This is a genomic window from Hyphomicrobium sp., from assembly GCF_019744875.1.
In the GTDB taxonomy this organism is placed as follows: Bacteria; Pseudomonadota; Alphaproteobacteria; order Rhizobiales; family Hyphomicrobiaceae; genus Hyphomicrobium_C.
The window spans coordinates 57,453-113,197 of sequence record NZ_JAIETU010000002.1 but is presented as its reverse complement, the minus strand read 5'-3'; the positions used below and the strand labels follow the sequence as shown (position 1 = coordinate 113,197).

Below are 55,745 nucleotides of genomic sequence, written 5' to 3'. Positions count from 1 at the left end.
TAGCGAATTTGACGACCTTCACGGGCCGTCCGTCTCCGCCCAGGATCGGATTGTAGGTTGCGCGGATCCAAACTGCCTTGCCGCATTTCGCGAACCGGCAGTACTCGGCAGCCTGGAACTTGCCACGTCCGAGCTCTTCCCAGAACCGCGCGTAATCCTGGCTCGCCGCTTCCTCCGGCGACACGAACATCCGATGATGCTGACCGACGATCTCTTCGCTCCGGTAGCCCATCGCCGACAGGAAGTTCTCGTTGGCTCCCAGGATTTTCCCATCCACCGAGAACTCGATGACGGCCTGAGAGCGATGAATGGCCGCCAGTTGCCCGGAGTCGTCGAGAGACCGCTGCTTTTCCGCGGTGATATCCGATGCGATTTTGACGATGCTGATGGGCGCGCCTTTTTTATCGAACACCGGATTGTAAGTCGCGCGAAGCCAGATCTCTTTGCCGCCCTTGGCGATCCGGCGGAACTCGCCTTGCTTCATTTCGCCTTTTCGAAGGTCGTCCCAGAAGGACGCATAGCTCGCAAGCTTCGCCTCGGCTTCGGGCACGAAGATTTTGTGATGCCTGCCGATCACGTCCTCTCTGGCAAACCCCGTGGTGGCCAGGAAGTTTGCGTTCGCATCGACAATTTTGCCGTCGAGGTCAAAACTGATCACTGCCAACGAGCGGTCGACGGCTGTTCGCAGGGCAGCATCATTGCCTGCGTTTGCATTCTGCCAAAGCATGAGGGGCAACCACGGTTCGGAATCGGATTGGACGCAAGCATTGGTGCTTTGTGGTTAAGCCCGTGTAAAATTTCGGCATGAGAGGTCGCGTTGAGGCGATTTACGCCAACGATTTCAACCGTCCGCGAACAGACGTCTTCGAGCGCACTGGCCGATCTCGTCCACGGGCAGAATGGAGCACCCCGATCTGCGCTACCGCAGCGGTTCCCACTCCGGATCGTCGAACAGCGTGCCATAGCGCGCGAGCGCATCGTCGATCAGCACGATGCCGTCGATCGGCTCTGTCGAAGGATCTTTCCCCGCAATCGCCGCCGCACCAGCAGAAATGTCCTGCACCATGGCGGTCAGCGAATCTCGCGGTTCCCCGATCAGTGTCGTCCCCGCCTGGATCCTGCCGAGCGCGCCCTTGATCTTGTCCTGAAAGCTCCGCCCGGCGGCGGGCGAGAGCCTGCGATGCGTCACGAGCGAATGAATGTCGAGCGTCAGGTCGCGAATGATCTTCATCTCGGCCATCAGCACAGGATCGGGCCGGATCCGCTTCTCTTCCGCGATCATGTCCTCGCCGAGCGCGAACGCGGGCGCCGCAAGCGACAGAAGAAAAACGCCGAAGACGGCGAGCACGGCCGAAATTCGCTGCGCGAGCTGCCGGGACGCGATCATCCGCGCGCCCCCTTTTCACGCGCCACCGCACGCCATCCGATGTCGTGACGGCAGAACCCGCCTGGCCAGTCGATCTTGGCGATGGCGGCGTACGCGCGTTGCTGCGCCTCCGCGACTGTTGCCCCGACGGCCGTGACGTTCAACACGCGCCCACCGTCGGCGAGCACGCGATCCCCGTCGCGCCGCGTGCCGGCATGGAAGATCTCGACGCCCGGCGTCCGCCGCGCCTCATCCAGCCCGCGAATTTCCGTGCCCTTAGTCGGCGTGCCGGGATAGCCCTCGGCCGCCAGCACGACTGTCAGCGCCGCGTCGTCGCGCCAATGCAGGTCGAGCCGGCGCAGCTCTCCGTCCGCCGTCGCGAGCATCGCGGCAAGAAGATCCGAATTGAGACGCACCATCAGCACCTGCGTTTCGGGGTCGCCGAAACGCACGTTGTACTCGATCAGCTTCGGGCCATCGGCGGTGATCATGAGGCCGGCGAACAGCACGCCCTTGAATGGCGTTCCACGCGCAGCCATCGCCGCGACCGTCGGCCGGATGATCTCGCGCATCGTGCGCTCGACGAGCGCCGGCGTCATGACCGGAGCGGGCGAGTAGGCACCCATGCCGCCCGTGTTCGGACCGGTGTCGCCGTCGCCGACGCGCTTGTGATCCTGCGCCGTCGCCAGCGCCACCGCATCGCGCCCGTCGCAAAGCGCAAAGAAGCTCGCCTCTTCGCCGTCGAGAAACTCCTCGATCAGAACTTCCGCGCCCGCCGCGCCGAACGCGCCCGCAAAGCACGCGTCCACCGCAGCTTCCGCTTCCGCCCGCGTGGTCGCCACGACGACGCCCTTACCGGCCGCAAGCCCGTCCGCCTTCACGACGATCGGCAGCCCGTGCCGCTCGAGATAGCAGCGCGCCGAATGGGCGTCGCTGAAGCGCCCGTAGGAGCCGGTCGGAATCCCCGCCTCGCGGCAAAGATCCTTGGTGAAGCCCTTCGAGCCTTCGAGTTGGCTCGCCGCGCGCGAGGGACCGAAGTGCTTGACGCCGACACCCGCCAGTGCATCGGAGAGCCCTGCCACCAGCGGCGCCTCCGGCCCGATGATCACGAAGTCGATCGCTTGATCCTTGACGAAGCGCAAAACCGCTCCGTGGTCTGCCGCATCGAGCGCCACGCATTTGGCGACGTCCGCGATGCCCGCATTGCCCGGTGCCGCGTAGAGCTTGGTTAAGAGCGGGCTCGCATTCAATGCCCACGCGAGCGCGTGCTCCCGACCGCCTCCGCCGATGAGAAGTACGTTCATGTGTGCGAAGGGTCCTTAAAGTCGTTGAATTGTCCGGGCGTATTCCATCCTGATGTCAAAACCGGCATCAAAATGCAAATGACGCTGTATCATGCTGGCTCCCCCCAGCAAGCAAGGACCGATTCGTGGCCGCTTCTTCTTCCGCCGGAAACGTCGCCGAATTCACTGTCTCCGAGCTCTCAAACGCGGTCAAGCGCGCGCTGGAGGACGGGTTCGGCCATGTGCGCCTGCGCGGCGAGATCTCGGGCTATCGCGGGCCCCACGCCTCCGGCCATTGCTATTTCTCGCTCAAGGACGACAAGGCGAAGATCGACGCGGTCGTCTGGCGCGGCGTCTGGAGCAAGCTGAAGATCCGCCCCGAGGAGGGCATGGAGGTCATCGCCACCGGCAAGATCTCCTCGTTCCCGGGCTCCTCGAAGTACCAGATCGTCATCGAGAGCCTGGAGCCGGCCGGCCTCGGCGCCCTGATGGCGCAGCTCGAGGAGCGCAAGCGCAAGCTTGCCGCCGAAGGTCTTTTCGCGGACGCGAGAAAGCGTCCGCTCCCGCATCTGCCGCGCGTCGTCGGCATCGTCACGAGCCCCACTGGCGCCGTCATCCGCGACATGCTCGCGGGCTTTCGTGAACGCTTTCCGACGCGCGTCATCGTCTGGCCGGTGCGCGTGCAGGGCGAAGGCAGCGCCGCCGAAATCACCGCCGCCATCCGCGGCTTCAATGCGCTCGATCCCCTAGGGCAAATCCCCCGCCCCGATGTGCTGATCGTCGCGCGCGGCGGCGGCAGCCTCGAAGACCTGTGGGGCTTCAACGACGAAGCCGTCGTCCGCGCCGTGGCCGACAGCACGATCCCCGTCATCTCCGCCGTCGGTCACGAAACCGACTGGACGCTGATCGACCTCGTCGCCGACGCCCGCGCGCCGACGCCCACCAAGGCCGCCGAATGGGCCGTTCCCAAGTATTCCGACCTGCTGCAGGAAACGGGCAAGCTGGCGCTCCGCTTGACGGCCGCCATCCGTCGCGCCCTCGACGCGCTGCGCCGCGACCTGAAATCCGCCGAGCGCGGCCTGCCCCGCGCCGAGGACCTCGCCGCGCTGCCGCGCCAGAGATTGGATTCGATTTCCCATCGCCTCGACGGCGCACTCGGCGCCCGCATCCAGCGCAGCCACACGCGCTTCGCCCAGGTTGCGGGACGCTTGCCGAACCCGCGCTTGCTCGTCGCCCAGCCGCGCCAGCGCATCGACACAGCGAGCGCCCGCCTCGGCCGCGCGCTGGCGTCCAACACGCAGGCGCATCATACGCGCCACATCCGCGTGACGTCGCGACTGCACACGGGGCTGCTTGCCAACCGGCTGGCCCGCGCGGCCGACCGCCTCGACAGCTTCGAGCGGCGCGCACGGGAGTGTCTGCGCAAAACGGCCGCCGTCCGCCGCGCCCAGCTCCAGCACGCCGCCGGACGCCTGCAGCCCGCGCCAATCCGCCACCGCGTCGACCGCTGCGGCGAACGCCTCGACGCGCAGACGACCCGCGCCCGCCGCGCCATGGCGGCAGCGCTCGACCGGGGTCGCCGCCAGCTCGACGGCCACGGCAAGCTGCTGGCCTCCCTCGGCTATCAGAGCGTGCTCGCCCGTGGTTTCGCCCTTGTCCGCGACACGACGGGCGCGATGATCCGCTCGACCGCCGCAACTCAGGCCGGTCAGGCGATCCAGATCGAGTTTGCCGACGGCCGCATCTCAGCCGACGTGACAGGCACGGCAGGACCTGGGCGTTCCCCCTCCGGTCCGGCGCCCAGCGCGCCGTCCTCCAGCGGCGAGAAGGCGCCGCCGGCCGCCCGCCCCCGCGCGACAAAAGGCCAAGGCAGCCTGTTCTGAGCCGAATTCCACCCGCCCAGCCTTGACGGCTTGGCTCCAATTGGCAATTTCATACGAGACCGAGGGCGCACAGCCCCAAGAGCCAGGCATTCCGGGGCAGAGAGTGATGAACCGCTTCGACAAAATCTTCGGCATGCGCGGCGAGGCCCAGGTTCGCTACCTGGACGGCGAGTTCCAGGTCGTGGCGCCCGGCGACTACGTACTCTGCGCGGTGACCGGCCAGAAGATCGCGCTTCCGGATCTTCGCTACTGGAGCGTCGAGCTTCAGGAAGCCTACACGTCGGCCGAGGTCTCCCTGAACCGCTACCTCGAAGCAGTGCGCAAGCCCGCCTGATACGGCCGTCTCACCGCCGCGCGACACCCTTCAACGCCCCATCGATGAGAGCGTCGAGCCGCAGCAGGTCGCGCTCGTCGAACGCGACGCGGATCGGCAGCGTCTGCGAACGCTGCGCGAGTTCCGCCCGCGCCCCCGTCGCACGTTTCAGCCGCACGGCATCCTTTTCGGTCGTGACCAGATCGGCGCCGATACTGTCGGCCTCGGCAATGAGCGCACGCGCGTCGGCCTCCGAAAACTCATGGTGGTCGGCAAAGGCGCGGCGCACCAACACATCGGGCGCGAAGCTCTCGACCAGCCGGAAGAAGCGCTCCGGATTGGCGATCCCCGCGTAGGCGATCACGGCGCGCCCCGCAACGGCACCGAGAGACGCCACCGGCACCACGGCGGCCCTCAGCACCGGACCATGAAAGCGGCTGCGCAGCGCATCGAAATGGCTGGCGTCGAAATCCGCGTCCGATCCCATCACGACGATGCCGTCGACAAGACCGAGCTGAAACTCGAACCGCGCCCTGAGCGGCCCCGCCGGAATGACCCGCCCGTTGCCGAGCCCGCGCTGCGCGCTCACGACGGCAAACGAGAGATCCTTGGCCAGCGACGGGTTCTGCAATCCGTCATCCATGATCACGGCATCGATCCCGCCGCTCTTCGCAATCAGAGAGGCCGCTGCCGCGCGATCCCGCCCGATCATCACGCGCGCGTCCTGCGCAATCAGCAGCGGCTCATCGCCCACGTCGCGCGCCGTATGACGCTCGCCGTCGACCCATACCGGCCCCGCGAGCGAGCCGCCGTAACCGCGCGACAGACACGCAGCCGTCAGGCCACGCGCGCCAAGCCGCTCGATCAGGAAACGCGTCAGCGGCGTCTTTCCCGTGCCGCCCGCGGTGAAGTTGCCGACGCAGATGACGGGCAGGCCGCACTGATACGGCTTCGCCGTCGCAAAACGCCGCTCGGCAAGCGCCGCGTAGATGTGTTCGATGGGCGTCAGCAGGCGCGCAGGAAGAGAGTTGCCGTCACCCGCGCCGTACCACCACGATGGCTCATCAAGACGCACGGCGCGCCTGCGGGCTTTCCGGCAGCATGGCCAGAAGCGCTTCGACCGTGCGGTCCAGCGCCCCGGCGAGTGATGCGACAGCCTGCTGCGCGCCCTCGCGCATGCGCAGCAGCTCCGCCTCGTTCGTCAGAAGCGCAAGAAGCGACTCCGCGAGCTGCTCGGCGGTCTCGACCTCGCGCGCGCCCTTGTGGCGCAACAGCGCTTTGTAGAAGTCCCGGAAGTTGCTCCAGTGAGGTCCGGTCAGCACGACCGCACCGTGCGCAATGGCTTCCACCGGGTTCTGTCCGCCGTGCGCAATCAGCGAGCCGCCGATGAAGGCGACCGGCGCGAGCGAATAGAAAGTTCCGAGTTCGCCGATGGTGTCGGCGATGTAGATGTCGGTATCGGCAGATGGCAGCTCGCCCTTCGAGCGCAACGCTACTCTGAGGCCCTGCGCCACCAGCATGTCCGCGATGGCTTTGCCGCGCCCCGGATGTCGCGGCACGAGGATGGTGCAGAAGCCCGGCAGCTTGTCCGCTACGAGCTTATGCGCGCGCCCGACAATGCCCTCTTCGGGATCGTGCGTGCTGGCCGCAACTGCCACCGGCCGGCCACCGAGCGCGTGGCTGAGACGCTCGAGCTCCGTTGCATCGACGACAGGCGGCGGCGCATCGATCTTGAGATTGCCCAGCGCCTGCACGTGCCGCCCGCCGAGCTCCTCGAATGCGCGCGCCATCGGATCGTTCTGCGCCAGAATGAGATCGAAGCGAGAGAACAGCGGCCGCGAAACCGAGCTGAGACGTCGCCAGCGCCGCCCACTGCGCGTCGACATGCGCGCGTTGACGAGCGCGAGGGGAACGCCGCGCGCCGACGCCTCGAGGATCAGGTTTGGCCAGATCTCGCTTTCGGCAAACACTGCCAGATCCGGCTTCCAGTGATCGAGAAACGCCTGCACATAGGACGGCACGTCGAGCACGATGTACTGATGAAAAGCCCGCGGCCCGAGGCGCTTCTGCGCCAGCGCCGCCGACGTCAGCGTACCCGTGGTCAGAAGCACGGACAGATCAGCGCGCTCCGCGAGCAGCCGCTCGATGACCGGCATCACGGCGTTCGTCTCGCCGACGCTGGCCGCGTGAAACCATGCCAGCGGCCCTGCCGGGCGCGGACGGCTCGCCCGCCCGTAGCGCTCCCCGCGCCGGACCGGATCTTCCTTGCCTTGCCGCGAACGCCAGGAGAGCAGCATGGGAGCCGCCGTGCCGAACGCCGCCGTCGCACCGCGATAAACCTTGAGCGCATGGCCGGGGGGAACGGGCCCCGTGATCGGTTCGGGCGGCGCCGGAGGCGTGACGCGCGCGACGTTGGCCCCGACAAGCGCATAGGCGCGATCCGTGACGCGATTCAGTTCCGCTTCGACTTTGCCCTGATAGACCGCGAGTGCGTCCACATCCGCTTCGGCCGGCACCCAGATCGGCTCACCGATGACATAGGCCAGCCTGGAGAACGGCAGGTTGATCGTCATCCGGCTCCACGTCGGCAGCGCCACGAACTTCGAGGTCGCGACCGCGAACGGCACGATCGGCCGGCCAGAGAATTTCGCAATCGTCACGATGCCCACGCCCGACCGGCGCGCCGGCCCCGGCGGCACATCGGCCGTCATCGAGAAGGTGCTGTTGCCCTTAAGGAGCTTCAGCGCCGTCCGCAGGGCATAGGCGCCGCCCCGGTCGCGCTTGCGGTTACCCGCGCCGGCCCCCTGCACAACCTCGATGTCGAACTCCCCGAGCAGGGACCGGATCAGAGCGGCGTCCTTGTGCCTGGCCGCAATGGCCGACACCCGGTAGGCGCGCCCGTGCAACTCGCGCAGCGTCGGCATGAGCGAAAACTGCCCGTGCCACATCGCCAGGATGAAGGGGTGATAAGCTTCGAGCAGGCGCGGCGCATCCGGAGGCTCTATGACCACCGTGGATGTGGCGCGCACGAATCGTGTGAAGCGCGCGGCGCGTCTGCCTATGAAGCTGCGAAATTTCCAGTCTTGCTCTGGCGATTGTGCCATCGATCGGCTTCTCTCGCCTTTTTTCGGTGGGGACGCCCCGCGTCGCCCCGCGCCAAGTCCGGCAATTTTCCTATAGTGAATAAGCGACTGACGCAACCATCTGCCGACTGAAGCCAACATCGGGTTCGACATGGCCCACAAGATGATGTTACCCACCGGTTGAACGTGGCCGCACCCCGCCTGCCGCGGCGTGGACCGGGGGCGATTGAGAGAACGTCTGGAATCACGAAAAGCAGATGCCATCCATCACCAAACGGGCACGGCGCGCACTTCGCCGCTCTGCTTCGGCGGGGATGAGAGCTGTTTCCGCGATCCTGCCTCCGTCATGGCAGACGCGCGCCGCGCCGCTGGCCCGCTATGGCGACATGCTCGTCTTTGACCACCTGTTTATTCGCCTCGTCTTTCCGAACCGCCACAAGCTCTCCGATGAGGCCTGGCGCGCGGCCCAACCGCTGCCGCACCAGATCCGCGACGCGGCCCGGCGCGGCATCCGCACCATCGTCAACCTGCGCGGCCAGGTGGACACCTCCACCTACGCAATCGAGAGCGAGGCGTGCCGGGCGGCCAACGTGACACTGCGCGATTTCCGGATCCGCTCACGCGCCGCACCGAGCCGCGACGAGGTTCTCGCCGCGCGCGACCTGTTCGCGACCGTCGAGTACCCGATCCTCATGCATTGCAAATCGGGCGCCGACCGCGTCGGCCTGATGAGCGCGCTCTACCTGCACACCCGCCAGCGGCTCCCCATCGAGGAGGCACGTAAGCAGCTTTCGCTCGCCTACGGCCACATCCGCCACGCCGACACCGGCGTGCTCGACCATTTCCTCGACGCCTACGTGGAGTATGCGGCCCAAACTCCCATCGAATTCTACGACTGGGTGGAAACCGTCTACGATCCGGACGAGGTCACACGCCGGCTGCACTCGCTCCGCTGGGCCAATCGCATCGTCGACGGCATCTTCCGTCGCGAATAGTCCTCGGCCCGGCGTCAGGTCCTAGTTAGTTGAGCGGAAGTCCCGGCGGCGGGCTGTCCGCATCCGCGTCCGAGAGCAGCTGCGCGCGCACGAGCCGCGCATAGGCGCCACCCCGGCTGACCAGTTCGGCATGCGTGCCGGTTTCGATGATCGTGCCGGCATCCACGACGCAGATCATATCCGCGTTCTGCACCGTCGAGAGCCGGTGCGCGATGACGATCGAGGTCCGCCCGCGCGTGAATTCCGCAAGCGCCTGCTGCACCAGCCGCTCGGATTGCGTATCGAGCGCGCTGGTCGCTTCGTCGAGCAGCAGGATGGGCGCGTTCTTGAGGATCGCCGCCGCCAGCGCGAGACGCTGGCGCTGTCCGCCGGAGAGACGCACGCCCCGGTCACCGATCATGGTCGCATAGCCTTCCGGCTGGCTGAGGATGAACTCGTGCGCAGCAGCAGCCTTTGCCGCCGCCACGATCTCGTCGTCCGTCGCGTCGAGTTTGCCGAGGGCGATGTTCGAGCGGATCGTGTCGTCGAACAGCGTCACGTCCTGGCTCACGATCGCAACCGCCTGGCGCAGCGACGCCAAGGTCACTTCGCGCGTATCCTGTCCGTCGATGCGAATGCTGCCGCCCGTGACGTCGAACAGCCGCGGCACGAGATTGACCAGCGTCGACTTGCCGGCTCCCGAGCGCCCGACGAGCGCCACTGTCTGCCCGCCCTTGACCAGCAGCGTGAAGTCCGTGACAGCGGGAATGTTCGCGTCGCCGTAGTGGAACGACACATGGTCGAACGCGACTTCACCGCTGCTGATCGCAAGCGGCTTGGCGCCCGGCAGGTCCCGGTTGGTCGGCTGCTCGTCGAGAATGCCGTAGACGCTTTCGATTGCGGCCAGCCCCTCCTGCAACCGCGCCATCAGGCCGCCGATCGCCTTGAGCGGTTGGGCCGCCATCAGCAGGGCCGCCGTCAGGCCCATGAAGTCGCCGACGGTTGCCGCCCCGCTCGAAATCCGCCAATACGCAACCCAGATGACGCCCGCCACGGCAAGACCGCCGAGCGCCTCGAGCAGCGACTCGAGCCGCGCCTTGACCTGCACGCCCTTGAGCTTGAGGCGAAACACCTCCTCGAAGCTCCGGCTCACCCGGTTCGACGCGAACTCCTCGAGACGGAACGACTTGATCAGACGCGTTGCGCCGAGATTTTCGGCAAGCAGCGAGGTCATGCCGCCAAGCTCGGCCTGCGTCTGCGTCGAGTTCCGCCGCACGCGCCGCGCGATTGTCGCGATCGGCACCACCGCAAACGGATACACGCCGAGCACGACGAGCGAGATCATCCAGTCGAGATAGAACATCGAGCCGACCAGCGCGACGACCGAGAGCGTGTCGCGCATGATGGAGTTCATCGAGGCGAGCGACGCCTGCTGGATGAACTGCATGTCGTTCGTCAGCTTCGACAGGAGGCGGCCCGGCGTATCGCGCGTCAGGCGAGCGTAGTCAGCATTGATGAGGTGGCGGAACGTGTAGTTCTGCATGTCGGTCTGCAGCCGCAGCACGATGCGCTGCGTCGTCACCGTCTGCATGTAGAGGAACACGCTCCGAGCCGCCGTGATGCCGATGATGCCGACCAGCACCCACGGCAGCCAGGACACATCGCCCTTGAGCAGGCTGTCGAACGAGAACTTGATGACCATCGGATACGCGCCGGTCGCAAGCGCAAGACCAGCCGTCAGCGCCAGAGCGACGAGCAGCTCGCGCCACCGCGGGCGAACCCAATCGTGCAGGAACCGGGACAGCAGCGCACGCGAGCGGGCGTCGAACGCCACCCCACGCGAATCCTTTTTCTGCTTCTTCTGGGTCAAAGGCGCATTCCCGAATTCAAACTCTCACGCATCGCGCAGCGCCCACGCAAAACGACCGCCGGTTGCGGCTCTCCGCCCGGGCGGCGGTGGAGACCATTAGGGTCACGCCCCAACTTTGGCCCCAAGGCGGCCGCTGAGAGCATCAGGCTCCAGCAGATGATGCATATGCACGATGAAGTAGCGCATCGACGCGTTGTCGACGGTCCTCTGGGCGGCTGCCCTCCAAGCCACCAACGCTTCGGCATAGTTCGGAAAGATACCGACGATATCGAGCGCCGAAAGATCGGAGAACTCGATTCGCTCGAGGTCCTTCAACTCGCCCCCGAAAACCAGATGCAGCAATTGCTTCGGGGCTGTTTCGCCGTCGGCAGTCATGTTCCATCTCCTGGGGGAGCCATTCGGCCCTCCCTTTTCTGTCTTCCTGCCCTAACGGCGCGACCGGTTCAAGGCGCAGCGCAGCAACCGGCTCGGAGGCGTCTCGTTCGCGCCCGATATGTCCGCCGGCGGACCGTAAAACGACGCACCCAATTACACGAAATTAAGTAGCCTTTTTAAGGAGATCTCTATCTCCGTGTGGCACATTCAGAGCATGGTCGCACAAGACGGCCGCTCAGAAGTCGACGGGGAAATCAAAGGCACGGCGCGGACACAGGAAACCCTGGCCGCGCCGAAGTCTTTTCAGCGGCACGCCACCGCGGCTTCAGACCGTTCGCCCAACCCGCCTAAGAGCCCCGCCTAGAGCAAGGCCCACGGCGCCATCAGCACCAGCACGGCCACCACCCAAAGTGCCAAGACTTCCGCCTTCCCGTCCGTCATTTCCGCCTCCCTGAAAGGGCGCCAGACGACATACGGCTAAAGTCTACAAGGCACCCCGCGTGTTTCAAGTCCGATCCGGGAATTGCGCACGCATTTGAAGCCTGTGTGGCGAACAACGGCTACTCCACCCCCGCCTGAACGTCCCGCATGCGTTTCGCCCAAACGTATCGCAGTGCGGAACGGCGTTGCTCGCACGCCTGACAGTCGTTAGCGTTGCGGAAAACGCAGTCTCAAGAACGCCCGCACATGACCGAAAACCCCTACACCATCGGCCTCGCGAAAAACGCGGCGAACTACCAGCCACTATCCCCGCTGGGTCTGCTGGAGCGCGCCGCATCGGTCTATCCGGACCACACGGCCATCATCCACGGATCGCAGCGCATCAGCTACGCCGAGTTCTACGCCCGCGCCCGGCGGCTTGCGTCCGCGCTGGCCGGCCGCGGCATCGGCTCCGGCGACACGGTGTCGGTCATGCTGCCGAACACGCCGGCCATGCTCGAAGCCCACTACGCGGTGCCGATGACGGGCGCCGTCCTCCATTGCCTGAACACGCGCCTCGACGCGCCAATCGTGGCCTTTCAGCTCGATCACGCCGGCTCCAAGCTCCTGATCACAGACCGCGAATTCTCGCCCCTCATGAAGCAGGCCTTGAGCATCGCCAAGTCCCGGCCCCTGATCATCGATTACGACGATCTCGAATTTCCCCAGCGCGGCGATGCCCTGTCCAATCTCGACTACGAGGACTTCGTTGCCAGCGGCGATCCTGGCTACCGTTGGCGCATGCCGGCCGACGAGTGGGACGCCATCAGCCTCAACTACACGTCCGGCACCACCGGCAATCCGAAAGGCGTCGTCTACCACCACCGCGGCGCGGCCCTCATGTGCTACGCCAATGCGCTCGCCACCGGCATGACGCGCCACCCGGTGTACCTTTGGACGCTGCCGATGTTTCACTGCAACGGCTGGTGCTTTCCGTGGACGATCTCGCTCGTCGCTGGAACGAACGTGTGCCTCCGCTGGGTGCGCGCAAAAGCGATGTACGACGCCATTGTCGACCACAAGGTCACGCACCTCTCAGGGGCGCCCATCGTCATGTCGACGCTGCTCAACGCGCGGCCGGAAGAGCGCCGCGAGATCACTCACCGCGTGGCCTTCAACCACGCCGCCGCCCCGCCGCCGGAGCAGGTGATGGCGAGCATGGACGAAGCGGGCTTTGCGCTCACGCATCTCTATGGCCTCACGGAAACTTACGGACCGGCGACGCTCAACGAATGGCACAGCTCCTGGGATAGCCTTCCGAAATCCCGGAAGGACGCGCTGCGCGGCCGCCAAGGCGTGCGCTATCCCGCGCTCGAGCAACTGACGGTCATGGATCCCGTCACGATGACCGAGGTTCCGGCCGACGGCGAAACGATCGGCGAGATCATGTTCCGCGGCAACATTGTCATGAAGGGCTACCTGAAGAACCCCGAGGCCACCGCCGAGGCATTCGAGGGCGGCTGGTTCCATTCCGGCGACCTCGGCGTGATGCATCCGGACGGCTACATCCAGATCAAGGACCGCTCGAAGGACGTGATCATTTCGGGCGGCGAGAACATCTCCTCGATCGAAGTCGAAGACGTGCTCTACAAGCATCCCGCCGTCGCGCTCTGCGCCGTGGTCGCAAAGCCGGACGAAAAGTGGGGCGAAACGCCGTGCGCGTTCGTCGAGCTGAAGCCCGATGCCACCGTCACGGAAGAGGACCTGATCGAATGGTGCCGCGAGCACCTCGCGAAGTTCAAGGCGCCGCGCCGCATCGTCTTCACCGAGGTGCCGAAGACCTCGACGGGCAAGGTGCAGAAGTTCAAGCTGCGCGAGATGGCAAAATCAGCCTGACGCAAAGCGCTTGTAAAACCCGCCTCGTGCCTCACTGACAGAGTGGCTTAACGCGTGGCGCGGAAGGCGTGAGCGTCATTGTGCGAGAAACAGTGGGCATGCCGCTATCGCACCCCATCAGAGCGCGCACGGCCGGGCAAAAGACACCAGCGCGTGCCCCAGCGCCGCGTCAAAGCGATGGCGAAAAGCCGATGCGTACGCACTGCGTCGCAACACGCGACGCCGACGCAATCGTCATTCCACCCAGCCGCTCTCACGCATCCTCAGCATGCCGCTTCCACACGTCCGCAAGCCTGGGCACGTCCCCATGCGCACGCCTCGAAAGAGGCTGCCAAGAGAGACCGCGCACAATCCAGCGTCCGCGCCTAAACAGCGAGGATGCAAACGAGATGGATATATCGGGATTAGAGTCCGGAACTGGCGATCACGGCAGTCTCAGAACCGCCGCGCTCGCAGCTCCTGAAGACCTCTAGTGCCGGGTGATTTCCAACCGAAGGATTTCGTCTTTGAGTTTTAGTTTTTCTTGTTTGAGCCGGCGGATCGCGAGATCGTCAGATCCTGGCCGGAGTGTCTCCTCTTCAATCCGACGCTCGAGTTGCCGGTGCTTCTCTGAGAGTTCCTGAAGATGAGCCGATAGCGCCATCCTGACCTCCTTTTCAAAGCTTAAGACGAAACCATTGTTACAGATTTGCCACGACCTGTCCAATCGAAGAGGTGTTGTTACAAACGTTTCATTAAACCGGGCGAGACAGCATAAGTCCGGTAAACATCCGTATTTTCAGGGTGATTGTTCTCTAGACCACGCGTGAACCTTGCGTGGTTTAACAAATGAGAGGATAGTCCCGCGCGCCCGCCTGAGAATTTTAACCTCGAGCGTCACGGCGGGCCAAAACCTCGAAATCTTCTCGAAATCCAACGAGCGGCGACATGCAGCGGCAGAACGACAGGGAGCTTCGCGATGAGCTGGTCAAGCTCCGCGCCGAGCACCGTTTGCTGGATGACGAGATCCTCGCGCTCGAGATCGCAGGCTCGGCCGACCAGCTCACGATCCGGCGCCTCAAGAAGAAGAAGCTCGCCCTCAAGGACCAGATCACCAAGATCGAAGACCGGCTCCTGCCCGACATCATCGCCTGACCTCCCCGCCCGAGCGCGGATGTGCGGCCCTTGAAACCTCCTCCCCGCCGCCCACGTTCAGTCCTCCCCGATGGGTGGCCACGGTGATGGCCCGAATGCAGGCCCAATGCAGGATTATTGAGGACGATGCGCGCCGCCGGCGTCGATCAGTGGCTCTACCCAACACCGCGTGGCCTCTACTGCGCGCCCGCCGGCGTCTACATCGACCCCGCCAGGCCCGTTGAGCGCGCGATCGTCACGCACGGCCATAGCGATCATGCCCGCCCCGGCAACGGCGCCGTCCTCGCGACCGCGGAAACGATCGAAATCATGAAGGTACGCCTTGGCACCGAAGCCGCCGGACGCTTCGAGCCCGCCGCATACGGCGCGACGACGAACCTCGATGGCGTGGCCGTCCGCCTCGTTCCGGCCGGCCACGTGCTCGGCTCGGCGCAGGTCGTGCTCGAGTGGAACGGCCAGCGCGCCGTCGTCTCCGGAGACTACAAGCGCAGCCCCGATCCGACGTGCGCCCCGTTCGAGGTGGTGCCGTGCGATGTGTTCGTCACCGAAGCGACATTCGCGCTGCCGGTCTTCCGCCACGAGCACGCCGCCAGCGAGATCGCCCGCCTGCTCGCATCGATGCGCCGCAATCCAGATCGCGCGCATCTGGTCGGCGCCTACGGGCTCGGCAAATGCCAGCGCGTCATTCGCCTCGTGCGCGAAGCAGGCTACGACGCGCCGATCTATCTCCATGGCGCCCATCTCGCGATAACCGAGCTTTACGCGAAGCTCGGCGTCGACCTCGGCGACTGCCGCGCCGTCCCCGACGACAAGAGCGCCGATCTTGCCGGCGCTCTGGTCATCGGCCCGCCGTCCGCCATCGCCGACCGCTGGTCGCGCCGCTTTCCGGATCCGGTCACCGCATTCGCGTCGGGCTGGATGCGCATCAAGGGTCGCGTGCGCCAGAGCGGCGTCGAGCTGCCGCTTGTCATCTCCGACCATGCGGACTGGCCGGAGCTGATCTCGACCATCCTCGAAACCAGCGCCGAGGACGTCTGGGTCACGCACGGCCGCGAGGACGCGCTGGTGTATGAGCTGACGCGCCGCGGCCTCAAGGCGCGCGCTCTCGCCCTCGTCGGCTTCGACGAGGAAGGGGAGTAGCACGCGGCATGGAGCCCTTCGCGCTTTTGCTCGACACCCTCACGACAACGCCATCGCGGAAGGGCAAGCTCGCGCTTCTCAGCGAATATTTTCGCGCAGCGCCCGATCCCGATCGCGGCTACGCGCTTGCAGCCCTGACCGACGGCCTGTTCCCGCGCCTTCCGTTGCGGCGCAGCCTTGCCACGCTGCTCGAAACGCGCGTCGATCCCGTGCTCTATGCCCTCTCGCGCGACTACGTTGGCGACACCGCCGAGACGGTCGCGCTGTTGTGGCCAGAACCCACAGACCGCCCCCCGCCGCCGCGCCTCTCGGAGGTCGTAACGGCCATCGCGAATGCGCCGCCCTCCGAAATCGCCGGCACGCTCGGCCACCTGCTCGATCGCCTCGACACGCGCGGCCGCTGGGCGCTGCTCAAGCTCGTCGGCGGCGCCCCGCGCGTCGGCGTCTCGGCCCGCCTCGCCAAGACCGCACTCGCCGAGATCCGCCCGGACACGGCGGCGCACGCTGTCGGCGTTTCAGACATCGAGGAGATCTGGCACGCACTCGAGCCGCCCTACACCGATCTCTTTCTCTGGCTCGAAGGCAAAGCACCGCGCCCCGATGCCGGCGGCAAGCCCGTCTTCCGCCCCCTCATGCTCGCACACGCCATCGAGGAGCAGGACTGGGCGAGCTTCGCACCGGAAGACTTCGCCGCCGAATGGAAGTGGGACGGCATCCGCGTGCAGATCGCGGCCCACGGCGGCCACGTGCGCATCTTCTCGCGCACCGGCGACGACATCTCGCGCTCGTTCCCCGAGATCGTCTCGGCGTTCGAAAGGCACGACGTGCTGGCCGACGGCGAACTGCTCGTGGCGCGCCGCGGCGTGGTCGCCGCCTTCAACGATCTGCAGCAGCGCCTCAACCGCAAAGTCGTGACCGGCAAGATGCTGAAGGATCATCCCGCCCACGTCCGCCTCTACGATCTCCTGATCGTCGACGGCGAGGATCTGCGCGAGTTGTCCTTCCGCGAGCGTCGCTTGCGGCTGGAAGCCTGGCACAGCGCACACGGCCCGCCCCTCACCGACGTCAGTCCCCTCGTGCCGTTCGAAACGCGCGCAGAACTCGATGCGCTCTGGGCAGACGCGCGCGAGGCCAGCATCGAAGGCTTGATGCTGAAGCGCTGGACGAGCCCCTATCTCTCCGGCCGCCCGCGCGGTCATTGGTTCAAGTGGAAGCGCGCGGCCCTGACGCTCGATTGCGTGCTGATGTACGCGCAGCGCGGCTCGGGCAAGCGCTCGTCCTACTATTCGGACTACACCTTCGGCGTCTGGCGCGAGATCGAAAACCCTGAGGCCGCGACCGGACCGCGCGGCGACATCTATCCCGGCCACGAGCTCGTGCCGGTCGGCAAAGCCTACTCGGGCATGACGGATGCGGAGCTGATCGAGATCGACCGCTTCGTGCGCAATCACACGGTCGAACAGTTCGGTCCCGTCCGCGCCGTCGAACCGCGTCTGGTGCTCGAGGTCGCGTTCGACGCGATCTTTCCGTCCCCGCGCCACAAGTCCGGCCTCGCCATGCGCTTTCCGCGCATTCACCGCATCCGCTGGGACAAGCCGGCCGTCGAAGCCGATACGCTCACGGCCGCGCAGCGCCTCGTCGCGAACGCTGCAAACGCGCTCGCGAGGTAGAAGGCGTGGTCACTTTCCGCCCCAGCTCGTATTCCCCGAATTGAAACAAGTCGTGCGCTCTCTCGTCAGTCGAATGCAACGCGCCGTCGACGACCATTGCACGATCGCCACAAAATAAAATCCGGCACCGAAATAATCCGATTGCTTTGAGCTTGGATAAGAGCGCGGGGACGGCGGGGCAACCCATGGGGGAGTGTCACGGGCTGTATCCCATTTCGCGGAAACAAACCCAACAGAAAGAGTACGATCATGAAGATTGCACAGCTCGTGCTTGCAGGTCTCATTGCAAGCGCGTCCGTAGCCGGCGCCCACGCCGCTACGCTCTCGGTCGCCAAGCCGTCCGCTCAGGACGCCCTTGTTCTGATCAAAAAGAAGAAGAAGGACAAGGCCGGTCACTGCGGCGAGCACAAGTACTTCGACAAGAAGGAAAAGAAGTGCGCAGACGCTCGTAAGAAGAAGAAATAGTCCGACATCGAAAGGCCAGGCCTCGGCTTGGCCTTTCGACTGTCACGCAGCGACAACGTCTCGCTGCTAGAACGCGCCGCTGAGCCGCGCCAGCCCATCCCGGGCCATCTCGTTGTCGACATCGAGGGAAAGCGCCGTGCGGTAGTCCTGCTCGGCCAACCTCGCGTCGCCGCTCTGCTCATAGGCGATCGCGCGCGCAACATAGGCGTCCGCGTCACCCGGATCGAGCGCAACCAGCGCATCGAAATCGGCAAGCGCCCGATCGAAACGGCTTTGTTTCAGATAGAGAGCACCACGAGACCGAAGTGCTGCGCCATCCGCGGACTCGATGGTAAGTGCTGTCGTGAAATCCTCGATGGCCTTGTCCATCTCCCCGGCGCGCGCATAGGAAGCGCCACGGTTGACATAGATCGCCCCGTACTCAGGATTGATCGCGATAGCGCGCGTGAAATCGGCGATGGCATCCGCGTCGCGTCCCGCAGCCGCGTGCGCAAACCCCCGGTTGAGAAGCGCCTCGGCGCGGATGTCCTCGATCTCGGAAGAGTTGTCCGCAACCTTCGAACAGAGCGCGATCTTGAGCGGCGGATCGGTCGCACGCTGGCAGGCAGCCAGCTCATCGGCTGAGGTATCGCCGCGAGCCGCAGCAGCGAGGGCAATCGAGACAGAGACGGCAGTCGCCCCCATGAAGAGCGCTGTTCTCCAAAACGGCAGGCTTGAGAGTGTCGTCGTCATCGCGCCAGCCTAGCGCCGGTTTATGACACCCCATGACTGATCCGTGCCGCGCTACCGCGACACGTCCCGAAGGCCCCGTCGCAAGCCTCAACCCGCGATCGCTAGAACCCGCCGCTGAAGAACCCGCTGAAGAAGTCGTCGCTCGCCGATTGCGAGACCCGCGACGGCTTCTGTTCCGGCTTGTTTGCGAGCTCCGTCCGATTGGGCTCGACAGGCGCCAGATGATCGCGCCCCTTGGAGATCTTCGTCCAGTTGCCTTCGAGCGCCTGCGTCACGCGCTTCTCGTGGCCGTAGATATCGCTGTAGGTCTTGAGCGCGCCGCTGTCGTCCACCCACGCCGTAAAGTAGGCGAGATGCATGCGGATGCGCTTCTCCATCACGATCTCGTTGTTCATCGGGCCGTTCTTGGCGAGATCCTGCACCTTGGCCGCATCCCACCCCCGATCCTCCGCGAGAATGATCTCCGCCACGCGCAGCGGATTGCGAAGCCTGAGGCAGCCGTGGCTCAGCGTGCGCTGCTTGGAATTGAACATCCACTTGTCGGGCGTGTCGTGCATGAAGATCGTGTGCTGGCTCGGGAACGAGAACTTGACGTACCCCATCACGCTCTTGCGCCCCGCAGGCTGCACGACCTCGTAGTCGCGGATGTCGAGCTTGTTCCAGTCCATCGTCCGCCAATCGAGGCGACGGCCGTCCTTCGTCTCAACTTCGAGCCCGTACTGGCGCATCAACCCGCCGCCGCGCCGCAGGCTCGGCCACAGCTCGTGCACCTTGATGCTCTCCGGCACGCGCCACATCGGGTTGAACACAATGTTCTTGAGCGACCGCGTGAAGATCGACGTCTGTTTGCCGATCTCGCCGACGACAATGCGCTCGGTGTGGATGGTCTGCCCGCCCTTGACGATCTCGATCATGTACGACGGCACGTTGGCCATCAGATACATGTCGCCGAGATCGTCGTGCATCCAGCGCCACATCTCCATGTTGGCCTGGATCCGCTTGGCGAGCGCGTTGGGCTTGCCTTTGGCGCCCTTCGCGAGCGCCTCGACGTACTTCTCCTTGAGACGCTGGAACTGCGGATGCCGGGGATGCGTGCCGGTGAGATAGGCGCTCTTGTCGGACGCGGCGGCGAGCCCGTCGAGCACCTTGGCCGGCGCGATGAGCTGCGGCTTGCGGTCGAGATTGGAATTGAGATCGGCGGCCGGATTCATGATCCGCCCACCACGTGCATAGCGCGCATACTTGAGCGCCGCGAGCGACTGCTCCACCTCGGCGGCCGCCTGCGCTTCAGGCGAGAGGTGGCCCGCATCGGCCTCCGGCGCCGCGATCTTGGGCGCTACGAAATCGGAAGGCTCCAGCCCCCACTCACCGGCCGCGCCGAACACCTGAACGACGGCGTTCGCGTCCGCGGTGAAGCCTTTGTCGTCGGTCCAGAGCGCCTGGTATCCGCGCGCACCATAGAACGCGATCAACGCCGCGCGCTCGTTCTTTTCTTCATCGGATCCGGTGTCGGGGATCAGATCGAGGCGCGCTTTGAGCGCCTCGCCGAACGGCGTCGAGGGCGCAGCTACAGGAGCCGCGCCAGCATTCGGTGCCGCGGCGCCATCGCCTGCGGAGCCGGGCGTCGTCCCTGCGGAGCCGGGCGTCATCGCGGGCGATTGCGGGGCTGCAGCGGGTTCGCCGCCTTGATCGATCCGATCCTCGGGCTTGACTGCACCCGCATCGGATTCAGCCGAAAGCGACGACGCGCTGTCGGGCCCAGCGACCGCAATCCGCTGCCCCTGCTGCGCCGCAGCCGTTTGAGCCTGCACGTCGACGCTCGCGCAAGCAAGCAGCACGCAAGCGATTGCAAACAGACAGATGCGGCCCATCCGCGCCTCCTCACTCTATTCGAGACCTTAAAACCAAGACTTTGCGGGCACCAAGGCAAGCAGCGCCCCGCCCGCCGGTTGCGGGCCGGGTGTGGTTATGCCGCCGCAATGCTCAATCCCGGAGAAACCGACGCATCATCACGGGCGTGATCGACGACGCCCATCGCATCGAGCAGCACCAGCCGCTTTTCGGCGAACTCCTGCCCCATGGCAGCCAGCTCCGAAATATTCTCGGTTGCAGTCGGAATCGGCTTCCCGTTCCGCATGAGCCGCTGCCCCTGCTGTTCCATCCACGGCCAGATATCGACCGCCCACTCCTGCGGCGCACTACGCCCGCGCGCGATCGAGCGCAGGAAGAGCTGCTGTATCCGCCCCACGGAAACACCCGCGCCCGTCACCGGGCTTGCGATGTATCCGACATCGCCCGAGAACACCGCCCGTTCGATGAGCGCGTTGTTGAGCGCCCGCGTGCGCGGACGCGCCGCCGCGATCCGCTGCTCACTGTGCACCGCGCTCGCGTGCCCGAGTCCGGTCAGCACGAACAGCGCCTGCGCCATCTGCGCGGCCGTCACGGTCCGCAGCGTCGGGTGAGCTGCAAGCTCGGCGAAACTCTTGGGCGCATGCCGGCCCTCGGCCAGCGCCGCCACGATCGGCCGGTAGACGTCTCCCTGAAGCTGCGCTTCACCCACTGGCCCCGCGATCTTGTACTGCACGTCGCGTTCCTGGCTCGTCAACATGAAGCGCCAGCTTTGCAGCAGCTCGATCTGCTGCGGCTGCGTCATCGTGCGGGGACCTTTGACGAAGATATCGCGGCGGAACTGCTGGTTCTCGCAGTAGTCGCGCACGGACTCGCGCAGCATCGGATGCGCAATCGAGGCCAGCAGTTGCTGCTGCGGTCCCGTCAGATGCAGCGCATCGATGTGCGAGACGAGATTGGACGACGCCGCAAACGAGAGCTTGGCCTGTTCGAGGTAGGCCGCAGCCTCCGAGAACGGCATCGGATGCCAGTCGGCATTGAAGAACTCGTGCGCCAGATAGTTGCGATTGTGGTTCTTGATCGCCTTGAGGCGTTCCGCAACGGCCGGATTGGCACGGAAATAGAGCGCGTTGCTGTCGATGACCTTTTCCGCAAAATCGACCGCCGCATCGATGCGCGAGCCGAGCCCGTTCGCTTCGCCCGTCGCGAGATTGAGATGGAGCGACATCAGGTGGCGCAACGGAATAGCAGGCGACCACCCGGGCGTCGTATTGTAGCTCACATACAGGATGCCGCCGACGGCCAGCCGGTTGCGCGCGATGTCGGCGATGACGCGGCGGTTCTCGTCCGAGATCCAGCTCCAGATCCCGTGCAGCACGATGACGTCGAACTCCGGCAGGTCGTCGCGCCCGCGCAGCTCCTCGAATGACTGGTCGAGCGCGCGCAGATTTGCGCCAGAAGCCTGCGCCAGCTCACGCGCGTTGGCCGCCTGGGTCGGATTGAAATCCGTGCCCCAGAACTCACCCTCGTTCGCCGCCGCGTGAATGTTGAGCGAAAGCCCCTGCCCGAAGCCCAGCTCGAGATAGCGCAGCGGCCGCCCGACGCTATGCGCCTGCATCCGCGACAGCATGGCCAGCTCGAGGTTGAGCGGGCTCATTTCCCGATAATAGCCGTGCGTATAGTCGAGCTCGGAGACGTATCCGGCCGTCCAGGATGGGGATGTCATGTATCTACCGCGCCTAGAAGTTTCCCGTGGCGACGCCGCACGCCGCCTGCGACGGGTCGGCAGGCCACGGAAAGATAGGCGATTCGAGCGCCGACTGGAAAAGCCGCCGGAAACCCTTCCCCCGCCCCGGTTCCTTAAGCAAACTGCGGTGTATTCCGCGCCTTTCGCCTTGCCAGCGGGGGCGTCCTCCTCTACATCGCCCGTTTTCCTCGATGGCCCCCTGCTCCGGCAGGGCACCCGGGACACAATCCGATGACCCAGCGCAGCGCCGAAGTGGGACTGATCATGGGGAGCCAGTCCGACTGGCCGACCATGAAGCGTGCGGCCGCCGTGCTGGACGAGCTGCACGTCGCCTACGAGGTGCGGATCGTCTCGGCCCATCGCACGCCCGACCGTCTCGTCTCCTACGCCCGCTCCGCAGTCGACCGCGGCCTCAAAGTCATCATCGCAGGCGCGGGCGGTGCGGCACATCTGCCCGGCATGACGGCCTCCATGACCACGCTTCCGGTACTCGGCGTTCCGGTCCAGTCGAAGGCCCTGTCCGGTCTCGACAGCCTCTATTCTATCGTCCAGATGCCGGGCGGCGTGCCCGTCGGCACGCTAGCCATCGGCGACGCCGGCGCGACTAACGCCGGCATTCTCGCCGCCCAGATCCTTGCCCTCTCCGATCCAGAACTCGCCGCGCGCGTTGCAGCCTACCGCGCACGCCAGACCGCGAGCGTCGCTGAAGAGCCCGAACGCGAATGACCGCACTTCCCCCCGGCGCCACCATCGGCATCCTCGGCGGCGGCCAGCTCGGTCGCATGCTGGCGCTCGCCGCCGCGCCGCTCGGCCTCAAGTGCCACATCTATTCGGACGTGCCGGGGCCCGCCTGCGATGTGGCGGCCGCCTCCACCATTGCCCCCTACGAAGACACCGACGCGATCCGCGCCTTTGCGTCCGCCGTCGATGTCGTCACGTATGAATTCGAGAACGTGCCACTCGAAGCGGCTGCTGCCGCCGAGGCCGTCAAGCCCGTCCGTCCCGGCCCGAAGGCCCTGGCCGTCGCGCAGGACAGGCTCGAGGAAAAGACCTTCATCCGCGGCATCGGCATTCCGGTCGCGCCCTTCGCGCCCATTGATAGTGAGGCCTCCTGCGCCGACGCCGTCGGCATCATCGGCGAGGCAGGCATCCTCAAGACGCGCCGCCTCGGCTATGACGGCAAGGGTCAGGTTCGCGTCAAAGCGGGCGCCGATCTTCCCGCCGCCTTTGTAGCGCTGAAAGGCGCGCCGTCTGTCTTCGAAGGCCTGGTGCCGTTCGCCTACGAGGTGTCGGTGCTCGTCGTGCGCTCGCTTGCGGGCGACATACGCTTTTACGACATCCCCCTCAACACGCATAAGGACGGCATCCTCGACACCTCGACCGTCCCTTCGCCGCTCCCCGCTGCGCACGCGGCACGCGCCCAGGAGATTGCGGGCGCCATCGCCACCGCGCTTGGCTATGTCGGCGTGCTCGGCGTCGAGCTGTTCTATCTGCCGGACGCCGCCGAGCCGCTGGTCGTCAACGAGATCGCGCCGCGCGTGCACAACTCCGGCCACTGGACCATGGACGCCTGCCTCTGCGGCCAGTTCGCCAACCACATTCGCGCCGTCGCAGGCTGGCCGCTCGGCCCCACCGACCGCCATTCCGACGTCACCATGACCAACCTGATCGGCGCCGACGTGAACGCCTGGCTGCAGCTCGCCGCCGAACCGGACGCCGCCCTCCATCTTTACGGCAAGCCCGAAGCCCGCCCGGGCCGCAAGATGGGCCACGTCAACCGGCTGAAGCCCCATCAGGCGCGCTAAGTCTTAAGGCCCGAGCCGCACTTGTCGCACTCCCGATTCCCGCCGCCAGACGTGGCATCCGGGCGCATTTTTCAGCCCCCGGATCACAAATCCCGCCCGCCGCTGCGAAATAGCGCCAAATTCCTTAAGAGCGCCCGTGGACAAGGGCCGCGACCTTTGCTAGAAGCCAGCCAAATCCATTCTGCTCGAAGCACCGCGGGGTCAGCCCCCGGAGCTTGGGGCCCGTATTATTTCTGAGATCCATAAACTCCAGAGGTCACCGCTTGCAGGTACTCGTTCGCGACAACAACGTCGACCAGGCCCTCAAGGCGCTCAAGAAGAAGATGCAGCGCGAGGGTATTTTCCGTGAGATGAAACTCCGGAACTATTTTGAGAAGCCGTCCGAGAAGAAGGCGCGCGAAAAGGCTGAGGCCGTCCGCCGCGCTCGCAAGCTCGCACGCAAGAAGCTGCAGCGCGAAGGCCTGCTTCCGGGCAAGCCCGCCGCACCCCGTGGCGGCCCTGGCGCAGCCCGTGGTCCTGGTGGCGCCGGTCGTGGCGGTGCTGGTGCAGGTGGCGCAGGCGGCCGTTCGACCGGCGGTGGCTACAGTGGTGGCGCTGGCGGCAGCGGTTATGGCGGCGGCAACAGCGGCGGCGGCTACGGCAGCCGCTAAGCTGGACGCGGGGCCTCACGGGCCCTCGCCGAATGCGACCCGATAGAATTTTCGACGCCGCTGGATAACAATCCGGCGGCGTTTTTTGTCGTCGCCGCGCGATAGAAGCGCCAGCCCCGCCACACGAGCGCGCCATTGCCGTACCGGCAAAGCAACATCTCAGCACATCGTGGACGATTGAGAAAACGCGTCTGGCCCTCGTTCTTCCGCTGACTTATCGTCCGTATATGGCCAAACTCTATTTCGCATCCTTCGTCACCCTCTCGCTCCTCACCGCAATGGTCGCCGGCATCGTCATCGCCGCGCTCGTTGCCGCGGGCTCCCTCGACGTCGGCGCAGCCCTCGTCATGGTGTTGATCGTCAACACGGTGATCTTCTTCATCAGCCCTTGGCTCACGGATCTGATGCTGAAATGGATCAACAAGGTCGCCTGGCTCGACGATTCAGACCTCAAGGTGCGCTATCCGCACGTCCACCGCATCGTCCACGACGTCGCCCGCGAATACCGCTTCACGGCGCCCTCGGTCGGCATCATCCCCGACCGCAATCCCACGGCTTTCACCTACGGCATCTTCAGGCCCGGCGCGCGCATCGTGCTGACCGACGGCATCTTCGAATTCCTGAACGAAGAAGAGACCCGCGCCGTCGTCGCCCATGAGCTGGGCCACATCGTCAATCGCGACTTCCTCGTCATGACGGTCGCGGGCACCCTCGTGCAGATGCTCTACGTCATCTACTCGAGCCTCACAAAGACGAAATCCGGCGGCGGAGATTCGAAAGGCAAGAACGCCCTCGCCGCCATCGGCATCGCCTCTTATGTGATGTACCTGCTCGGCACGTACAGCCGAGCGCGTCGAAGCCCGCCACCTCGCCAACGCCCTCGTCAAGATCGCCTACGGCATCGCGGAGGCGACCGACAGCGACGAGACGCGCCAGCTTCTCGCCTCCACGCGCCACATGGGCGTTATGGACTTCAAGGGCGCGAGCCACCTCGGGCTCGTCGTCGAGGCCGCGAAAACGCAGCCCAACGCGACCGCACGCGCCATGCTGTTCGACATCTACAATCCCTGGGCCAAGCTCATCGAGCTGAGTTCGACGCATCCCCTCACCGGCAAGCGCATCCAGGCGCTCGCGGCCATTGCACGCGACAAACGCCAGCCGTTCCAGGACATCGACGTCGAGGCAGCAGCGCGCGCCGCCAACGTCAATCGGCCCGCCCTGTGGCGCAAGTTCCTGCGCGAGCTTGCGCTGCCGATCCTGCCGGTGCTGACCCTCATCGGTCTCGTCGGCACGGGCATCGCTTCGGGCGTCCCCATCATTGCGCTGATGGCCGTGCCCGCCATGCTGCTCGTCTGGGCCGCCCTGATCCCGATCACGTATCCCTTCACCCAGCCCACCGACACGGATGTCGTGGCGCTGATGGGCGACGTTGCGGCATCCCCGATGGTCGGCCGCCCGGTCCGCCTGCAGGGCCAGGTCATCGGCCGCGCCAACGCCGGCTCCGTCATCGGAGAAGACACCATCTTCGCCGATACGACCGGTCGCACGACCATCGATTTCCGCTCGCTCTGGGGGCCCATCGGCGACATGTGGACCGGCTGGCGGCGCATCAAGCCGCACATCGGCGCGAACGGCGAGGTGACGGGCTGGTTCCGCCGCGGCATGGGCGGCTACATCATCATGAGCGAACTCAAGACGAGCGCCGGCCGGTTGAAGGCATACCCCTATCTCGTCGGCGTCATCGTGCCGTTGGTGGTCTACACCGTGCTCGCTCTGATCGGCATCGCGACCTACGACGGCTCGGCATTCTAGCGTCCCCGGAAATCTAACGTGAAGAGCGCTCTAGCCCGCGGCAGGCGCTAGGGCTCCTTCGCCGTCAGCTTCTCCGCGCGGAGCTGCGCGATCCACGCATAGAGCGCTTCGTAAGACCCGTACTTGTAATGGTTGTCGTGGCCCGCGCCCGGAAACGTCTTGAGCACCTTCGGCGCGTGCGCAAGCGCGAACACCTCGCGCCCCATTGCGACGGGAACAATTCCGTCGTTCTCCCCGTGCAGGATCAAGAGCGGCGCCGTCACGCCCGCGATGTGGCGGCGCGTCTCGTAGCGATCCGTCATGAACCAGCGCCCGGGGATATGCGGATAGTGCAGCGCCGCCAGATCGACCATCGATGTGTAAGGCGCATCGAGCACGAGACCTGCCACGCTGCGCGCGGCCGCGACCTGCACGGCGACGCTGGACCCGAGCGACTCGCCGTAGACGATGATGTCCTCGGCCGGCACGCCCGACGCCACGAGCACATCATAGGCTTGCTTGGCGTCAGCCACGTTCGCCGCTTCCGATGGCGACCCCGTGCTTCCGCCGAAGCCGCGATACGTCATCATGAACACGCCAAGCCCGCGCGCCATGTACTTCCTGATGCGCTCGACGCGCGTCTCGAGCGAGCCCGCGTTGCCGTGGAAGTAGAGGATCGTCGGCTGCCCCGGCGCAGCCGGCGCCTGCCACGCGAGCACGCGCGCACCATCGGCCGTTTCGATCACGCGCTCCGTCACGCCGCTGATGCCCGCCTGCTCAGGCGTGAAGTGCGTCGTGTCCGGAAAATACATGAGCCGCTTTTGCAGCGCGTTCACGGCCAACGCCAGCAGACCCATCGCCACCGCCACTCCCACCAGTAGTTTCAACACCAGCTTCAAGCGACCACTCCCTCCAATCTCACGAGCGCGCAACCGCACACGGAACGTACGCTCAAACGCACCGCCGAACCGGAGTCTTAAGGCGCCATTAACCTAAAGCTGCGCTTTTAGAGTCATATGCGTTTGCGGAGTATTTAGTCATGCGTTTCCGTTCAGGCTCGGTCCGCGCTCCCGCGCTGACCCTGTCGATTATGAGCCTCGCTCTCGCCGGCTGCAGCGCCGGAAGCCCCGAAAATTCTGTTTCAACCGCAAGCCTCGCGCCCGTACGCGACCAGCCCGGCTATGGCGGCAATCGCGGCGCCGGCACGCCCTATGCGCTTCCGCCCCGCGAGCGCGATCGCTCGTATGCCTCCGCACGCCAGTACGCCGATCCCGGCTCCCCCACTCCGCGCGAGTACGCCGCCTACGACAGCGGCCATCGCTACGGCAATTCGCAATCCATCCAGACCGGCAGCGTCGGCGCCACGAACCGCGGACCTTACGCGTACGATCCCGATGCACGCTGGCGCCAGCCTACCAGCCTGCCCCCGCGCCAGCCGATGAACCCGGCGCCGCGCCAGAGCACCTACGCTCCGAGCTCGCCGAACTTCGTCGAAGTCCGTGAAGGCGACACGCTGTTCGGCCTCTCGCGACGCTACAACGTGCCGGTGGGCGATATCGTGGCGGCCAACCGTCTTCCGAACGAGCGCATCGCCATCGGCCAGCGCCTCGTCATCCCGACACGCTATCGCTAAGCCGCAAGCAGCGAAGGCGCGCGTGGGTGCCCGCGCGCGCCTGTCACGTCGGCTGCAGAAAATGCGACCGCCTTTGGCAGGCGTCATCGCGACAACGAGTAAGCGACCGGCTCGCTTTCGGGCTTGTCGAAACAGTTGAGAATGTAGGCGCTCCGCTCGGCGCCCGGCAGATGTCCGAACTTCGAGCCGTTGCTGGCCGCAAAGAACGGCGCGAACCCTTCCACGTCCTTGCGTGAGAACAGCCCCGCCCATCGCCCATAGTTGGCCGACCAGCAATCGGCATCGCGCTCGCTCTGCAGCGTCGGCCTGATGACGTGCCCGAGCACGTGGTGCGCGCACTCGTGCATGAAGAAAAAGATCTGCAGCTTCGGCGGCAGCTTGGCGAGCCGATCGGTGTCGAGCTGAATGACGGGAACGCGTGCCACGATCGAGGCCCGTCCCACGTCGCCCAGCTCCGTCGTTTGCAGCGTCCGCACCACGGCGCCACGGAAATCATGGCACCGCATGGGAGTGCCGCCGATCAACGGCTGTACCTCGAGGCCTTCAGCCTGAGCCTGGCACGCCGCGCCGCCAACGAGAGCCAAACCCAGAAGGAGTGCGAATGCTTTCATGCGAGCCCTGGTCGATGCGCGCGAGCCGATCCCCGTCCTGAACGCAGCCTAAAGTCTCATCGATCGCCGCCGCAAGGGGATAAGTCGGGAAGACCGGGTCAGGGCGTTTCGTCCTTGGCCTCGGCCAGCCGCTGCTCCAGCACCGTCACGAGAATCTCGATGGCTTCGCGGCGAAAACCCTCATAGATCTCGCCACTTCGTGTCCGGTTGTAGAAAATCGACGAACTGCCTTCTAGCACCGTACCGAGCAAGTACAGCGTGTCCCTGAGCCGCCGCGCCTTAGGCGACTGGGGAAGCACCCCCAGCGATCGCATGCAGCTCTCGACCGCCCCGTCGTAGAGTGCGGCCAGTCCGTCCGCCACCATCGGATTGTGCGTGGACATGGCCCAAAGCTCGAGAAAAACCGGTGCCGTTTCCGGGTCGACGGAATCGTCGATCAGCCACGTCACGAGCTTCCGGACCTGGCTTGCGTCGGTGTTGTCGAGCGATGCAGCAAAGGCATCGAAGCGCGCGCCATAGCGTTCGAGGATGGCCTCGAGCATCGCCTCGATCAGCTTGTCGCGCGAGGGGTAGTGGTGCGTGAGGTTGCCGTAGACGACATCCGCCCGGCTTGCCACCGCCTGCATCGTGAAGTCGGCAAAACCGTTCTCCGCGAGCACGGCGATGGCCGCATCGATGATCTTCGCGCGGGTCGCCTCGCCCAAGCGGTTGGGCTTGCCCGGTGTCTGAGATATCGTTGGCATGGGGCGCATATTTCACGAGTGGCCGCTCCCAGGCAAGCCACCCATCAACAACACGCACTCTCACGAACTCTCGAAAGTTCAAGCAGTTGCAGCGTCGTCACTCCGACGGCTAACTGACGCCCCGCATACCGTTCATGCCCGCTCGCGGCCGGAACAATTCCGACCGCAGCCATGAACAGCGTCCTGAATGGCCGAATTTAATGCGCCATCGCCTTGGCGATTTCCTCGGTCATCTTCTTCGCATCGCCGAGCACCATCACCGTGTTGTCGCGATAGAAGACCGGGTTGTCGATGCCAGCGTAACCCGAAGCGAGCGACCGCTTGTTGAAGAACACCGTCGCGGCCTTCCACACCTGCAGCACGGGCATGCCGTAGATCGGCGAGGTCTTGTCGTCCTCGGCGGCGGGGTTCACGACGTCGTTGGCGCCGATGACGTACACGGCATCCGCCTGCGCGAACTCCGAGTTGATGTCCTCGAGCTCGAACACCTCGTCGTACGGCACGTTTGCTTCGGCAAGCAGCACGTTCATGTGGCCGGGCATGCGGCCCGCAACCGGGTGGATCGCATACTTTACCTCGACACCGGCCTTCTTCATCGCGTCGCCCATCTCGCGCAGCGCGTGCTGGGCCTGGGCGACGGCCATGCCGTAGCCGGGCACGATGATGACCTTGGAGGCATTCTTGAGCACGTAGGCTGCGTCTTCGGCCGAGCCGAGCTTGACCGGCTTCTGCTCACCGCCGCCAGACGGTCCCGCCGTCTCGCCGCCGAACCCGCCCGCGATCACCGAGATGAAGCTGCGGTTCATGCCCTTGCACATGATGTAGGACAGGATCGCACCCGACGAGCCGACCAGCGCGCCCGTGATGATCAGCGCAATGTTGCCGAGCGTGAAGCCGATGCCGGCGGCCGCCCAGCCCGAATAGGAGTTCAGCATCGACACGACGACCGGCATGTCAGCGCCACCGATCGGGATGATGATGAGCACGCCGAACACGAGCGCGAAGATCGTGATGGCCCAGAACAGCGTCGGATCGCCGCCCGACATGCAGAACTTATAGATCAGAACGGCAAGACCGCCGAACAGCGCGAGGTTCACGATGTGGCGCAGCGGCAGGATGATGGGCGCGCCAGACATGCGGCCCGAAAGCTTCGCAAACGCGATGACCGAACCCGTGAACGTGATCGCGCCGATCGCAAGGCCGAGGCCCATTTCGACGAGGCTGGCCGCACCGATCTGGCCCGGATGTCCGATACCGAACGCGTCCGGCGCATAGAGCGCCGCGGCGGCGACGAACACGGCCGCGAGGCCGACGAGCGAATGGAACGCTGCCACCAGCTCCGGCATCTGCGTCATGGGGATCTTCTTGGCGATCACCGCGCCGATGACCGCGCCGGTGCCGAGACCGCCCAAAATCAGCGCCCACGTCAGCGTCTCTTTGGGATCGGACACGGCGAGCGTGGTCAGCACGGCGATCGTCATACCGATCATGCCGTAGAGGTTGCCTTTGCGGCTGGACTCGGGATGCGAGAGCCCGCGCAGCGCGAGGATGAACAGCACACCCGAAACGAGATAGAGGGCGGCGGCGAGGTTGGCGGTCATTTGCGGAGATTCCCTCTACTTCGCGGCTAACTTCGCGGCCTACTTCGCCGGCTTTTCTTTTTTCTTGTACATCGCGAGCATGCGGCTCGTGACGAGGAAGCCGCCGAAGATGTTGACGGACGCCATGACGAGCGCAAGGAAGCCGAAGATGCGCGCGAGCAACGTGCCTTCCGTGATCGCCTCGACGCCGACGGCGAGCAGCGCACCGACCACGATCACCGAGCTGATCGCGTTGGTGACGCTCATCAGCGGCGTGTGCAGGGCGGGCGTGACGCTCCAGACGACGTAGTAGCCGACGAAGATCGCCATCACGAACACCATCAGGCGATAGATGGCCGGATCGACAGGACCGCCGATGCCTTCGGCAGCAGCCATCGCCGCCGTCGGCAGCAGGGCGGCCAAGGCTGCCATCGGCAGGAGCCACCTCAGGATTGCGAAAATGCGGCGCGGCTGCATGGCTCGGCTCCTCAGGCGGATTGCGGGGCGAGGCTGGGATGGACGATCTTACCGTCGCGGGCAACCAGCGTGCCCTTCACGATCTCGTCGTCCCAGTTGATGTTGAAGGTCTTGTCCTTCTTGTCGAAGAACAGCTCCAGGAAGGCGTAGAGGTTCTTGGCGTAGAGGCTCGACGCGTTGACCGGCACGGACGCAGCCAGATTGACCGCGCCGACGATCTTGACGCCGCCCACCTCGACCGTCTGGCCGGGCACGGTCGCCTCGCAGTTGCCGCCGCGCTCGGCCGCGAGATCGATGATCACCGCTCCCGGCTTCATGTTCGCAACCATGGCGCTCGTGATGAGACGCGGCGCCGGGCGGCCCGGAATAAGCGCCGTCGTGATGACGATGTCCTGGGTCTTGAGATGGTTGGCCACGAGCTCGGCCTGCTTGGCCTGATACTCGGCCGACATCGGCTTGGCGTAACCGGCCGCCGTCTGCGCCTGCTTGAACTCTTCGTCCTCGACGGCGACGAACTTCGCGCCGAGCGACTGCACCTGCTCCTTCGTGGCAGGGCGCACGTCGGTCGCGGTGACGACGCCGCCGAGACGGCGCGCCGTAGCAATAGCCTGCAGGCCCGCAACGCCGACGCCCATGACGAACACCTTGGCCGCAGGCACCGTGCCCGCCGCCGTCATCATCATGGGCAGCGCCTGGCCGAACAGCGACGCCGCATCGACGACGGCCTTGTAGCCGGCAAGGTTCGCCTGGCTCGACAGCACGTCCATCGACTGCGCGCGGCTGATGCGCGGCATGAATTCCATGGAGAAGAGATTGACGCCCGTCGCGGCGAGCGGCTCGATGCCGGCCCGGTCGTAGGGGTCGAGAATAGCGGCGGCGAGAGCGCCCTGCTTGAGCTGGCCCAGCTCGTCCGCTGCGGGACGCCGCACCTTGAGCAGGATGTCGGCCCCGGCGAGCGCGGCGGCGGCCGAGCTCGCGATTTCGGCGCCGGCTGCCGCCAACGCCTCGTCGGAGAAGCGCGAGCGCAGCCCGGCTCCGGACTGGACGCGAACCTTGGCCCCGAGAGCCGCAAGTTTTTTCACCGTCTCGGGCGAAACGGCGAAGCGTGGCTCATCCGGCCCTTCGGCCGTCACTGCTATGGTAACCATCGAAGCATCCCGAAGACAGGCTCGCGTTAAGGCCGGCAAACCGGCCCAGTGGCATCCTCGACAGCAAGGGTCTCAACGGCAAGGATGGCTTGAAGTCCGGCCGGAAGCGGCGGCGCATTCCGATCCCGGACCACGCGCCTGCTCCTTAGCTGGAAGTTCGCAGAGACTAGACGAGGAAGAACGCCATGCCGGAGAGCAGCACGACGAGAAACACGATGATGACTTTCGCCCAGCCAAGGAAGTTCGCGTAGGTGCGGTTGTGCTCAGCGTAGTCCATGGCCGGATGCCCGCCAGACGTGTTGACCCCCATAGTGTCCTCCAAGTCAGATTGTTGCTTCGTTGCAATGCTTGGTACCCCAAGCATCGCGGGCCTTCAAGCCTGCCGCGCGCTTGCGTAGCAGCGCAATCCGCCCCCGGCTGCAGTCCCGGGTGCGCCCCGGATGGGCACGGACCGGATCTAAGCCCAATTCTAGGCTCATTCGAATGTCACACCGCCAAGCCTTTCAGTAGCCCGACCAAAGGCCAAGGAACGCCATGATTCGACGCGCCGCTGCCATGAGCGCCCTCTCTCGCCCCCATGGAGCACCCGGTCACCGCCTCGGAGGACGGGCCTTCGCTGCATTGGCCCTGTCTGCGCTTGCGATGGCGACTTGGTCCGTCCCCGCCGCAGCGCTCGAACAGTCGGACGCGGAAATGGCCGGCCTCAAGGCCTGCGAGAAGCAGATCTGCACCATGATCCTCGGCAAGCAGCCGAAGGGGGCAGACCTCGCCTGCGATGTCCAGAAGACGTGGGCCAAGTCGAGCCTTGAGGAAGGCAACAGCAAGGGCGTCTCATGGGGATTCGGCGACGCGCGCTGCTCGGTGGATCTGAAACTGTCACGCGCCGACGTCGTCGACGCCCTCACCAAGCCGAAGCACAAGGTTTTCGTGCCCGCCCATGACGTGAAATGCGTGATCGAGCGCGACGGCGCGCTGCAGCCCGTCACGGCCCGCCTTGCTCCCAAGCTCGTCTTCAAGAACGGCAAGGCGGAAAAGGTCTGGATCAACCTCGAAAACGTCGACGGCCCGGCGGATGTGAAATCGACCCTGTCGGCCGCCGCCAAGCTCGAGGATTCGATCGGCATCTTCCACGGGCCGATGATCAAGCAGATCAACAAGTTCGTGCACCAGCAGTGCGCCAAGCGCTACGGCCCGGGCGCGGTCGCCAAAGATCCGGCGACCAAGAAGGCGGACGACGCCAAGAAGCTCGCCGCCAAGAAAACGCCCGCTCCCGCTGTCGCCAAACCTGCGCCCGCAGCTGCCAACGCGGCAGGCTCCGCGCCTGCCGCGCCGAAACCGCCGGCCGCCGCCCCCGCGAAGCCCGCGGCCGATGCGGCTCCGAAAGCTCCGTAGAAGGCTGCAATTTTCAGCAGCGGATATCAAAAGAACGGGTACATTTCCAAGTACTTTTTTTGCAATCGCCTGAGGACAGGCATTTCACAATCGTGAATGCCGATGTCGTCGTAACCTAGCCTAACAAACGCACCCTTCAGCTCCGCCATCCTTGAACAAAGAATTTCAAAACGGTCGCGTGTCAGCATTACGGAAGATAGCTGCCCCTTCCGCAGCTTTTCAAAGCGGAACTCGCTGTTCGGAAAATCCAAGTAGGCATTTCCATGAACAATCAAGTTTCTTATCTTCGCGCACTCCCATAACTCATCGGAAATTCTTAGCAATTGCCCCACCAGCATGGGCGCATCAGAAAGTTGCGACCCAACCAAGCTTTGAAACAATTTCCTTTTTTCCTTTAGGCTTGAGGGCAACCGATCAGGCAGGGGCTCTGCCGACATTGCAAGTAGGACGTGCATTAGCTTGTCGAAATCGAACTCCAACTCTCGCCAGTCCATTACCACATGCCCAATGAGCAACAGTAGGTAGTCGGGCACCAAGTTTAGCACTATAGGGTTGCCGTTTGTCGGCATACGTAGTGCCACCGTCGAAGCGTGAACCTCGACTAACCTCTCTTCCTCATCGCCTGACATGGATTTTTCTCCGCCGGAACCCGCCAAATCTACTCCTTCACGCCATGGACATGACAAAAAACACGCCCCCGCTCCACAGGCCGCTCCGGCCATCGTCATCCTCAACCGCCAGATCGACGAGATCGTAGACGAGGCTGCGCGACAGGAGCGCTTCGAGCCGTCCGCGCACGTGGACATAGGGCTTTAGGCTATCGTCCCCCTCTCCGGATCCGAAACGCAGGGGATGCTCGGCCCCACAGGCCACCACGTCGTCCACGTTGGTGCGGAAGATCAACGTCTGCGCCCGCCCGCTCCCCGTGACTTCGAGCTCAACGGCCACGAACGGCGCATCCTCGACCGCGATGTCGATCTTCTCGGCAGGCGTGACGAGATAGAACCGCCCGTCGGGATCACGCCTCAAAACGCGGGCGAACAGCGTGACGAGAGCCTGGCGCCCGATCGGGCTGCCGCGATAGTGCCAGCCGCCGTCGCGCGCAATGCTGAGGCCGATGTCGCCGCAGTAGGGCGGGTTCCAGCTTTCCACGGGCGCGACCCCGCGCGATCCCGCCTCCTTGAGCAAATCTGCAAGCCTGTCGATCACGCGCGCGCTTTCGCCGGAAGCCGGCAATTGTGGTGTGGCTGCGAACCTTAGAGCAGTTGGTCGCGACGCGGACAATCCCCGCGGACCCCGTTGGCCCGCCCTGCCGTCCCCGGATATACTGCGCGCTCACGGGCAATTACGGAGGTTTAACTTGACCGCGCCCCCTGCCAGCCCGTCACAATCGGTCCTGAACGCGCGCGCCGACCGGCGCCAGAGATCGTCACCCGCGCCCCCAGCAACTCGCGAGCCGGACAAAGATATTCATGAGCACCGTGATTCAGACTGACGAAGCCATCGTTCCGCGCCTGGAAGCTGCTGCCGAAAAGGTCAAGCGGGCCCACAAGGCCGCCGCCGCCGTCATCTTCGGCCAGGACGTCGTCATCGAGCGAACGCTGATCACGATTCTCTCGGGCGGCCATGCTCTGCTGATCGGCGTGCCCGGCCTCGCCAAGACGCTGCTCGTCGACACGCTCGGCCGCGTGCTCGGCCTCGACGCCAAGCGCATCCAGTTCACGCCCGACCTCATGCCGTCCGACATCATCGGCTCGGAAGTCCTCGAAGAGACGCCCGGCGAAAGCCGCCGCAGCTTCCGCTTCATCAAGGGCCCGATCTTCACGCAGCTCCTGATGGCCGACGAAATCAACCGCGCCTCTCCCAAGACGCAGTCGGCTCTGCTGCAGGCCATGCAGGAGCATCATGTCACGGTGGCCGGCACCCGCCACGACGTGCCCCAGCCGTTCCACGTCCTCGCGACCCAGAACCCGCTGGAGCAGGAAGGCACCTACCCGCTTCCCGAAGCCCAGCTCGACCGCTTCCTGCTCGAAATCGACGTCACCTATCCTGATCTCGCCGCCGAGCGGCGCATGCTCTACGCCACCACCGGCAGCGAGGAGCGCCACGTCGAAGCGGTTCTCAACGCCGGCGAGCTCCTCAGCATCCAGCGCCTCGTGCGCCAGATCCCCGTGCCCGACAAGGTGGTGGAAGCCATCCTGCGGCTCGTGCGCTCGGCCCGCCCCGGCACCGGCGCCAGCGCCGACACGGATCGGTTCGTCGCCTGGGGCCCCGGCCCGCGCGCCAGCCAGGCATTGATGCTCGCCGTCCGCGCCAAGGCGCTGATCGACGGCCGCCTCGCACCCTCCATCGACGATGTGATCGATCTCGCCGAACCCGTCCTCAAACACCGCATGGCGCTGTCGTTCGCGGCCCGCGCCGAAGGCGAGGAGCTCGGTCCCCTGATCCTGCGTCTCGCCCACGCGGCGGAGTGACGGGGATGGCAGCACCCCGCGGGTCGCGCCCGGGACGTCTCGATGCGACAGGTGACGGGCGGATCTTTTCGCTCGAACGCGATGCGCACAGCGTCGCCGACCGCCTGCCCGATCTGCTGCTGGAAGCCGACCGCATCGCCCAGACAGTTGCGCACGGCATCCACGGCCGCCGCCGCGCCGGTCCCGGCGAGACGTTTTGGCAGTTCCGCACGTATGAAGCGCAAGACGCCGCCCAGCTCATCGATTGGCGCCGCTCGGCCAGCTCAGACCACCTTTACGTGCGCGAGCGCGAGTGGGAGGCGGCCCACACGCTTTGGCTCTGGCCCGACCTCTCGCCGTCGATGTACTTCCAAAGCCATCTCTCCCCGATCACCAAACGCGACCGCGCGCTGGTCCTGATGTTGGCGTCCGCTGAGCTGCTGGTGCGCGGCGGCGAGCGCGTCGGCCTGCTCGGCGTCACGCAGCCGACGTCGAGCCGTCGCGCCTCCATGCGTCTCGCCGAAGCCATAGCCGCGCATGGCGACATTCCCCAGCTCGTCTCCGGCCAGCCCTCCAAGGAGCGCATCAGCCGCTATTCGAGCGTCATTCTCCTGAGCGACTTCCTCGATCCGATCGAGAGCATTCGCGAGCATGTCGAGATGCTCGCGGCGCACGGCGCTAACGGGCACCTCGTGCAGATTCTCGATCCCGCCGAGGAAACGCTGCCCTACGAGGGCCGCACGGAATTTCTCGGCCTCGAAGGCGGCGAGAGCTGGATCGCGGATCGCGCCGAAAGCCTGCGCGCCCGCTACCAGGCGCGCCTCAAGGCCCACCGCGAAGAGTTGCAGGCGCTCGCCGTGCGCCTCGGCTGGTCGTTCCTCGTCCATCACACCGACCGGCCGGCGACGGAGCCGCTGCTGACGCTGATCATGCGGCTCGAAGGGCGTGAAGGCCACTACCGCTGGCAGACGCCCGCCGCATCGAAAGAGCCGTCCTACGATGAACCGGCGCGCCGCCCCGGAGTGAAATCATGAGCTTCGGCGCGCTGGCATTTCTCAATCCCTGGCTGCTGACGGCGCTCGCCACGCTGCCGCTGATCTATTGGCTGCTGAAGACGGTGCCGCCGCGCCCGAAGCAGGTGGCGTTTCCCGCCACCCGCATCCTCGTCGGCCTCGAAAACGAAGAAAAGACGCCCGCCAAGACGCCGTGGTGGTTGCTGCTCATCCGCCTGCTCGCCGCCGCCCTCGTCATCCTGGCGCTCGCCGAGCCCGTGCTCAATCCCGTCCGCGACCGCGCGCTGACCGGCACCGGCCCCGTCGTGCTCGTGGTCGACAACGGCTGGGCGGCGGCATCGGGCTGGAACCGGCGCATGGCGCTCGCCGACGAAATGCTCTCCGACGCCCAGCGCCAGAACCGCGCCGTCGTCATCGCCGAAACCGCGCCCGCCACCAAAACGCGCTCCATCAAGCTCGAAGCGCCTGCCGACGCGCGCGCGACGCTCGCCGCCATGGAGCCGCGCCCGTACGCACCCGACCGCAAGGGCACGCTCGCGACCCTCAAAGACCAGTTGGCCGCACTCAAGATCGCGAGCCCCAACATTCTCTGGCTCGCCGACGGCATCGATCATCGCGCGGACGCAGCAGCCTTCGCCGACGGCCTCGTAGCCCTGGCCGGTGACGGCGGCTTCTCCATCGTCGAGGACACCGGCGGCCACGAACCGCTCGGCCTCACCGCCGGCGTCGGCGCCGACGGCAAGCTCATCGCCACCGTGCTGCGCACCGGCGGCCCGGCACGCGACGGCCGCATCGACGCGTTCTCCGCCCGTGGCCAGCGCCTGGGCGAAGCCGCGTTCACGGTTGCCTCAGGCTCCGGTGCGTCGGAAGTGACGTTCGGATTGCCTCTCGAATTGCGCAATCAGGTGACGCGTCTCGAAATCGCCTCCGAGCGCTCGGCAGGCGCCGTGAGCCTGCTCGACGGCCGCTCGCAGTGGCAGCGCGTCGGCATGATCTCAGGCGAAAGCCAGGAGCAGTCGCAGCCCCTGCTGGCGCCGCTCTACTATCTCGAGAAAGCCGTGCAGCCTTACGCGGAGATCATCCGGCCGAAGGATCACAACCTCGCCAAGGGCATCGATGCGGTGCTGAAGGAAAAGGCGAGCGTCCTGATGCTGGCCGACATCGGCACACTCTCCGGCGAGATCAAGGATCGCGTGCGCGCCTGGGTCGAGCGCGGCGGCGTGCTGGTCCGCTTTGCGGGCCCCCGCCTCGAAAGCGGTGGCGACGATCTGCTCCCGGTCGCGCTCCGCATGGGCGGCCGCGCACTCGGCGGCGCGCTGTCGTGGTCGAGCCCGCAGCCCCTCGCAGACTTCGACGACGCGAGCGTGTTCGCCGGCATTCCCGTGCCGAAGGATGTCACCGTCAACCGGCAGGTCCTCGCCGACCCCGCTCAGCTCACGCCCGCCATCAAGGTCTGGGCCCGCCTCGCCGATGGCACGCCCCTCGTCACCGCAACCACCATCGGCGCCGGACAGATCGTGCTCTTCCACGTGACCGCGAACTCGGACTGGTCGAACCTTCCCATCTCGGGCCTGTTCGTCGAGATGCTGCGCCGCGTGACGTCGCTCGGCAGCCTCGCCCCCGTAGGCGCATCGGAAAGCGGAGAGGCGGACACGGCCGCCGGTGAGCAACCCCAGAACGGCGCCGTCGAAGCCTTCGCGCCGGTGCAGACGCTCGACGGCTACGGCGTGTTGCGCTCGCCCCCGCCCACCGCCGAAGCCATTCCTGCCGCAAAGATTGCCACCGCCGAGGCTGGCCTTACGCACCCACCCGGGTACTATGGAGCCCAGGGAGCACCGCGCGCGTTGAACGTCCTGGCGGCCAAGGCCACGCTCTCGCCGCTTCCGCCGCGTCCCGCAGGGGCCACCCGAATGTTGTATGATAGCCTTCCGTCCACGCCGCTCGCGCCCGCCCTGTTGTCGAGCGCGCTGGCGCTCGTGTTCGCCGACATCGTCGCGGTGCTGATGCTGCTCGGCGTATTGGGCGCGGCGCTCCGCTGGCTCAAACCTCGCGCACCCACGGCCGCGGCCCTGCTCGCAATCGCACTCGCTACCTCGGCTCTGCTCGGCGATCCCGCGCGCGCCCAGGACGCGCCAGCACCGCCCGACGCAGCAGCCCCCGATGCCGCTCCCGTCGCGCCCTTTGCAACCGACACGCCAGGATCGCCTCCGAGCGCCGCCGTCGCCCAGCGCGCAACCGAGAACGTGACGCTCGGATACGTGCTGACGGGCGATCCCGGCGCGGACTCGACAAGCAAGGCGGGCCTTTCGGGCCTGTCGCGCATTCTCGCCGTGCGCACCGCCGTCGAGCCCGGCGAGCCGCTGCCCGTCGACATCATCAAGGACGAGATCGCGTTCTTTCCCGTTCTCTATTGGCCCATCCTCGACAGCGCCCGCCCGCTGCCGCAGCCGACGCTCGCCAAGATCGACGCCTACATGAAACAGGGCGGCATGATCATCTTCGACACCCGCGACTACGGCACCGGCCTGACGACGGGATCGACGTTCGAAGGCAAGAACGGCATGGCGCTGAAGCGCGTGCTGGGCTCGCTCGACGTGCCGCGCCTCGAACCCGTGCCCGAAGATCACGTGCTGACGAAGTCGTTCTACCTGCTGCGCTCGTTCCCCGGCCGCTGGGAAGGCGGCCAGCTCTGGGTGGAAGCGGGCGCGGGCGGCAACGCGGAAGGCGATGGCCGCAAGGCCCGGCGCGCAGACGGCGTCACGTCCATCATGATCACGTCGAACGACTTCGCCTCCGCTTGGGCGCTCGACCCGAACGGACGCCCGCTCTACCCGGTCGTGCCGGGCGGTGAAAGCCAGCGCGAGATGGCGCTGCGCACCGGCGTCAACATCGTTATGCACGCGCTCACCGGCAACTACAAAGCCGACCAGGTGCACGTCCCGGCGCTGCTCGAGCGTCTCGGCCAATGAGGAAAACGCAAACGGCCGCGCCTCTTCACGCGCGGCGGAGTGAACCATGAGCTGGTCGATCGATATTGCGCCGCTCGTGCCCATGCCCTTGATCTGGGCAGCCGGGCTTGCCGCGCTGCTGCTCGTCGCCGTGCTGCTGTTCCGCAAGAGCCGCGGCGCGCTCTGGCGCGGCCTCGCCCTCGCCGCCCTCATCGCCGCGCTGCTGAACCCGACACTGCGCGAGGAAGAGCGCGAAAGCCTCGCCAACGTCGCCCTCGTCGTTTTGGACGAGAGCACGAGCCAGAACCTCGACAAGCGTCCCGATCAGAAAGCCGCCATCCGCAAGGATCTCGAAAAGCGCCTCGAAGGCATCAAGAACCTCGAAGTGAAGTGGGTCACGGCCGCCAAGCAGGACACCGCCGTTGGCCAGGGCACGCAGTTGTTCGCGGCCCTCACGCAGGCGCTCACGAGCACGCCGCCCGACCGCATCGCGGGCGTCATCTTCGTCACCGACGGGCAGGTGCACGACATTCCGAAATCGACCGCCGCCCTCGGCTTCGACGCACCCGTCCATGCCCTGCTCACGGGCACGCCGGAAGAATTCGACCGGCGCATCGAAACGCTGGAAGCGCCCCGCTACGGCATCGTCGGCCAGTCGCGCGACATCAAGATCGCCGTCCGCGAGAGCGGCAAATCGATGAGCGCCGGCAGCCCCGCCACGCTGAAGGTGCGCCGCGAAGGCCGCCCCGACGAAATCCGCACCACCGCCGTCGACCAGCCCGTCACGATCGAGATGCCGTTCCCGCACGCGGGCAACAACATCGTCGAGATCGAGCTTGAAACCGCACCGGGAGAGCTGACGCCCGCCAACAACCGCGTCGTGCTCGTGGCCGAAGGCGTGCGCGAGAACCTGCGCGTGCTGCTCGTCTCGGGCGAACCGCACGCGGGCGAGCGCACCTGGCGCAACCTGCTCAAGTCCGATGCCGCCGTCGATCTCGTCCACTTCACCATTCTGCGTCCGCCCGAGAAGCAGGACGGCACGCCGATCAACCAGCTCTCCCTGATCGCCTTCCCGACGAAGGAGCTGTTCTCGGACAAGATCAAGGATTTCGATCTCATCATCTTCGATCGCTACGAGCATCGCGGGATCCTGCAGCTCATCTACTACGACAACATCGCCCGCTACGTGGAAAGCCACGGCGGCGCAGTGCTCGTCGCGGCCGGCGACGACTACGCCGGCATGACGAGCCTCTACCGCACGCCGCTGTCGCCGATCCTGCCGGCCGCACCCACGGGCCGTGTTCTCGAAGAACCGTTCCGCGCCAAAATCACCGAGGAAGGCTTCCGCCATCCGGTGACGCAGGGCCTCACCGGCTCCAACGCGCTCCAGCCGTCTCGCGAAGCCACCTGGGGCCACTGGTTCCGGCAGGCCGAAGTCCGCCCCGATCGCGGCCGCGTCATCATGGAAGGCGCCAAGGACCAGCCCCTGCTCGTGCTCGACCGCAAGGGCAAGGGCCGCGTCGCGCTGCTGACGTCCGATCACGCCTGGCTCTGGGCGCGCGGTTACGAAGGCGGCGGCCCGCACACTGACTTGCTGCGCCGCCTGTCGCATTGGCTGATGAAGGAACCGGACCTCGAGGAGGAGCGTCTGATCGCGTCCGCCCGCGGCCTCAAGCTCACCATCGAGCGGCGCACGCTGGAAGATAAAGTTGCCCCCATCACGATGTCCGCGCCGGGCGGCGAACGTTCAGAGGTCACGCTCGAAAAGGATCGCCCGGGCGTCTGGAAGACGACGCTCGATGTCACGATCCCCGGCCTCTACAAGGTCGAAACGACGGCCACCTCGGGGCCGCTGACCGCCGTCGCGCATGCGGGCGTCGAGGATCCGCGCGAGATGAGCGAGGTCGTCGCCACCGACGCCAAGCTGAAACCGCTGATCGAGCAGACCGGAGGCGGCGTGTTCTGGACCCGCACCGACCGCGCCAGCGCGGGCGATGCCGTCACCGTGCCGCGCGTGAGCGTGATGTCCGGCGCGCGCGTGCTCGCGGGCTCGGGCTGGATGGGATTGCGTGACCGCGAAGCCTTCGTGACGAAAGGCGTCAAGCTGACGCCGATGTTCACCGGCGGCTTCGCCCTCGCCGTGCTGCTCGCGCTTCTCGCCATGGCCTGGTGGCGCGAAGGCCGGTAACGGGGTGCTTACACCTCAACCGTCACACCCGCTGAACCTTGCGTAGGCCCCGACCTGCGTCGGGGTGACGGTGCGTTCGCGCGGGTTGAGTTTGCGCGATTAGTTTGCCGGAGAAACTCCGTCATGCCAGCGAAGGCCGCTGACGTACTGGACGTCCGTCGCCTCGACCATCGCGTTGGTCCGGTACGCAACCACCACCTGTCATCCTAGGCCTTGTGCCTAGGATCCACTCATCCACGCGCGCGAAATTCAATCACCCGAGCGCAGGCGGGGCACCGGTGCTCTTCACGATCACGCGATAGCCAACGGCCTCGAGCTGCGCCAGCACCGCTTCGAGATGCGAACGATCCCGCGTCTCGATAACGAGGTTGAGCTCTGTGCCGCGCGCCGGCAGATCCGTGAACACGCGCTGGTGATAGACCTCGACGATGTTCGCGCCCGCTTCGCCCAGCACGCCCGACACGCGTGACAGCTCGCCGGGCCGGTCGGGGATATCGATCGTGAGACGCGAGAGCCGCCCCTCGCGCGCGAGTTCACGCGTCAGCACGCTCGCGAGCAGCCGCGGATCGATGTTGCCGCCGGTCAGCACCAGCCCAACCTTGCGGCCATGCCAGCGCTTGCGGTCGGCCATCAGCGCCGCGAGCCCCGCCGCGCCTGCGCCTTCCACCACTGTCTTCTCGATGATGAGCAGCGCGAACGTCGCCCGTTCGAGATCCGTTTCGCTGACGAGCACGATGTCGTCGACATACTGCCGCACGAGCCGCGCCGGAATGGCGCCCGGGTGCACGACCGCAATGCCCTCCGCCAGCGTGTCGCCGCGCGCCGGAAGTTGCGTGCCCTTGATCACGTTGTACATCGACGGATAAAGCGCCGCCTCGACGCCGATGATCTCGATGCTCGGCTTGATCGCCTTGGCCGCGACCGCGATGCCCGCGATCAGGCCGCCACCGCCCACCGGCACGATGATGACGTCGAGGTCCGGCACGGCTTCGAGCATCTCGAGCCCGACGGTCCCCTGCCCCGACACGACCAGCGCGTCGTCGTAAGGATGCACGAACACCAGTCCATGCTCCGCGCCGTACGCGTGTGCAAAGCGCGCCGAATCTTCGAGCGTCGCGCCTTCCAGGATCACACGCGCACCCCAGCGCTTCGTGTTCTCGGCTTTGACGGCCGGTGTCCCCTTGGGCATCACGATGGTCGCCGGAATGCCGAGCCGCCCCGCGTGATAGGAAACACCCTGTGCGTGGTTGCCGGCCGACATCGCGATCACGCCGCGGCGGCGCTCGTCCTCGCTCAGCGCCGACAGGCGCACCAGCGCGCCGCGCTCCTTGTAGGAGGCGGTAAACTGCAGGTTCTCGAACTTGAGCCAGATCTCCGCCCCCAGCTCATGGCTGAGCGAGAAACTCCGGTCGCAGGGCGTCTTGACCACCTGCCCCTCGATGAGGCGCGCGGCCCGCGCGATATCGTCCGGGGTCACGGTCGGAAGGGCGTCGTCGGCGGCAGCGGCCATTGGGTTCTTGCCTTGATGTTGTCCACGGGGCATTGACTGCGGGAGCGCGTGCTTCCGGAAACCTGGGACCGGTCATAGCGGTCGGCCAGAAGCACGACGAAAAGAGGCGCTGCCTCGATACACCGGATCGCAACCGAAAAAATAGGGGGGGCAGACGCATGGCCAACGTGGCATGGATCGGCTTGGGCGTCATGGGATACCCCATGGCGGGGCATCTGCAAGCGGCTGGCCATACGCTGACGGTCTACAACCGCAACGCGGCGAAGGCGGAAGCCTGGGTCGCCGCGCACGGCAAGGGAACGCACCGCGCCACGCCTGCCGAGGCAGCCCGCGACGCCGACCTCGTCTTCACCTGCGTCGGCAACGACGACGACCTGCGCCAGGTCACGACCGGGCCCGATGGCGCCTTCGCCGCCATGAAGCAAGGCGCAATCCTCATCGACCACACGACCGCCTCGGCGGGCGTTGCGCGCGAGCTTTACGCTGAGGCCCAGTCTCGCGGGCTTGCCTTCATCGACGCCCCCGTCTCCGGCGGCCAGGCGGGAGCCCAAAGCGGCAAGCTCACCGTCATGTGCGGCGGCGATGCGGACGCCTACGCGACGGCCGAACCCGCCATCCGCTCATTTGCGCGCGCCGTGCGCCTCATGGGGCCGGCAGGCTCCGGCCAGCTCACCAAGATGGTGAACCAGATCGCCATCGCAGGCCTCCTGCAGGGCCTCTCGGAAGCCATCGCCTTCGCCGAGAACGCGGGCCTCGATGTCGCCGCCGCCATCGACACCATTTCGAAGGGCGCCGCCCAGTCCTGGCAGATGGAAAACCGCTGGCAGACCATGCACGACCGGCGCTTCGATTTCGGCTTCGCCGTCGACTGGATGCGCAAGGACCTCGGCATCTGTCTCGAGGAAGCCCAGCGCAACGGCTCGAAACTTGATGTCGCCGCCCTCGTCGATGGCTACTACGGCGAAGTGCAGGAAGGCGGCGGCGGACGCTGGGACACGTCGAGCCTGATCGCGCGGCTGCCGTCGAACAAGCGGTGAGCCCGCGCACCGTCGTCACGAATTCTTCTCAAAACAGCGCCACCACTGTTGACCCCATGCGGGCGCGCCCCACAATCAAGCTATAGGTTGCAGCCATGCCGATCACGGCCCTCTATGCGTCGCTGCTGGCGTTCCTCTTCCTGCTGCTGACGGCGCGCGTCATTTCCCAGCGCCGCGAGGCGCGCGTCGAAATCGGCCACGGAGAGAGCCGCGAGCTGATGCGCCGCGCCCGCGTTCACGCCAATTTCGCCGAATACGTGCCGCTGGCGCTCGTGCTGCTGGCCGCAGCCGAAAGCCTCAAGGCGCCGGCCCTCGTGCTCCACGTCCTCGGCTTGGGGCTGGTGGCCGGGCGCTACATCCACGCCTATGGATTGTCGCAGAGCCCGCACAACTTCCGGCTTCGCGTGCTCGGCATGTGGCTGACGCTCATCGCCATCGCGCTGCTGGCCACGCTCTGCCTCGCACTCGCCAGCCTCGACCTGATCGTGTGAGCGGCGGCGCGGAAGCGCTAGCCGCTCTTGCGCTTGTCCGACTGCGGGCGCGCAAACGTCAACGGCAGCGCCGTCGTGTGCTTGATCTCTTCCATCGCGAAAGCGGACGACACCTTGGCGATCTCCACCTGCGAGATCAGCTTCTTGTAGAACACGTCGTAGGCGGCGATGTCCGGCACGGCGACGCGCAACAGATAGTCCACGTCGCCCGACATGCGGTAGAACTCGACGACCTCCGGAAACTCCGCCACCGCGCCGTGGAAGCGCTCGAGCCAGGCCAGGCTGTGCTTGTCGGTCTTGATCGAAATAAAAACGGTGACCCCGGCGTTCACTTTCATCGGGTCGAGAACGGCCACGCGCCGTTGAATGACGCCAAGCTCTTCGAGCTTCTGGATGCGCCGCCAGCACGGCGTCGTCGACAATCCCACTTCCTTGCCGATTTCCGCGACGGGGCGCGTGCAATCCTGCTGCAGGATGGCGAGAATTTTGACGTCCATTTCGTCGAGCATGCGCGACCGGCCGGAGGATGATTTTTCTATTTTTTTCGCCGAACCAAGATCATTTTTTCGCACGCCGCGGTCAAGCAATTTGTGCGGGGCAAATTTTCATCTTTAGGCGAGGAAACACCCGTCCGCGGCGGTCCACGGGCCTTCAGATGTCGGCTGTAAGACCGTCATGCGCGATGGAGACACGCTCGTGCGTCATGGACGCCTGATTGGCGAGCGCTTCCGGGCCGAGATGGGTCAGCATGACCCGCTTCGCCGAAATACGGGGCAGGTTGGCCTCGATCGTGCGCCAATTGAGGTGGAAGCGCGCCTCGCGCTCGTAGGCAAAGCACTCGCAGATGAAGAGATCTGCACCCTCGGAAAGCGGCACGAGCCCCTCCACCCATTCGGTATCGCCCGAAAACGCCAGCGTCTTGCCGTCGACATCGAACCGCAGCCCGTAGGAGGTCGCCCCCGACGGGTGGCTGACCACGAACGGCTTGACCGTCACGCCCCCCTCCGACAGCGGCACGAAATCCTCGTAGGTACGGAACACGAGGTGGAACGGCCGGTTGCAGGCTGACGTCCCCGGGAAAAGCGCTTCGGTCGCCGTGACGTAGCGCTCCTGAATGCCGGCAGGCCCCACAACCGTGAGGGGAGCCTCGCGCTTGGCCACGTGCACCGCGTGAATCATCCACCAGATCAGGCCGGCGAAATGATCCCCGTGCAGATGACTGACGAAAATCGTAGAAATAGAATTCGGATCAATGCCTTGCCGCTCAAGCCCGATGAGCGCGGTGGCCCCGCAGTCGATCAGAAACGCGCCGTTTGCATGGGCCACGTGAAAGCACGTCTGGAGGCGCCCGCCAGAACCGAACGCGTCGCTCGATCCGATAATTGAAAGCTTCATGCCCGCTCCCGGACGCGCCACGGCCAAATAATCGTGCACCATGCAGCCTACACTGCTTCGGCACCTGTTCCCGAGGGAACAGACGGCCCCGCAGCCGGGCATCGCGGTAAACACAACATTAGCGAATTCTGGGGACATTAGCGGCGGGCAAACCCACGCCTAACACTCCCGGTCGGCTCGCAACAGGGGTTTCCACTGTCGCGCCGGCAAGGCAAAGCGGCGGTTGCGGCCCACACGGCGGAGCATGGATAAAGAAACCCGTTCGCAGATACTTACGGAACTCCGAAGCCGTCACGCCGCCCGCAAGCGCGCCGATGAGGACGTGAAAGCCGCGCGCGATCGCCTGACGCGTGGAACCGAGATCAAGCCGGAGTTCGAATACGAGCTCATGGGGCTCTTCGCCCGCAACGAGCTGAGCGCCGCCGTCACCATCTGGGCCTTGGCTGCAATTTTCTCGCTCGCCTCGATGTTCTGGGCGCCCTGGGCGCAAGGCTGCCTCTGGCTGATCCTCGTCATCGGCTCGAAGGTCGCGCTGCTCGAACTCTGCCGCCGCTACGTCGCCAACGCGCGCCCCGACGGAGACCTCCGCCGCTGGCGGCGCATGTTCATTCTCGCCGAATTGTTCTGCGGCATCGTCTGGGCGGGCTTCGCCCTCGTCGGCATCGGTGAGACCGAGCCGACCTTTCAGACGGCCGTGTTCTCGTCGCACGTCTTCATTTTTGCCTCCCTCATCGTGCTGCTCGCAGTGCGCATGACGTTCACGTCGCCGATGATGAGCCTGCTCTACGTCGGCACCATCCCGATGACGATCGCCGTCTCCGCGCGCCTGATCATGTTGCACGAGCCGTTCTACTACGCGCTCGCGACGATGGCGGTCGGCGTTCACATCTACTTCGTGTTTCTCGCCAAGGGCCTCCAGCAGACCACGCTGCAGATGCTGGCCTTCCGCGCCCAGAAGGACATCCTGATCGCCGAGCTGGACGAAGAACGCCTCGTCAGCGAAGAGGCGCGCCGCCGCGCCGAGGCCGGCAGCAAGGCAAAATCGCGCTTCCTCGCCACGATGAGCCACGAGCTACGCACGCCCCTGAACGCCATCCTCGGCTTCTCGGAAGTGATGAAGGACGAGATGTTCGGCCCGCACACGACGCCCGTCTATCGCGAGTACGCGAAAGACGTCTACGACAGCGGCCGCCACCTGCTTCAGCTCATCAACGAGATCCTCGATCTCTCGCGCATCGAGGCCGGCCGCTACGACCTCGTCGAGGAGCGCGCGCATCTCGGCGACATCGCGCAGGATTGCCAGCGCCTCCTGATGCTGCGCTCCAACGCCAAGGGCCTCAACGTCAGCGTCGCCATCGCCAACGATCTCCCGCAGGTCTGGATCGATGTGCGCGCCATGCGCCAGATCTGCCTCAACCTGCTGTCGAACGCGATCAAGTTCACGCCCAAGGGCGGCAGCATCGTGCTCACCGTCGCCCCGACGCCCGAGGGCGGGCAGTATCTCGCCGTCCGCGACACCGGCCCCGGCATCCCAGAGGACGAGATCCCGCGCGTGATGCAGGCGTTCGGACAGGGCTCGCTGGCCCACGAGTCGGCCGAAGGCGGCACCGGCCTCGGCCTGCCGATCGTCAAGAGCCTGATCGAGCTGCACGACGGTACGTTCGACCTTGCCTCCGAGCTGCGCAAAGGCACCGAAGTGCGCGTCACGCTGCCTCCGAAGCGCGTGCTGGCCAGCGTCTCCCCGCTGCAGCCGCTCGGCGCCGAACGCCATCGTCAGGCAACCCCACCGCCGAACCGCCAGCCGCGTCTGCGGATGGCTGCCTCCCAGGGTGGGACGGTTGCTCCGCCGCCGCCGTCGCGGCCCCCGCGCGTGGCGTAGAGCGGCCCCCGCGCGACGTAATGCGTGTTCTGCTTGCCCCGATGCGCCCTACTAGCCCCAACCCGGGCCTGTTTTGCCGCGGCCCGGCGCCTTGAGGGAGCCCACCGGACCCCCTAGATTGCCGTCTGCTCTCGACCTCAAAACTCCACGACGCCCGAGATCCAATGGAAACGCCTTGCATCGCCGTCTGCATTTTGAGCCCCACGGATGGCCTGTGCGAAGGGTGCCGCCGCTCGCGCCATGAGATCGCCCGCTGGTCGTCGTACAGCGACAGCGAGCGGCGCGCGATCATGCAGGACCTGAAAACCCGCGGCCCCCCAACCCGCACGACACGGTAGCCCCGCACAACAAGGTCGCAATGCTCGCCATTCTCCTCGCCATCCTCGTCGGACTCGTCGTGCTCTTCTGGACCCTCAGTGGCAATCCAGGCGAGCTTTCCGCCGTCGCGAGCGAGAACGCCGGCTACATCGCAGGCGTCCTGGCCCTGGGCGTGTTGTATTTCGTAGCCCTGAGCGGCGACTACCAGGGACGGGCGCGGGACGCCATCCGTCACGCCCTGATCTGGATCGGCGTCGCCGGCGCCCTCGTCGTCGCTTACACCTACCGTGAGGACCTGAAGACGGTCGCCAACCGTGTCGCGGGTGAAGTCCTGCCGCCGGGACACTCGATCCTCGTCGACACGACGCCAACCGGCGAGCAGGCCGTCCGCCTCCGCCGCCAGGACAACGGCCACTTCGTCGCCCGCGCCGCCGCCAACGGCACCAGCATGTCGATGCTGGTCGACACCGGCGCCTCGACCGTCGTCCTAACCCCCACGGACGCCGAGCGCGCGGGCATCGACACCGCCTCGCTCGCCTTCACCACCCCCGTATCGACCGCCAACGGCACCACCTTCGCCGCGCCCGTGCGCCTGAAATCCGTGTCTGTCGGCCCCCTGGAGGTCCGGGACGTCGAGGCCCTGGTGGCCAAGCCCGGCGCGCTCAGCGAAAATCTGCTCGGTATGAGTTTCTTAAAGCGTTTGCGCTCCTATGAGTTTTCCGGCGACTTCCTGACGTTGCGCGGCTGACGCCTTTCGTGCGCCGCCCGCTGCCAGCCTGAGCCCCGGAACTGGTCTTACGGCGCCGCCTGCGGGCGAGCCCAGACGTGGAGCGTTGCGTTCATGGCCCTATCGTCCGGCACGCGGTCGTTGTTCGGCGAGCTTGCAAGCTGGGGCGCCGCCGCCGCCATCCTGATCGTCGGCATCGTCCACTACGACAGCTTCCGCAGCGGCCTGAACCAGTTTCTCGGCATCGCCGACCTGCCCTCCGCCGCCGGCCCCGAAACAGCCAAAGCATCGGCCGAAACCACCCCGGTTTCCCATAGCGGACGCGAAGAGCTGCGCGCCCAGCAGGACGGCCATTACTACGCCCGCGCCGAGGTCAACGGCCGCCTCCTCGACGTGATGGTCGACACCGGCGCCTCGATGGTTGCATTGACCTACGAAGACGCCGAGCGCGCCGGCCTGAGCCTCAGGCCCTCGGATTTTACGGGCCGCGTCAGCACCGCCAACGGCACGGCCGCGGTCGCCCCCGTCACGCTGGACCGCGTCAGCATCGGCCACGTCCAGGTCCGCAATGTCCGCGCCGCCGTCTGCGAGCGCGGAAAGCTCGAAAAGACCCTGCTCGGAATGAGCTTCCTCTCCAAGCTGGAGCGCGTCGACATCAATCAGGGCCGCCTGACCCTGATCGAGTGACGCGGCACCACCTGCCACCCTCGTGAACATTTTCTGACCTGTCGCGTTAACCGCGGGTCCGCAAGACACGGGGCGCCCCGGAGCGCCACGTATCGGCTGGCGTCATCATCGTGCATAATGAGCGCAGCATACGGACAACATTCCCGCCGCCCCGGTTTTTGCCGTATTCCCGCCCCATGAGCCGCCAGCGGGCGCCAGATGTCTCCCGCGAAAGTCGCCCGCCCTTACCGTCAAAAGGCCCCCTGAATGTTTCCCAAACCCCGCGCCGATCTCGTCCCCAACACCGCCGACTTCGAACGCCTGCCGCTAGTGAAGCCGACCGGCTTCCGCGAATACGATGCGCGCTGGCTGTTCCCCCAAGAGATCAACCTGATGGGGCTCAACGCCATCGGCCTCGGGCTTGCCGCCCTGTTCGATGAGCGCGGCGTGAAGAAGCGCATCGTCGTCGGCCATGACTACCGCTGGTATTCGGGCTCCGTGAAGCAGGCGCTGATCAACGGGCTGCTCGCGGGCGGCTTCGAGGTGCACGACATCGGCCTCGCGCTCTCGCCGATGGCCTACTTCGCCCAGTTTGAGCTCGAGGTCGAAGGCGTCGCGATGGTGACGGCCTCGCACAACGACAACGGCTGGACGGGTATCAAGATGGGCCTGTCGCGCCCGCTCACCTTCGGCCCCGACGAGATGGGCCGCCTCAAGGAGATCGTGCTGGCGGGCGGTTTCAAGACCGGCTCAGCCGGCCGCTACATCCTCGTTCCCGATCTCGCCGAACGCTACATGAAGGACCTCACGAAGCGCGCGCCCTTCAAACGCAAGATGAAGGTGGTCGCCGCGTGCGGCAACGGCACGGCGGGCGCGTTCGCTCCGCAGGTGCTCGAAGCCGTGGGCCTCGAAGTCGTGCCGCTCGATGCCGAGCTGGACCACAGCTTCCCGCGCTACAATCCCAACCCCGAAGACATGAAGATGCTGCACGCCATCGCGGAAGCAGTGGTGAAGCACAAGGCCGACGTCGGCCTCGGCTTCGACGGCGACGGCGACCGCTGCGGCGTGGTCGACAATGAAGGCCACGAGATCTTCGCCGACACCGTCGGCGTCATGCTCGCCCGTGACCTCGCCACGCAGTACAAGAACCCGGTGTTCGTCGCCGACGTGAAGTCGACCGGCCTCTTCATGACCGATCCCGTCCTGCAGTCGTCGGGCGCGAAGGCGCTCTACTGGAAGACCGGCCACTCGTACATGAAGCGCTACACCTTCGAGCAGAAGGCGCTCGCAGGCTTCGAAAAGAGCGGACACTTCTTCTTCCAGCCGCCGCTCGGCCGCGGCTACGACGACGGCCTCGTCGCCGCTCTCGCAGTTTGCGACATGCTCGAACGCGCCGAAGGCAAGACGATTGCCGACCTGCGCCGCGCGCTGCCGAAGACCTATCAGTCGCCCACCATGTCGCCGCACTGCGACGACGAAAAGAAGTACGGCATCGTCGACAAGGTCGTGGCCGATTACGAAGCCATCGCCAAGGCGGGCGGCACGATCGCGGGCCAGACGATCCGCGATCTCGTCACCGTCAACGGCGTGCGCGTCACGCTCGCCGATGGAACATGGGGCCTCGTGCGCGCCTCCTCGAACAAGCCGGAACTCGTGATCGTGGTCGAGAGCCCGGTCTCGGAAGCAAACAAGATCGCCATGTTCCGCGATATCGAAGCGCGCCTCGCCAAGTTCCCGGAAGTCGGCGAGTACAATCAGAAGATCTGACGCGGCCTCATCGGCATGTCTGGATCCCGGCCTCCGCCGGGATGACGCCGTGGTTGGCGACTTGTCCGTCCACTTATTCCGTCATCCCGACGAAGGTCAGGGTCCAGACACGCCAGAGCCGTTCTGACGTTGGTTGAATCACGAAGCCACTTTAGATCAGCGTCATCAGAAGCCGCGTCGCCACCAGCGAGAGAAACACCGCGAACGCCAGCTCGAGCTTGCGGCGTGACAACCCGTGCGCCACCCGCACGCCGAGCGGCGCGGCGAGCACGCTCAGCGGAATGATGATGGCCGCGCCGAGCAGGCTGACGTAGCCGAGCGACGCCGCCGGCAGCTCCGGATTGCCCCACCCCGCCCAGATGTAGCCGATGAGCCCCGGCACGGCGATGAACGGCCCGAAGCCGCTCGACGTCGCCACCGCCTTCAGGATCGACCAGCCGCACAACGTGAACATCGACACGAGGAACATGCCGCCGCCAATGCTCATCAGCGTCGAGAGAACCCCGATCACGAACGCCGCGATCCTGACGGCCGCGTTGTTCGGCACGTCGTCCGCCAGCCGCCACTCCTCACGGCCGAAGAACATCTTGAGCGCGAGCAGATACGCGCACACGATCCAGACCCACTTGAGCTCTTTGCCGCTGACGAGCGATACGAGCCCGATCCCCACGAGCACGCCGGCAACGACGAATGGCACTAGCCGCCGCAGAACGTCCATATCGACGGCGCCGCGCTTCAAATGCCCGCGGAACGACGAGATTGCCGTCGGCACGATGACAGCGAACGATGTGCCGAGCACGAGCTGCATGCGAACGTCGTCCGGCACGTCGAGAAACGTGAACACATCGTAGAGCACCGGCACAAGAATGCCGCCGCCGCCGATGCCGAGCAGCCCTGCCAGAAATCCCGTCAGCAGCCCGCCGGCCAGGAGGGCCAGCACGAGCCAGAGAAGCGTGCCGTCGGCAAGATTGAGCGCCATCGAACTTGGACCTGGACCCTGACCCTACTCCGCCGCCTGCGCGTCTTCGGCTCGGCCCGCGCGTTCGCCCGCGCGTCCCTGTGCGATTGCGATCGCATCGACCAGCACATCGAGCCCCGGCCCCTCGCCCACGCCATGCTCCGACAGGTAGCGACGGAACTGCCGCGCGCGCGGCTGGCCGTGATAGATCCCAAGCACATGGCGCGTGATGGAATTGAGCCGCCCCCCGGCCGCAATGTGCCGCGCCACATACGGAACCAACCGCTCCAGCACCTCGCCGCGCGAGAGCGGCGGCGCATCCGAATTGAAAAACGCGGTGTCGACGCCTGCCAGAACATACGGCGTCTGATACGCCGCGCGCCCCAGCATCACACCGTCGACGTGCTGCAGATGCTCAGCGCTTGCTTCCAGCGTCTCGATGCCGCCATTGAGCACGATGGTGAGTTCGGGCCGCGCGGCCTTGAGCCGGTAGACGCGCGCATAATCGAGCGGCGGAATCTCGCGGTTTTCCTTCGGCGAGAGCCCGTTCAGCCAGGCCTTGCGCGCGTGCACGATGAACGTCGTCACGCCCGCGCCTGCCACCGTTTCGATGAAGCGCGTGAAATCCGTTTCGCTGTCCTGGTCGTCGATGCCGATCCGGCACTTGACTGTCACCGGGATCGAGACGCGCGCCGCCATTCGCGCAACGCATGCGGCGACGAGATCCGGCTCCGCCATCAGGCACGCGCCGAACCGGCCCTCCTGCACGCGCGACGACGGACAGCCGACGTTGAGATTGATTTCGTCGTAGCCGAACGCCTCGCCGATCGCAGCCGCGTCGGCAAGCTTGGCGGCATCCGACCCGCCGAGCTGCAGCGCGAGCGGATGCTCCTCCGCGCCGAACCCGAGCAACCGGTCGCGCTCGCCGTGGATCACGGCCTCCGCCGTCACCATCTCCGTATAGAGGCGCGCATGCCGCGACATCTGGCGGTGGAAGAACCGGCAATGCCGGTCCGTCCAATCCATCATGGGTGCCACACAGAACCTATGTGATTGAGATTGCACGTATTTTCCTATATGCTTCAAAAGCATGAAGGGTGAACATGCTCACGGTTGTTCGCATGTGTTCTCACCTTCCATCAGGTGTTTTTGGCTCCCTTGCTCACGAATTGCTCACGTGAGCACGGCGTGAGCAACAGCCGGATGCACTGCCAATGCATCCAATCAGGAATTGGACGGACAGCCATGGCAACCATCGTCAAGCTACCCTCCGGCAACTGGCGGGCACAACTACGCCACCACGGCAAATCGGTATCCAAGACCTTTAGGCTTAAATCTCAAGCCGAGCGATGGGCCACAGAGCAGCAGGACCGCGTCGGCCGGGGAGAAACGCCCACCACGCGGGATTCTGTCAAAACTGACACCATCGGCGAACTCATCAAGCTGCACTTGGACGACATGGCCGAGGTCGGCAAGGCCGCCCAGCGCAGCAAGGAACACGCCCTGCTTCGCCTTCAGGATGACCGCGACGTGGGCAAGGTCCGGGTTTCCCACTTCACCCGCGAGCGCGTGATTGAGTTCGGCCGCCGCCGTGCCAAGGAAGGCGCCGGGCCATCCACCCTCTCAATAGACCTCAGCTTCATCGGCACGGTGCTTGGACACGCCTCCGCCATCTATGGCCACAAGGTTCCTACCGAAGACCTCCGGCTCGGCCGTGCCGCGCTCCTCCGCCTGGGCCTCGTCGGCAATGCAGCCGAGCGCGACCGCCGCCCCACGACCGACGAGCTTTCCCGCTTGCTCTCGTTCTTTCGCTTCCAGCCCCGGCTCGTCATCCCCATGGAGCGCATCGTGAAGTTCGCCGTGGCAACTTCCATGCGGCAGGAAGAAATCACACGCATCCTATTCGATGACTTTGATGGTGAAGCCGCCACCGTCCTCATCCGGCAGCGCAAGCATCCGCGCGACAAGGCAAGCAACAACCAGTACGTTCCGCTGGTGGCCGACACTGGCTTCGACGCCGTGGCCCTCATCAAAGAGCAAGCAGAACGGGTGTCGCCGAAGGGCTCCATTTTCCCTTACTGCGCGCGTTCAATCGGCGCCGCATTCCGGCGAGCCTGCATAGAGTTGCGAATTGAAGACCTGCATTTCCATGATCTACGCCACGAAGGCATCAGCCGATTGTTCGAGGCGGATTGGGATATTCCACAGGTGGCCTCAGTGTCGGGCCACAAGGATTGGAAGATGCTCCAACGCTACACGCATCTTCGGCCCAGCTACATTGCAAGCCGAGCCAATCGACGCAAGGCGCTTTGAAGATAGCGCGCCCCCTCGACAGCAAGATGGTCGAGAATCCGAGTGGCGGTCAT

General features: G+C 65.7%; 51 protein-coding genes and 2 pseudogenes (1 of these 53 only partly in view). 27 read left to right on the top strand and 26 right to left on the bottom strand.

What is annotated here, in order from left to right:
* The 3 genes from K2Y42_RS00615 to purD form a co-directional block, all read right to left on the bottom strand.
* Positions 1-727: the start of a PAS domain S-box protein gene (locus K2Y42_RS00615; RefSeq protein WP_291147375.1), read on the bottom strand. Its footprint begins 1,238 nt before the window's first position; only the first 727 of its 1,965 coding nucleotides appear in the window; it begins with the start codon at positions 725-727; its stop codon lies beyond the left edge, outside the window.
* 192 nt (positions 728-919) lie between these two features.
* On the bottom strand, positions 920-1,387 hold the full coding sequence (locus K2Y42_RS00610; protein WP_291147372.1) for a hypothetical protein: 468 nt from the start codon (positions 1,385-1,387) through the stop codon (positions 920-922).
* The gene (gene purD / locus K2Y42_RS00605) at positions 1,384-2,670 is read right to left on the bottom strand and encodes a phosphoribosylamine--glycine ligase (protein WP_291147369.1); all 1,287 of its coding nucleotides are present in this window, start codon (positions 2,668-2,670) and stop codon (positions 1,384-1,386) included. Before purD ends, K2Y42_RS00610 begins: the two co-directional genes overlap by 4 nt.
* A gap of 125 nt (positions 2,671-2,795) precedes the next feature.
* On the opposite strand from purD, the gene xseA reads away from it, so the two are divergent.
* Together xseA and K2Y42_RS00595 are read left to right on the top strand one after the other, a co-directional pair.
* On the top strand, positions 2,796-4,532 hold the full coding sequence (xseA, locus tag K2Y42_RS00600) for an exodeoxyribonuclease VII large subunit (RefSeq protein WP_291147366.1): 1,737 nt from the start codon (positions 2,796-2,798) through the stop codon (positions 4,530-4,532).
* Positions 4,533-4,638: 106 nt separating this feature from the next.
* Entirely contained in the window at positions 4,639-4,866 is a 228-nt protein-coding gene (locus K2Y42_RS00595) for a DUF2093 domain-containing protein (RefSeq protein WP_291147364.1), read from the top strand.
* A gap of 10 nt (positions 4,867-4,876) precedes the next feature.
* Here K2Y42_RS00595 and lpxK read toward each other — a convergent pair whose 3' ends face one another.
* Positions 4,877-5,920 carry a tetraacyldisaccharide 4'-kinase gene (gene lpxK, locus K2Y42_RS00590; protein ID WP_291147361.1) on the bottom strand — a complete coding sequence of 348 codons (1,044 nt, stop codon included), beginning with the start codon at positions 5,918-5,920 and terminating at the stop codon, positions 4,877-4,879.
* Positions 5,910-7,949, bottom strand: a complete 2,040-nt coding sequence (locus K2Y42_RS00585) for a glycosyltransferase N-terminal domain-containing protein (RefSeq protein WP_291147358.1) — start codon at positions 7,947-7,949, stop codon at positions 5,910-5,912. The genes lpxK and K2Y42_RS00585 overlap by 11 nt, the downstream gene beginning before the upstream one ends.
* 293 nt (positions 7,950-8,242) lie before the next feature.
* On the opposite strand from K2Y42_RS00585, the gene K2Y42_RS00580 reads away from it, so the two are divergent.
* Positions 8,243-8,923, top strand: coding sequence for a sulfur transferase domain-containing protein (locus K2Y42_RS00580; protein WP_291147355.1), 681 nt, complete (start codon positions 8,243-8,245; stop codon positions 8,921-8,923).
* 25 nt (positions 8,924-8,948) lie between these two features.
* Here the strand turns inward: K2Y42_RS00580 and K2Y42_RS00575 are convergent, their stop codons facing one another.
* Together K2Y42_RS00575 and K2Y42_RS00570 are read right to left on the bottom strand one after the other, a co-directional pair.
* A complete protein-coding gene (locus tag K2Y42_RS00575; protein WP_291147352.1) occupies positions 8,949-10,772 on the bottom strand; it encodes an ABC transporter ATP-binding protein in 1,824 nt (607 codons plus the stop codon).
* Between the two features lie 102 nt (positions 10,773-10,874).
* Entirely contained in the window at positions 10,875-11,147 is a 273-nt protein-coding gene (locus K2Y42_RS00570) for a DUF4170 domain-containing protein (protein ID WP_291147349.1), read from the bottom strand.
* A gap of 687 nt (positions 11,148-11,834) precedes the next feature.
* Here K2Y42_RS00570 and K2Y42_RS00565 point away from each other — a divergent pair.
* Positions 11,835-13,463 (top strand): acyl-CoA synthetase, encoded by a 1,629-nt coding sequence (locus K2Y42_RS00565; RefSeq protein WP_291147346.1) that lies wholly within the window; start codon positions 11,835-11,837, stop codon positions 13,461-13,463.
* Between the two features lie 469 nt (positions 13,464-13,932).
* Here K2Y42_RS00565 and K2Y42_RS00560 read toward each other — a convergent pair whose 3' ends face one another.
* Positions 13,933-14,106: a DUF465 domain-containing protein gene (locus tag K2Y42_RS00560; protein WP_291147343.1), complete on the bottom strand. Its 174-nt coding sequence runs from the start codon at positions 14,104-14,106 to the stop codon at positions 13,933-13,935.
* Between the two features lie 284 nt (positions 14,107-14,390).
* Between K2Y42_RS00560 and K2Y42_RS00555 the strand changes: the two genes are divergently transcribed.
* The 4 genes from K2Y42_RS00555 to K2Y42_RS00540 all read left to right on the top strand — a co-directional run bounded on the left by K2Y42_RS00555 (position 14,391) and on the right by K2Y42_RS00540 (position 17,872).
* Positions 14,391-14,597: a DUF465 domain-containing protein gene (locus K2Y42_RS00555; RefSeq protein ID WP_291147340.1), complete on the top strand. Its 207-nt coding sequence runs from the start codon at positions 14,391-14,393 to the stop codon at positions 14,595-14,597.
* Positions 14,598-14,723: 126 nt separating this feature from the next.
* A complete protein-coding gene (locus tag K2Y42_RS00550; protein ID WP_291147338.1) occupies positions 14,724-15,737 on the top strand; it encodes a ligase-associated DNA damage response exonuclease in 1,014 nt (337 codons plus the stop codon).
* 8 nt (positions 15,738-15,745) lie between these two features.
* Entirely contained in the window at positions 15,746-17,407 is a 1,662-nt protein-coding gene (locus K2Y42_RS00545) for a cisplatin damage response ATP-dependent DNA ligase (protein WP_291147336.1), read from the top strand.
* A 249-nt stretch (positions 17,408-17,656) separates the two neighbouring features.
* Complete coding sequence (locus tag K2Y42_RS00540) at positions 17,657-17,872, top strand: hypothetical protein (RefSeq protein WP_291147333.1); 216 nt, start codon at positions 17,657-17,659, stop codon at positions 17,870-17,872.
* A gap of 66 nt (positions 17,873-17,938) precedes the next feature.
* Here K2Y42_RS00540 and K2Y42_RS00535 read toward each other — a convergent pair whose 3' ends face one another.
* The 3 genes from K2Y42_RS00535 to K2Y42_RS00525 all read right to left on the bottom strand — a co-directional run bounded on the left by K2Y42_RS00535 (position 17,939) and on the right by K2Y42_RS00525 (position 22,178).
* Positions 17,939-18,604 carry a tetratricopeptide repeat protein gene (locus tag K2Y42_RS00535; protein ID WP_291147330.1) on the bottom strand — a complete coding sequence of 222 codons (666 nt, stop codon included), beginning with the start codon at positions 18,602-18,604 and terminating at the stop codon, positions 17,939-17,941.
* Between the two features lie 101 nt (positions 18,605-18,705).
* Positions 18,706-20,475, bottom strand: a complete 1,770-nt coding sequence (locus tag K2Y42_RS00530) for a L,D-transpeptidase family protein (RefSeq protein ID WP_291147328.1) — start codon at positions 20,473-20,475, stop codon at positions 18,706-18,708.
* A 95-nt stretch (positions 20,476-20,570) separates the two neighbouring features.
* Positions 20,571-22,178, bottom strand: coding sequence for a class I SAM-dependent methyltransferase (locus K2Y42_RS00525; protein WP_291147325.1), 1,608 nt, complete (start codon positions 22,176-22,178; stop codon positions 20,571-20,573).
* A gap of 252 nt (positions 22,179-22,430) precedes the next feature.
* Between K2Y42_RS00525 and purE the strand changes: the two genes are divergently transcribed.
* The 3 genes and pseudogenes from purE to rpsU all read left to right on the top strand — a co-directional run.
* Entirely contained in the window at positions 22,431-22,925 is a 495-nt protein-coding gene (purE, locus tag K2Y42_RS00520; protein ID WP_291147322.1) for a 5-(carboxyamino)imidazole ribonucleotide mutase, read from the top strand.
* Positions 22,922-24,004, top strand: coding sequence for a 5-(carboxyamino)imidazole ribonucleotide synthase (locus tag K2Y42_RS00515; RefSeq protein ID WP_291147319.1), 1,083 nt, complete (start codon positions 22,922-22,924; stop codon positions 24,002-24,004). Before purE ends, K2Y42_RS00515 begins: the two co-directional genes overlap by 4 nt.
* A 263-nt stretch (positions 24,005-24,267) precedes the next feature.
* Positions 24,268-24,483: pseudogene (rpsU, locus tag K2Y42_RS21230) on the top strand (30S ribosomal protein S21); the annotation flags it as partial.
* Positions 24,484-24,892: 409 nt separating this feature from the next.
* Here the strand turns inward: rpsU and K2Y42_RS00505 are convergent.
* The gene (locus K2Y42_RS00505) at positions 24,893-25,036 is read right to left on the bottom strand and encodes a hypothetical protein (protein ID WP_291147313.1); all 144 of its coding nucleotides are present in this window, start codon (positions 25,034-25,036) and stop codon (positions 24,893-24,895) included.
* Here K2Y42_RS00505 and K2Y42_RS21225 point away from each other — a divergent pair.
* Both K2Y42_RS21225 and K2Y42_RS00495 read left to right on the top strand, forming a co-directional pair.
* A pseudogene (locus K2Y42_RS21225) lies at positions 25,002-25,448 on the top strand (M48 family metalloprotease); the annotation flags it as partial. The gene K2Y42_RS00505 and the pseudogene K2Y42_RS21225 overlap by 35 nt on opposite strands.
* Positions 25,449-25,611: 163 nt before the next feature.
* Complete coding sequence (locus tag K2Y42_RS00495; protein ID WP_291147307.1) at positions 25,612-26,466, top strand: hypothetical protein; 855 nt, start codon at positions 25,612-25,614, stop codon at positions 26,464-26,466.
* Between the two features lie 47 nt (positions 26,467-26,513).
* Here the strand turns inward: K2Y42_RS00495 and K2Y42_RS00490 are convergent, their stop codons facing one another.
* On the bottom strand, positions 26,514-27,335 hold the full coding sequence (locus K2Y42_RS00490; protein ID WP_291150116.1) for an alpha/beta hydrolase: 822 nt from the start codon (positions 27,333-27,335) through the stop codon (positions 26,514-26,516).
* A gap of 149 nt (positions 27,336-27,484) precedes the next feature.
* On the opposite strand from K2Y42_RS00490, the gene K2Y42_RS00485 reads away from it, so the two are divergent.
* Positions 27,485-28,078, top strand: a complete 594-nt coding sequence (locus K2Y42_RS00485; RefSeq protein ID WP_291147302.1) for a LysM peptidoglycan-binding domain-containing protein — start codon at positions 27,485-27,487, stop codon at positions 28,076-28,078.
* 83 nt (positions 28,079-28,161) lie between these two features.
* Here K2Y42_RS00485 and K2Y42_RS00480 read toward each other — a convergent pair whose 3' ends face one another.
* The 6 genes from K2Y42_RS00480 to K2Y42_RS00455 form a co-directional block, all read right to left on the bottom strand.
* The gene (locus K2Y42_RS00480; RefSeq protein WP_291147299.1) at positions 28,162-28,689 is read right to left on the bottom strand and encodes a hypothetical protein; all 528 of its coding nucleotides are present in this window, start codon (positions 28,687-28,689) and stop codon (positions 28,162-28,164) included.
* 98 nt (positions 28,690-28,787) lie between these two features.
* Complete coding sequence (locus tag K2Y42_RS00475) at positions 28,788-29,432, bottom strand: TetR/AcrR family transcriptional regulator (RefSeq protein WP_291147296.1); 645 nt, start codon at positions 29,430-29,432, stop codon at positions 28,788-28,790.
* A 197-nt stretch (positions 29,433-29,629) separates the two neighbouring features.
* Positions 29,630-31,033, bottom strand: a complete 1,404-nt coding sequence (locus K2Y42_RS00470) for an NAD(P)(+) transhydrogenase (Re/Si-specific) subunit beta (protein WP_291147293.1) — start codon at positions 31,031-31,033, stop codon at positions 29,630-29,632.
* Between the two features lie 39 nt (positions 31,034-31,072).
* The gene (locus tag K2Y42_RS00465; RefSeq protein ID WP_291150113.1) at positions 31,073-31,444 is read right to left on the bottom strand and encodes a proton-translocating transhydrogenase family protein; all 372 of its coding nucleotides are present in this window, start codon (positions 31,442-31,444) and stop codon (positions 31,073-31,075) included.
* 56 nt (positions 31,445-31,500) lie between these two features.
* Entirely contained in the window at positions 31,501-32,637 is a 1,137-nt protein-coding gene (locus tag K2Y42_RS00460) for a Re/Si-specific NAD(P)(+) transhydrogenase subunit alpha (RefSeq protein WP_291147291.1), read from the bottom strand.
* Positions 32,638-32,803: 166 nt separating this feature from the next.
* On the bottom strand, positions 32,804-32,947 hold the full coding sequence (locus tag K2Y42_RS00455) for an aa3-type cytochrome c oxidase subunit IV (protein WP_291147288.1): 144 nt from the start codon (positions 32,945-32,947) through the stop codon (positions 32,804-32,806).
* Between the two features lie 332 nt (positions 32,948-33,279).
* Here K2Y42_RS00455 and K2Y42_RS00450 point away from each other — a divergent pair, with 332 nt between their 5' ends.
* Positions 33,280-34,029 carry a hypothetical protein gene (locus tag K2Y42_RS00450; protein ID WP_291147285.1) on the top strand — a complete coding sequence of 250 codons (750 nt, stop codon included), beginning with the start codon at positions 33,280-33,282 and terminating at the stop codon, positions 34,027-34,029.
* A gap of 26 nt (positions 34,030-34,055) precedes the next feature.
* On the opposite strand, the gene K2Y42_RS00445 is transcribed toward K2Y42_RS00450, so the two are convergent.
* Together K2Y42_RS00445 and K2Y42_RS00440 are read right to left on the bottom strand one after the other, a co-directional pair.
* Complete coding sequence (locus K2Y42_RS00445; RefSeq protein WP_291147282.1) at positions 34,056-34,658, bottom strand: hypothetical protein; 603 nt, start codon at positions 34,656-34,658, stop codon at positions 34,056-34,058.
* A 37-nt stretch (positions 34,659-34,695) separates the two neighbouring features.
* The gene (locus tag K2Y42_RS00440; protein ID WP_291150110.1) at positions 34,696-35,235 is read right to left on the bottom strand and encodes a DUF1285 domain-containing protein; all 540 of its coding nucleotides are present in this window, start codon (positions 35,233-35,235) and stop codon (positions 34,696-34,698) included.
* Positions 35,236-35,501: 266 nt separating this feature from the next.
* On the opposite strand from K2Y42_RS00440, the gene K2Y42_RS00435 reads away from it, so the two are divergent.
* The 4 genes from K2Y42_RS00435 to K2Y42_RS00420 are packed head-to-tail and all read left to right on the top strand — an operon-like array spanning position 35,502 to position 42,631.
* A complete protein-coding gene (locus tag K2Y42_RS00435; protein WP_291147279.1) occupies positions 35,502-36,503 on the top strand; it encodes a MoxR family ATPase in 1,002 nt (333 codons plus the stop codon).
* A 5-nt stretch (positions 36,504-36,508) separates the two neighbouring features.
* Positions 36,509-37,516, top strand: coding sequence for a DUF58 domain-containing protein (locus tag K2Y42_RS00430; RefSeq protein ID WP_291147276.1), 1,008 nt, complete (start codon positions 36,509-36,511; stop codon positions 37,514-37,516).
* Positions 37,513-40,464 carry a DUF4159 domain-containing protein gene (locus K2Y42_RS00425; protein WP_291147273.1) on the top strand — a complete coding sequence of 984 codons (2,952 nt, stop codon included), beginning with the start codon at positions 37,513-37,515 and terminating at the stop codon, positions 40,462-40,464. Before K2Y42_RS00430 ends, K2Y42_RS00425 begins: the two co-directional genes overlap by 4 nt.
* A 46-nt stretch (positions 40,465-40,510) precedes the next feature.
* Positions 40,511-42,631 (top strand): hypothetical protein, encoded by a 2,121-nt coding sequence (locus tag K2Y42_RS00420; protein ID WP_291147270.1) that lies wholly within the window; start codon positions 40,511-40,513, stop codon positions 42,629-42,631.
* A 253-nt stretch (positions 42,632-42,884) separates the two neighbouring features.
* Here the strand turns inward: K2Y42_RS00420 and K2Y42_RS00415 are convergent, their stop codons facing one another.
* On the bottom strand, positions 42,885-44,141 hold the full coding sequence (locus tag K2Y42_RS00415; RefSeq protein ID WP_291147267.1) for a threonine ammonia-lyase: 1,257 nt from the start codon (positions 44,139-44,141) through the stop codon (positions 42,885-42,887).
* 158 nt (positions 44,142-44,299) lie between these two features.
* Here K2Y42_RS00415 and K2Y42_RS00410 point away from each other — a divergent pair, with 158 nt between their 5' ends.
* Both K2Y42_RS00410 and K2Y42_RS00405 read left to right on the top strand, forming a co-directional pair.
* Positions 44,300-45,178, top strand: coding sequence for an NAD(P)-dependent oxidoreductase (locus K2Y42_RS00410; protein WP_291147264.1), 879 nt, complete (start codon positions 44,300-44,302; stop codon positions 45,176-45,178).
* A 95-nt stretch (positions 45,179-45,273) separates the two neighbouring features.
* On the top strand, positions 45,274-45,669 hold the full coding sequence (locus tag K2Y42_RS00405) for an MAPEG family protein (protein ID WP_291147261.1): 396 nt from the start codon (positions 45,274-45,276) through the stop codon (positions 45,667-45,669).
* 17 nt (positions 45,670-45,686) lie between these two features.
* Here K2Y42_RS00405 and K2Y42_RS00400 read toward each other — a convergent pair whose 3' ends face one another.
* Positions 45,687-46,178, bottom strand: a complete 492-nt coding sequence (locus tag K2Y42_RS00400; RefSeq protein WP_291147258.1) for an Lrp/AsnC family transcriptional regulator — start codon at positions 46,176-46,178, stop codon at positions 45,687-45,689.
* Positions 46,179-46,320: 142 nt separating this feature from the next.
* Positions 46,321-47,064, bottom strand: a complete 744-nt coding sequence (locus K2Y42_RS00395) for an MBL fold metallo-hydrolase (protein WP_291147255.1) — start codon at positions 47,062-47,064, stop codon at positions 46,321-46,323.
* Between the two features lie 244 nt (positions 47,065-47,308).
* Between K2Y42_RS00395 and K2Y42_RS00390 the strand changes: the two genes are divergently transcribed.
* The 5 genes from K2Y42_RS00390 (at position 47,309) to K2Y42_RS00370 (ending at position 52,421) form a co-directional block, all read left to right on the top strand.
* Positions 47,309-48,943, top strand: a complete 1,635-nt coding sequence (locus K2Y42_RS00390) for an ATP-binding protein (RefSeq protein WP_291147252.1) — start codon at positions 47,309-47,311, stop codon at positions 48,941-48,943.
* 164 nt (positions 48,944-49,107) lie between these two features.
* Positions 49,108-49,281 (top strand): DUF1289 domain-containing protein, encoded by a 174-nt coding sequence (locus K2Y42_RS00385; protein ID WP_291147250.1) that lies wholly within the window; start codon positions 49,108-49,110, stop codon positions 49,279-49,281.
* 20 nt (positions 49,282-49,301) lie between these two features.
* The gene (locus K2Y42_RS00380; RefSeq protein WP_291147248.1) at positions 49,302-50,009 is read left to right on the top strand and encodes a TIGR02281 family clan AA aspartic protease; all 708 of its coding nucleotides are present in this window, start codon (positions 49,302-49,304) and stop codon (positions 50,007-50,009) included.
* 93 nt (positions 50,010-50,102) lie between these two features.
* Positions 50,103-50,675, top strand: a complete 573-nt coding sequence (locus tag K2Y42_RS00375) for a TIGR02281 family clan AA aspartic protease (protein WP_291147246.1) — start codon at positions 50,103-50,105, stop codon at positions 50,673-50,675.
* 246 nt (positions 50,676-50,921) lie between these two features.
* Entirely contained in the window at positions 50,922-52,421 is a 1,500-nt protein-coding gene (locus K2Y42_RS00370) for a phosphomannomutase/phosphoglucomutase (RefSeq protein WP_291147244.1), read from the top strand.
* A 151-nt stretch (positions 52,422-52,572) separates the two neighbouring features.
* On the opposite strand, the gene K2Y42_RS00365 is transcribed toward K2Y42_RS00370, so the two are convergent.
* Both K2Y42_RS00365 and dusA read right to left on the bottom strand, forming a co-directional pair.
* Positions 52,573-53,400 carry a sulfite exporter TauE/SafE family protein gene (locus K2Y42_RS00365; RefSeq protein ID WP_291147241.1) on the bottom strand — a complete coding sequence of 276 codons (828 nt, stop codon included), beginning with the start codon at positions 53,398-53,400 and terminating at the stop codon, positions 52,573-52,575.
* 24 nt (positions 53,401-53,424) lie between these two features.
* Positions 53,425-54,471, bottom strand: coding sequence for a tRNA dihydrouridine(20/20a) synthase DusA (dusA, locus tag K2Y42_RS00360; protein ID WP_291147238.1), 1,047 nt, complete (start codon positions 54,469-54,471; stop codon positions 53,425-53,427).
* A 153-nt stretch (positions 54,472-54,624) separates the two neighbouring features.
* On the opposite strand from dusA, the gene K2Y42_RS00355 reads away from it, so the two are divergent.
* Positions 54,625-55,692: a site-specific integrase gene (locus K2Y42_RS00355; RefSeq protein WP_291147234.1), complete on the top strand. Its 1,068-nt coding sequence runs from the start codon at positions 54,625-54,627 to the stop codon at positions 55,690-55,692.
* Positions 55,693-55,745: the final 53 nt, after the last annotated feature.

Bases quoted from the DNA above. Each gene is read 5' to 3' on its own strand.
- purE (WP_291147322.1), top strand. From the start codon at position 22,431: ATGACCCAGCGCAGCGCCGAAGTGGGACTGATCATGGGGAGCCAGTCC.
- K2Y42_RS00485 (WP_291147302.1), top strand. From the start codon at position 27,485: ATGCGTTTCCGTTCAGGCTCGGTCCGCGCTCCCGCGCTGACCCTGTCG.
- K2Y42_RS00535 (WP_291147330.1), bottom strand. From the start codon at position 18,604: ATGACGACGACACTCTCAAGCCTGCCGTTTTGGAGAACAGCGCTCTTC.
- K2Y42_RS00425 (WP_291147273.1), top strand. From the start codon at position 37,513: ATGAGCTTCGGCGCGCTGGCATTTCTCAATCCCTGGCTGCTGACGGCG.
- purD (WP_291147369.1), bottom strand. From the start codon at position 2,670: ATGAACGTACTTCTCATCGGCGGAGGCGGTCGGGAGCACGCGCTCGCG.
- K2Y42_RS00570 (WP_291147349.1), bottom strand. From the start codon at position 11,147: ATGACTGCCGACGGCGAAACAGCCCCGAAGCAATTGCTGCATCTGGTT.
- K2Y42_RS00595 (WP_291147364.1), top strand. From the start codon at position 4,639: ATGAACCGCTTCGACAAAATCTTCGGCATGCGCGGCGAGGCCCAGGTT.
- K2Y42_RS00545 (WP_291147336.1), top strand. From the start codon at position 15,746: ATGGAGCCCTTCGCGCTTTTGCTCGACACCCTCACGACAACGCCATCG.
- K2Y42_RS00400 (WP_291147258.1), bottom strand. From the start codon at position 46,178: ATGCTCGACGAAATGGACGTCAAAATTCTCGCCATCCTGCAGCAGGAT.
- K2Y42_RS00460 (WP_291147291.1), bottom strand. From the start codon at position 32,637: ATGGTTACCATAGCAGTGACGGCCGAAGGGCCGGATGAGCCACGCTTC.
- K2Y42_RS00415 (WP_291147267.1), bottom strand. From the start codon at position 44,141: ATGGCCGCTGCCGCCGACGACGCCCTTCCGACCGTGACCCCGGACGAT.
- K2Y42_RS00390 (WP_291147252.1), top strand. From the start codon at position 47,309: ATGGATAAAGAAACCCGTTCGCAGATACTTACGGAACTCCGAAGCCGT.
- K2Y42_RS00560 (WP_291147343.1), bottom strand. From the start codon at position 14,106: ATGGCGCTATCGGCTCATCTTCAGGAACTCTCAGAGAAGCACCGGCAA.
- K2Y42_RS00355 (WP_291147234.1), top strand. From the start codon at position 54,625: ATGGCAACCATCGTCAAGCTACCCTCCGGCAACTGGCGGGCACAACTA.
- K2Y42_RS00610 (WP_291147372.1), bottom strand. From the start codon at position 1,387: ATGATCGCGTCCCGGCAGCTCGCGCAGCGAATTTCGGCCGTGCTCGCC.
- K2Y42_RS00530 (WP_291147328.1), bottom strand. From the start codon at position 20,475: ATGGGCCGCATCTGTCTGTTTGCAATCGCTTGCGTGCTGCTTGCTTGC.
- K2Y42_RS00430 (WP_291147276.1), top strand. From the start codon at position 36,509: ATGGCAGCACCCCGCGGGTCGCGCCCGGGACGTCTCGATGCGACAGGT.
- K2Y42_RS00455 (WP_291147288.1), bottom strand. From the start codon at position 32,947: ATGGGGGTCAACACGTCTGGCGGGCATCCGGCCATGGACTACGCTGAG.
- K2Y42_RS00420 (WP_291147270.1), top strand. From the start codon at position 40,511: ATGAGCTGGTCGATCGATATTGCGCCGCTCGTGCCCATGCCCTTGATC.
- K2Y42_RS00410 (WP_291147264.1), top strand. From the start codon at position 44,300: ATGGCCAACGTGGCATGGATCGGCTTGGGCGTCATGGGATACCCCATG.
- K2Y42_RS00580 (WP_291147355.1), top strand. From the start codon at position 8,243: ATGAGAGCTGTTTCCGCGATCCTGCCTCCGTCATGGCAGACGCGCGCC.
- K2Y42_RS00395 (WP_291147255.1), bottom strand. From the start codon at position 47,064: ATGAAGCTTTCAATTATCGGATCGAGCGACGCGTTCGGTTCTGGCGGG.
- K2Y42_RS00555 (WP_291147340.1), top strand. From the start codon at position 14,391: ATGCAGCGGCAGAACGACAGGGAGCTTCGCGATGAGCTGGTCAAGCTC.
- K2Y42_RS00375 (WP_291147246.1), top strand. From the start codon at position 50,103: ATGGCCCTATCGTCCGGCACGCGGTCGTTGTTCGGCGAGCTTGCAAGC.
- K2Y42_RS00470 (WP_291147293.1), bottom strand. From the start codon at position 31,033: ATGACCGCCAACCTCGCCGCCGCCCTCTATCTCGTTTCGGGTGTGCTG.
- K2Y42_RS00435 (WP_291147279.1), top strand. From the start codon at position 35,502: ATGAGCACCGTGATTCAGACTGACGAAGCCATCGTTCCGCGCCTGGAA.
- K2Y42_RS00585 (WP_291147358.1), bottom strand. From the start codon at position 7,949: ATGGCACAATCGCCAGAGCAAGACTGGAAATTTCGCAGCTTCATAGGC.
- K2Y42_RS00540 (WP_291147333.1), top strand. From the start codon at position 17,657: ATGAAGATTGCACAGCTCGTGCTTGCAGGTCTCATTGCAAGCGCGTCC.
- K2Y42_RS00405 (WP_291147261.1), top strand. From the start codon at position 45,274: ATGCCGATCACGGCCCTCTATGCGTCGCTGCTGGCGTTCCTCTTCCTG.
- K2Y42_RS00445 (WP_291147282.1), bottom strand. From the start codon at position 34,658: ATGTCAGGCGATGAGGAAGAGAGGTTAGTCGAGGTTCACGCTTCGACG.
- K2Y42_RS00385 (WP_291147250.1), top strand. From the start codon at position 49,108: ATGGAAACGCCTTGCATCGCCGTCTGCATTTTGAGCCCCACGGATGGC.
- K2Y42_RS00505 (WP_291147313.1), bottom strand. From the start codon at position 25,036: ATGAAGAAGATCACCGTGTTGACGATCAACACCATGACGAGGGCTGCG.
- dusA (WP_291147238.1), bottom strand. From the start codon at position 54,471: ATGCTTTTGAAGCATATAGGAAAATACGTGCAATCTCAATCACATAGG.
- K2Y42_RS00495 (WP_291147307.1), top strand. From the start codon at position 25,612: ATGGGCGTTATGGACTTCAAGGGCGCGAGCCACCTCGGGCTCGTCGTC.
- K2Y42_RS00465 (WP_291150113.1), bottom strand. From the start codon at position 31,444: ATGGCAGCCTTGGCCGCCCTGCTGCCGACGGCGGCGATGGCTGCTGCC.
- K2Y42_RS00475 (WP_291147296.1), bottom strand. From the start codon at position 29,432: ATGCCAACGATATCTCAGACACCGGGCAAGCCCAACCGCTTGGGCGAG.
- K2Y42_RS00565 (WP_291147346.1), top strand. From the start codon at position 11,835: ATGACCGAAAACCCCTACACCATCGGCCTCGCGAAAAACGCGGCGAAC.
- K2Y42_RS00380 (WP_291147248.1), top strand. From the start codon at position 49,302: ATGCTCGCCATTCTCCTCGCCATCCTCGTCGGACTCGTCGTGCTCTTC.
- K2Y42_RS00525 (WP_291147325.1), bottom strand. From the start codon at position 22,178: ATGACATCCCCATCCTGGACGGCCGGATACGTCTCCGAGCTCGACTAT.
- K2Y42_RS00370 (WP_291147244.1), top strand. From the start codon at position 50,922: ATGTTTCCCAAACCCCGCGCCGATCTCGTCCCCAACACCGCCGACTTC.
- K2Y42_RS00515 (WP_291147319.1), top strand. From the start codon at position 22,922: ATGACCGCACTTCCCCCCGGCGCCACCATCGGCATCCTCGGCGGCGGC.
- K2Y42_RS00450 (WP_291147285.1), top strand. From the start codon at position 33,280: ATGGCGACTTGGTCCGTCCCCGCCGCAGCGCTCGAACAGTCGGACGCG.
- K2Y42_RS00550 (WP_291147338.1), top strand. From the start codon at position 14,724: ATGCGCGCCGCCGGCGTCGATCAGTGGCTCTACCCAACACCGCGTGGC.
- K2Y42_RS00480 (WP_291147299.1), bottom strand. From the start codon at position 28,689: ATGAAAGCATTCGCACTCCTTCTGGGTTTGGCTCTCGTTGGCGGCGCG.
- K2Y42_RS00365 (WP_291147241.1), bottom strand. From the start codon at position 53,400: ATGGCGCTCAATCTTGCCGACGGCACGCTTCTCTGGCTCGTGCTGGCC.